This window comes from Streptomyces mirabilis (assembly GCF_039503195.1).
In the GTDB taxonomy this organism is placed as follows: domain Bacteria; phylum Actinomycetota; class Actinomycetes; order Streptomycetales; family Streptomycetaceae; genus Streptomyces; species Streptomyces mirabilis_D.
Genome location: NZ_JBCJKP010000001.1, coordinates 8,708,009 through 8,765,140, shown reverse-complemented (window position 1 = coordinate 8,765,140; position 57,132 = coordinate 8,708,009). Strand labels below are relative to the sequence as shown.

The 57,132-nt window shown below is 70.8% G+C and carries 48 protein-coding genes and 3 pseudogenes (2 of these 51 only partly in view); 28 read left to right on the top strand and 23 right to left on the bottom strand.

Annotation, left to right across the window (positions count from 1 at the left end):
• The 3 genes in view from AAFF41_RS39650 to AAFF41_RS39640 are tightly spaced (at most 43 nt apart) and all read right to left on the bottom strand, a layout consistent with a single transcriptional unit that may run on beyond the window.
• On the bottom strand, nt 1–7 hold the 5' portion of the coding sequence (locus tag AAFF41_RS39650; RefSeq protein ID WP_343325515.1) for an alpha-mannosidase. 3,041 nt of this gene lie to the left of the window's left edge; the window shows 7 of its 3,048 coding nt (coding positions 1–7); the start codon lies at nt 5–7; its stop codon lies beyond the left edge, outside the window.
• 43 nt (nt 8–50) lie between these two features.
• Nucleotides 51–1,388: a 6-phospho-beta-glucosidase gene (locus tag AAFF41_RS39645; RefSeq protein ID WP_343325514.1), complete on the bottom strand. Its 1,338-nt coding sequence runs from the start codon at nt 1,386–1,388 to the stop codon at nt 51–53.
• Nucleotides 1,385–2,152 (bottom strand): DeoR/GlpR family DNA-binding transcription regulator, encoded by a 768-nt coding sequence (locus AAFF41_RS39640; RefSeq protein WP_054234544.1) that lies wholly within the window; start codon nt 2,150–2,152, stop codon nt 1,385–1,387. The genes AAFF41_RS39645 and AAFF41_RS39640 overlap by 4 nt, the downstream gene beginning before the upstream one ends.
• A 126-nt stretch (nt 2,153–2,278) precedes the next feature.
• Here AAFF41_RS39640 and AAFF41_RS39635 point away from each other — a divergent pair, with 126 nt between their 5' ends.
• The 7 genes from AAFF41_RS39635 (at nt 2,279) to AAFF41_RS39605 (ending at nt 13,204) form a co-directional block, all read left to right on the top strand.
• Entirely contained in the window at nt 2,279–3,316 is a 1,038-nt protein-coding gene (locus AAFF41_RS39635; protein WP_319749388.1) for a carbohydrate kinase family protein, read from the top strand.
• Nucleotides 3,317–3,455: 139 nt separating this feature from the next.
• The gene (locus AAFF41_RS39630) at nt 3,456–4,742 is read left to right on the top strand and encodes an ABC transporter substrate-binding protein (RefSeq protein WP_319749389.1); all 1,287 of its coding nucleotides are present in this window, start codon (nt 3,456–3,458) and stop codon (nt 4,740–4,742) included.
• Entirely contained in the window at nt 4,742–5,704 is a 963-nt protein-coding gene (locus tag AAFF41_RS39625; protein ID WP_319749390.1) for a carbohydrate ABC transporter permease, read from the top strand. Before AAFF41_RS39630 ends, AAFF41_RS39625 begins: the two co-directional genes overlap by 1 nt.
• A 12-nt stretch (nt 5,705–5,716) precedes the next feature.
• Nucleotides 5,717–6,601: a carbohydrate ABC transporter permease gene (locus tag AAFF41_RS39620; protein ID WP_319749391.1), complete on the top strand. Its 885-nt coding sequence runs from the start codon at nt 5,717–5,719 to the stop codon at nt 6,599–6,601.
• Entirely contained in the window at nt 6,601–9,519 is a 2,919-nt protein-coding gene (locus tag AAFF41_RS39615; protein ID WP_343325513.1) for a glycoside hydrolase family 2 TIM barrel-domain containing protein, read from the top strand. The genes AAFF41_RS39620 and AAFF41_RS39615 overlap by 1 nt, the downstream gene beginning before the upstream one ends.
• Nucleotides 9,520–9,629: 110 nt before the next feature.
• Nucleotides 9,630–11,474, top strand: a complete 1,845-nt coding sequence (locus tag AAFF41_RS39610) for a LamG-like jellyroll fold domain-containing protein (RefSeq protein WP_319749393.1) — start codon at nt 9,630–9,632, stop codon at nt 11,472–11,474.
• A gap of 59 nt (nt 11,475–11,533) precedes the next feature.
• Nucleotides 11,534–13,204, top strand: coding sequence for a histidinol-phosphatase (locus AAFF41_RS39605; protein WP_319749394.1), 1,671 nt, complete (start codon nt 11,534–11,536; stop codon nt 13,202–13,204).
• Between the two features lie 26 nt (nt 13,205–13,230).
• Here the strand turns inward: AAFF41_RS39605 and AAFF41_RS39600 are convergent, their stop codons facing one another.
• Genes AAFF41_RS39600 through AAFF41_RS39585 form a run of 4 tightly spaced genes read right to left on the bottom strand, consistent with a single transcriptional unit; the run spans nt 13,231 to nt 17,009 of the window.
• Nucleotides 13,231–13,686 (bottom strand): MaoC family dehydratase, encoded by a 456-nt coding sequence (locus tag AAFF41_RS39600; protein WP_319749395.1) that lies wholly within the window; start codon nt 13,684–13,686, stop codon nt 13,231–13,233.
• Nucleotides 13,683–15,209, bottom strand: a complete 1,527-nt coding sequence (menE, locus tag AAFF41_RS39595) for an o-succinylbenzoate--CoA ligase (RefSeq protein WP_343325512.1) — start codon at nt 15,207–15,209, stop codon at nt 13,683–13,685. The genes AAFF41_RS39600 and menE overlap by 4 nt, the downstream gene beginning before the upstream one ends.
• A gap of 10 nt (nt 15,210–15,219) precedes the next feature.
• Nucleotides 15,220–16,092: an amidohydrolase family protein gene (locus tag AAFF41_RS39590; protein ID WP_054234535.1), complete on the bottom strand. Its 873-nt coding sequence runs from the start codon at nt 16,090–16,092 to the stop codon at nt 15,220–15,222.
• Nucleotides 16,092–17,009: an SDR family NAD(P)-dependent oxidoreductase gene (locus tag AAFF41_RS39585; RefSeq protein WP_319749397.1), complete on the bottom strand. Its 918-nt coding sequence runs from the start codon at nt 17,007–17,009 to the stop codon at nt 16,092–16,094. Before AAFF41_RS39585 ends, AAFF41_RS39590 begins: the two co-directional genes overlap by 1 nt.
• A 292-nt stretch (nt 17,010–17,301) precedes the next feature.
• Here AAFF41_RS39585 and AAFF41_RS39580 point away from each other — a divergent pair, with 292 nt between their 5' ends.
• The 4 genes from AAFF41_RS39580 (at nt 17,302) to AAFF41_RS39565 (ending at nt 21,578) form a co-directional block, all read left to right on the top strand.
• On the top strand, nt 17,302–17,730 hold the full coding sequence (locus AAFF41_RS39580; protein WP_319749398.1) for a MarR family winged helix-turn-helix transcriptional regulator: 429 nt from the start codon (nt 17,302–17,304) through the stop codon (nt 17,728–17,730).
• Complete coding sequence (locus AAFF41_RS39575; protein WP_343325511.1) at nt 17,727–18,494, top strand: IclR family transcriptional regulator; 768 nt, start codon at nt 17,727–17,729, stop codon at nt 18,492–18,494. Before AAFF41_RS39580 ends, AAFF41_RS39575 begins: the two co-directional genes overlap by 4 nt.
• A gap of 251 nt (nt 18,495–18,745) precedes the next feature.
• Nucleotides 18,746–20,017, top strand: coding sequence for a L,D-transpeptidase (locus tag AAFF41_RS39570; protein ID WP_343326428.1), 1,272 nt, complete (start codon nt 18,746–18,748; stop codon nt 20,015–20,017).
• Between the two features lie 175 nt (nt 20,018–20,192).
• A complete protein-coding gene (locus AAFF41_RS39565; protein WP_319749399.1) occupies nt 20,193–21,578 on the top strand; it encodes a glycoside hydrolase family 16 protein in 1,386 nt (461 codons plus the stop codon).
• A gap of 98 nt (nt 21,579–21,676) precedes the next feature.
• Here the strand turns inward: AAFF41_RS39565 and AAFF41_RS39560 are convergent, their stop codons facing one another.
• Entirely contained in the window at nt 21,677–22,588 is a 912-nt protein-coding gene (locus AAFF41_RS39560; protein ID WP_319749400.1) for a helix-turn-helix transcriptional regulator, read from the bottom strand.
• A 146-nt stretch (nt 22,589–22,734) separates the two neighbouring features.
• On the opposite strand from AAFF41_RS39560, the gene tkt reads away from it, so the two are divergent.
• The 8 genes and pseudogenes from tkt to AAFF41_RS39520 form a co-directional block, all read left to right on the top strand.
• Nucleotides 22,735–24,810, top strand: coding sequence for a transketolase (tkt, locus tag AAFF41_RS39555; protein WP_319749401.1), 2,076 nt, complete (start codon nt 22,735–22,737; stop codon nt 24,808–24,810).
• Nucleotides 24,811–24,829: 19 nt separating this feature from the next.
• Nucleotides 24,830–25,975: a transaldolase gene (tal, locus tag AAFF41_RS39550; RefSeq protein WP_343325510.1), complete on the top strand. Its 1,146-nt coding sequence runs from the start codon at nt 24,830–24,832 to the stop codon at nt 25,973–25,975.
• Nucleotides 25,972–27,642 carry a glucose-6-phosphate dehydrogenase gene (gene zwf / locus AAFF41_RS39545; RefSeq protein WP_319749403.1) on the top strand — a complete coding sequence of 557 codons (1,671 nt, stop codon included), beginning with the start codon at nt 25,972–25,974 and terminating at the stop codon, nt 27,640–27,642. The genes tal and zwf overlap by 4 nt, the downstream gene beginning before the upstream one ends.
• On the top strand, nt 27,639–28,577 hold the full coding sequence (gene opcA / locus AAFF41_RS39540; protein ID WP_054234527.1) for a glucose-6-phosphate dehydrogenase assembly protein OpcA: 939 nt from the start codon (nt 27,639–27,641) through the stop codon (nt 28,575–28,577). Before zwf ends, opcA begins: the two co-directional genes overlap by 4 nt.
• A complete protein-coding gene (gene pgi / locus AAFF41_RS39535; protein ID WP_343325509.1) occupies nt 28,570–30,255 on the top strand; it encodes a glucose-6-phosphate isomerase in 1,686 nt (561 codons plus the stop codon). Before opcA ends, pgi begins: the two co-directional genes overlap by 8 nt.
• Nucleotides 30,256–30,260: 5 nt before the next feature.
• Nucleotides 30,261–31,139 carry a phosphogluconate dehydrogenase (NAD(+)-dependent, decarboxylating) gene (gene gnd, locus AAFF41_RS39530; protein WP_319749405.1) on the top strand — a complete coding sequence of 293 codons (879 nt, stop codon included), beginning with the start codon at nt 30,261–30,263 and terminating at the stop codon, nt 31,137–31,139.
• Nucleotides 31,140–31,144: 5 nt separating this feature from the next.
• The gene (locus AAFF41_RS39525) at nt 31,145–31,750 is read left to right on the top strand and encodes a histidine phosphatase family protein (protein ID WP_343325508.1); all 606 of its coding nucleotides are present in this window, start codon (nt 31,145–31,147) and stop codon (nt 31,748–31,750) included.
• Between the two features lie 41 nt (nt 31,751–31,791).
• Nucleotides 31,792–32,195: pseudogene (locus AAFF41_RS39520) on the top strand (TerB family tellurite resistance protein); the annotation flags it as partial.
• Nucleotides 32,196–32,251: 56 nt separating this feature from the next.
• Here the strand turns inward: AAFF41_RS39520 and AAFF41_RS39515 are convergent.
• The 3 genes from AAFF41_RS39515 to AAFF41_RS39505 form a co-directional block, all read right to left on the bottom strand.
• Nucleotides 32,252–33,214, bottom strand: coding sequence for a hypothetical protein (locus AAFF41_RS39515; protein WP_343325507.1), 963 nt, complete (start codon nt 33,212–33,214; stop codon nt 32,252–32,254).
• A 263-nt stretch (nt 33,215–33,477) separates the two neighbouring features.
• The gene (locus AAFF41_RS39510) at nt 33,478–35,280 is read right to left on the bottom strand and encodes a bifunctional sugar phosphate isomerase/epimerase/4-hydroxyphenylpyruvate dioxygenase family protein (protein WP_319749408.1); all 1,803 of its coding nucleotides are present in this window, start codon (nt 35,278–35,280) and stop codon (nt 33,478–33,480) included.
• Between the two features lie 238 nt (nt 35,281–35,518).
• Nucleotides 35,519–36,394 carry a shikimate dehydrogenase gene (locus AAFF41_RS39505; RefSeq protein WP_415925908.1) on the bottom strand — a complete coding sequence of 292 codons (876 nt, stop codon included), beginning with the start codon at nt 36,392–36,394 and terminating at the stop codon, nt 35,519–35,521.
• A 162-nt stretch (nt 36,395–36,556) separates the two neighbouring features.
• Between AAFF41_RS39505 and AAFF41_RS39500 the strand changes: the two genes are divergently transcribed.
• Entirely contained in the window at nt 36,557–37,222 is a 666-nt protein-coding gene (locus AAFF41_RS39500; RefSeq protein ID WP_319749411.1) for a TetR/AcrR family transcriptional regulator, read from the top strand.
• A 307-nt stretch (nt 37,223–37,529) separates the two neighbouring features.
• A complete protein-coding gene (locus AAFF41_RS39495; protein ID WP_343325506.1) occupies nt 37,530–38,882 on the top strand; it encodes an MFS transporter in 1,353 nt (450 codons plus the stop codon).
• Nucleotides 38,883–38,963: 81 nt separating this feature from the next.
• Here AAFF41_RS39495 and AAFF41_RS39490 read toward each other — a convergent pair whose 3' ends face one another.
• The gene (locus AAFF41_RS39490) at nt 38,964–39,629 is read right to left on the bottom strand and encodes a TetR/AcrR family transcriptional regulator (protein ID WP_319749486.1); all 666 of its coding nucleotides are present in this window, start codon (nt 39,627–39,629) and stop codon (nt 38,964–38,966) included.
• Nucleotides 39,630–39,762: 133 nt separating this feature from the next.
• On the opposite strand from AAFF41_RS39490, the gene AAFF41_RS39485 reads away from it, so the two are divergent.
• Nucleotides 39,763–40,689, top strand: coding sequence for an NAD(P)-dependent oxidoreductase (locus AAFF41_RS39485; RefSeq protein WP_343325505.1), 927 nt, complete (start codon nt 39,763–39,765; stop codon nt 40,687–40,689).
• Here the strand turns inward: AAFF41_RS39485 and AAFF41_RS39480 are convergent.
• Nucleotides 40,642–41,082 carry a PPOX class F420-dependent oxidoreductase gene (locus AAFF41_RS39480; protein ID WP_319749414.1) on the bottom strand — a complete coding sequence of 147 codons (441 nt, stop codon included), beginning with the start codon at nt 41,080–41,082 and terminating at the stop codon, nt 40,642–40,644. The two genes, AAFF41_RS39485 and AAFF41_RS39480, sit on opposite strands and share 48 nt — an antisense overlap.
• Before the next feature lie 99 nt (nt 41,083–41,181).
• On the opposite strand from AAFF41_RS39480, the gene AAFF41_RS39475 reads away from it, so the two are divergent.
• Genes AAFF41_RS39475 through AAFF41_RS39465 form a run of 3 tightly spaced genes read left to right on the top strand, consistent with a single transcriptional unit; the run spans nt 41,182 to nt 44,435 of the window.
• Nucleotides 41,182–41,760, top strand: coding sequence for a TetR/AcrR family transcriptional regulator (locus tag AAFF41_RS39475; protein WP_319749415.1), 579 nt, complete (start codon nt 41,182–41,184; stop codon nt 41,758–41,760).
• On the top strand, nt 41,757–43,169 hold the full coding sequence (locus AAFF41_RS39470; RefSeq protein ID WP_343325504.1) for an MFS transporter: 1,413 nt from the start codon (nt 41,757–41,759) through the stop codon (nt 43,167–43,169). The genes AAFF41_RS39475 and AAFF41_RS39470 overlap by 4 nt, the downstream gene beginning before the upstream one ends.
• Nucleotides 43,170–43,208: 39 nt before the next feature.
• A complete protein-coding gene (locus tag AAFF41_RS39465; RefSeq protein ID WP_343325503.1) occupies nt 43,209–44,435 on the top strand; it encodes a serine hydrolase domain-containing protein in 1,227 nt (408 codons plus the stop codon).
• A 6-nt stretch (nt 44,436–44,441) separates the two neighbouring features.
• Here the strand turns inward: AAFF41_RS39465 and AAFF41_RS39460 are convergent, their stop codons facing one another.
• The 5 genes from AAFF41_RS39460 to ribA all read right to left on the bottom strand — a co-directional run bounded on the left by AAFF41_RS39460 (nt 44,442) and on the right by ribA (nt 49,585).
• Nucleotides 44,442–45,593, bottom strand: a complete 1,152-nt coding sequence (locus tag AAFF41_RS39460) for a saccharopine dehydrogenase family protein (RefSeq protein WP_319749418.1) — start codon at nt 45,591–45,593, stop codon at nt 44,442–44,444.
• Nucleotides 45,586–46,704 carry a saccharopine dehydrogenase gene (locus AAFF41_RS39455; protein WP_343325502.1) on the bottom strand — a complete coding sequence of 373 codons (1,119 nt, stop codon included), beginning with the start codon at nt 46,702–46,704 and terminating at the stop codon, nt 45,586–45,588. The genes AAFF41_RS39460 and AAFF41_RS39455 overlap by 8 nt, the downstream gene beginning before the upstream one ends.
• Nucleotides 46,701–47,846 carry an NAD(P)/FAD-dependent oxidoreductase gene (locus AAFF41_RS39450; protein WP_319749420.1) on the bottom strand — a complete coding sequence of 382 codons (1,146 nt, stop codon included), beginning with the start codon at nt 47,844–47,846 and terminating at the stop codon, nt 46,701–46,703. Before AAFF41_RS39450 ends, AAFF41_RS39455 begins: the two co-directional genes overlap by 4 nt.
• A complete protein-coding gene (locus AAFF41_RS39445; RefSeq protein ID WP_319749421.1) occupies nt 47,843–48,820 on the bottom strand; it encodes an ornithine cyclodeaminase family protein in 978 nt (325 codons plus the stop codon). Before AAFF41_RS39445 ends, AAFF41_RS39450 begins: the two co-directional genes overlap by 4 nt.
• Nucleotides 48,821–48,895: 75 nt before the next feature.
• The gene (ribA, locus tag AAFF41_RS39440) at nt 48,896–49,585 is read right to left on the bottom strand and encodes a GTP cyclohydrolase II (RefSeq protein WP_054234509.1); all 690 of its coding nucleotides are present in this window, start codon (nt 49,583–49,585) and stop codon (nt 48,896–48,898) included.
• 49 nt (nt 49,586–49,634) lie between these two features.
• Between ribA and AAFF41_RS39435 the strand changes: the two genes are divergently transcribed.
• Nucleotides 49,635–50,438 carry a creatininase family protein gene (locus tag AAFF41_RS39435; protein ID WP_319749422.1) on the top strand — a complete coding sequence of 268 codons (804 nt, stop codon included), beginning with the start codon at nt 49,635–49,637 and terminating at the stop codon, nt 50,436–50,438.
• Between the two features lie 173 nt (nt 50,439–50,611).
• Here the strand turns inward: AAFF41_RS39435 and AAFF41_RS39430 are convergent.
• The 5 genes and pseudogenes from AAFF41_RS39430 to AAFF41_RS39410 all read right to left on the bottom strand — a co-directional run.
• Nucleotides 50,612–51,367, bottom strand: a pseudogene (locus AAFF41_RS39430) (lysylphosphatidylglycerol synthase domain-containing protein); the annotation flags it as partial.
• 290 nt (nt 51,368–51,657) lie between these two features.
• Nucleotides 51,658–52,602 (bottom strand): class I SAM-dependent methyltransferase, encoded by a 945-nt coding sequence (locus AAFF41_RS39425; protein ID WP_319749423.1) that lies wholly within the window; start codon nt 52,600–52,602, stop codon nt 51,658–51,660.
• Nucleotides 52,599–53,864, bottom strand: a complete 1,266-nt coding sequence (locus AAFF41_RS39420; protein WP_319749424.1) for a glycosyltransferase family 4 protein — start codon at nt 53,862–53,864, stop codon at nt 52,599–52,601. The genes AAFF41_RS39425 and AAFF41_RS39420 overlap by 4 nt, the downstream gene beginning before the upstream one ends.
• Entirely contained in the window at nt 53,861–54,259 is a 399-nt protein-coding gene (locus tag AAFF41_RS39415; RefSeq protein ID WP_319749425.1) for a 6-pyruvoyl trahydropterin synthase family protein, read from the bottom strand. The genes AAFF41_RS39420 and AAFF41_RS39415 overlap by 4 nt, the downstream gene beginning before the upstream one ends.
• A 137-nt stretch (nt 54,260–54,396) precedes the next feature.
• Nucleotides 54,397–55,377, bottom strand: coding sequence for a dehydrogenase (locus AAFF41_RS39410; RefSeq protein ID WP_343325501.1), 981 nt, complete (start codon nt 55,375–55,377; stop codon nt 54,397–54,399).
• A 107-nt stretch (nt 55,378–55,484) separates the two neighbouring features.
• Here AAFF41_RS39410 and AAFF41_RS39405 point away from each other — a divergent pair, with 107 nt between their 5' ends.
• Both AAFF41_RS39405 and AAFF41_RS39400 read left to right on the top strand, forming a co-directional pair.
• Nucleotides 55,485–56,351, top strand: coding sequence for a CDP-alcohol phosphatidyltransferase family protein (locus AAFF41_RS39405; RefSeq protein WP_319749427.1), 867 nt, complete (start codon nt 55,485–55,487; stop codon nt 56,349–56,351).
• A 92-nt stretch (nt 56,352–56,443) separates the two neighbouring features.
• Nucleotides 56,444–57,132, top strand: a pseudogene (locus tag AAFF41_RS39400) (UvrA family protein) (it continues 1,207 nt past the right edge of the window).

The window sequence follows — 57,132 nt, the reverse complement described above, 5'->3', positions numbered from 1 at the left end:
CGTGCATGTGGGGTCTCCAGGAGCCAAGAAGCCAAGAAAGGGGAAAGCGCTTACTCAAGGTACGCCAGGCCGGGATGGACCGACGTGTACCCCTCGACCAGACGGCGGGCCACGTTCACGGAGTCGACGAGCGGGTGCAGGGCGAAGGCCTTGACGGCGGTCGTGCGTGAGCCGGACTCGGCGGCGGACAGGACCTCGCGCTCCACCGCCTTGACCGCGCAGACCAGTCCGCTGGCGTGGTCGGGCAGCGGGTCGACGGCGACCGGGTGGGCGCCGTTGGCGTCGACGAGGCAGGGCACCTCGATGACGGCCTCCGTGTCGAGCACGCCCAGCGTGCCGCGGTTGCGGACGTTGAGGATGAGCGTGGTGCGCTCGTCGCGGGCGATGGCCCGCATCAGTGCCAGCGCCACCTTCTCGTAGCCGCCGGAGAGGTCGTCGGCGTCGCGTTCGCCCGCGCCAGCCGCATCCCTGTTCTCCGCCATGTAGGTGGCCTCGCGCTCGGCCCGCGTACGGTCCCAGGCACTCAGCGCGGCGGTGTTCGGGCGCTTCATCTCGGCGTAGAACTGTTCCTGCTGGTCGCGCAGGAACGCGCCGCGGGTCTTCTCCGCCTGCTGGTAGGCCCGGACGGCCTCCCGGTTGAAGTAGTAGTAGTGCAGGTACTCGTTCGGAACGGCGCCCAGGGACTGCAGCCACTCGACGCCGAAGAGCTTGCCCTCCTCGAAGGAGCCGAGCAGCTCGGGGTCGGCGAGCAGCCGCGGCAGCTCGTCGCGGCCCGCGACGCGCAGCCCGCGCACCCAGCCGAGGTGGTTGAGGCCGACGTAGTCGATCCAGGCCTCGCGGGGGTTGGCGCCCAGGACGGTGGCGATGCGGCGGCCGAGGCCGACCGGCGAGTCGCAGATGCCGATGACGCGGTCGCCGAGGTGACGGGACATGGCCTCGGTGACCAGTCCGGCCGGGTTGGTGAAGTTGATGACCCAGGCGTCGGGGGCGAGCCGGGCCACCCGCTGGGCGATGTCCACGGCCACGGGGACCGTGCGCAGGCCGTACGCGATGCCGCCGGCGCCGACCGTCTCCTGGCCGAGGACGCCCTCAGCGAGTGCCACCCGCTCGTCGTCGGCACGTCCCTCCAGGCCGCCGACGCGAATCGCGGAGAAGATGAAGTCGGCGCCGCGCAGGGCGTCGTCGAGGTCGGTGGTGAAGGACACCTCGGGGGCGTCCGGCAGGTCCTTCGCCTGCTCGGCCAGCACCCGGGCGACGGCCGTGAGCCGTCCGGCGTCCACGTCGTGCAGCACGACATGGGTGACGCGGCCCTCGGCGCGGTCCCCGAGGAGTGCCCCGTACACGAGCGGCACCCGGAATCCGCCGCCACCCAGAATCGTCAGCTTCACGCCGTTTCCGCCTTTCCTGTCACGACCACTTGCACGCCCGCCTCTTCCAACGACGACCGCGTCGCCGGGTCCAGCGGGCCGTTCGTCACCACCACGTCCAGTTCCTCGGGGCCGCAGACCCGCGCCATCCCCGTACCCGGGAACTTCGCGCGGTCGGCGAGCAGGACGACCTTGTCGCCCGCCTCGATCATGGCCCGCTTGACCGGCACCTCGACGACGGTGGTGTCCATCACCTGCCCGCCGGGCCGTACCCCGCTGGTACCGAGGAACAGCCAGTCGGCGTGCAGTTGTCGCAGGTTGTCCTCGGTGAGGAAGCCGACCAGGGAGCGGTACTCACGGCGGACCATTCCGCCGAGCAGCACCAGCTCTATGTCCTCGTCGTCCACCAGCTCCTCGTAGACCACCAGGTTGCTGGTGATCACGGTGATCCGGCGGCCGTGCAGCTGCCGGGCCAACCGGTAGGCGGTGGTGCCGATGTCCAGCAGGACGGACTGGCCGTCCTGGACCATCGAGGCGGCGCGCTCCGCGATGGCGTCCTTCTCGGCCACACGGACCTCGGCGACCTCGGCGAAGGGCTGGTCGCCCTCCTCCACGACCGCCCCGCCGTGCACCCGCGTGAGCAGGCCTTCCTCCTCCAGTTTCAGCAGGTCACGGCGGACCGTGGCGGGGCTCACGCCCAGCTGTTCGGAGAGATCGGTCACGGCTGCGGGCCCGCCGGAGCGCAGGGCCCGCAGGATGAGTTGATGTCGTCGCTCTGCCAGCACCCTGTGAACAGTACTCGTCATTCCCAATCATTTCTATGCTCAGTTCTGCTCGACTCTTGCAAAATTGGCCAGAGGCGCGCACGATCCTGTGCACCGCTTGCAGAGTTTTGACGAGAGGATGTGCTCGTGGGTGACGAACGGCCCGATGTGATGCTGACCGGGCTGCTCTTCTACGACCTCGTTCTCACCGGACTGGGGAAGCCGCCGACGGCCGGCGAGGAGATCTGGACCGAGGGAATGGGCGTGAGCCCCGGCGGCATCGCCAACCTGGCGGTCGCGGCCTCCCGGTTCGGCCTGCGCACCTCTTTGGCCACGGTCTTCGGCGACGACTCCTACGGCGCGTACTGCCGTGAGGTCCTCGCCGACCAGGAGGGCATCGACCTCTCCCTGTCCCGCACCGCGGACGGCTGGCACACTCCCGTCACCGTCTCGCTGGCCCACGGCAACGACCGGGCCCTGGTCACCCACGGCCAGGAACCGCCGTACTCGCAGGACGAGCTGATGGGCGACCCGCCCGAGGCGCGCACCGCCCTCGTGCACATCGAGGCCGAACCGCGCGCCTGGCTCGCCAAGGCCGCGGCGGCCGGCACCCGGATCTACGCGGACGTCGGCTGGGACCCCACACAACAGTGGTCCCGGGACCTCCTCGACCAGCTCTCCCTGTGTCACGCCTTCCTCCCGAACGAGACGGAGGCGATGGCGTACACGCGCACCGAGAGCGCGGTCGCGGCCCTGGGCACGCTGACCGAGCTGGTGCCGGTCGCCGTGGTCACCCGGGGCGGCGACGGCGCGGTCGCGGTGGACCAGACGACGGGCGAGTACGCGGAGGTGCCGGCCCTCCCCGTCGACGTCCTGGACGCGACGGGTGCCGGGGACGTCTTCGGCGCGAGCTTCGTCGCCGCCTCGCTCGGCGGCTGGCCGCTGGAGGAACGGCTGCGCTTCGCGGTGCTGGCCGCGGGTCTGTCCGTACAGCGGCACGGCGGTGCGCTGGCCGCGCCCGGCTGGTACGGCGTCCACCGCTGGTGGCAGACGCTCGAAGACCGTGAACTGCGGCGTGCGTACGGCTTCCTGGCCGACCGCGTCCCGGCGGACCCGGGCCCGCCCGTCCGTCCCGCCCCCGTGACCCCGCCCGACGCCACGCGTCGGCCGGGCACACCCCGATGACCCCACGCGCAACACCCCGTAAGACCCCCCGCATGACACGCATGACCCCACGCATCGCAACGCGAAACACCCCACGCACGATCCCTTGCAAGACCCCACGTACGCGAAGACCGAAAAGATCCGAAAGGCGGTGGGAGCTGTGCGGCTCTCACGAAGGGGCCTGCTGCGCGCCGGCCTGGCCGGTACGGCCGCCACGGCGCTGGGCGGCCTGGCGACCGGCTGCGGCGTTCCGACCGGCTCGACCGGACGCAACATGGTCCTGTGGTACTGGAGCGGCGGGCTGAGCCCGAAAGTCGTCCAGGACGCCAAGGCCCGCTACGACAGCGCGGTGAATCTGCAGGCCATCCAGATCGGCGGCTACTACCGCTCGAAGCTGATGACCACGATGACCGGACGCGCCCACATTCCGGACATAGCCGGGCTCAAGGGCGAGGACATGGCCTCGTATCTGCCCAACTCCGACCAGTTCGTGGACCTGCGCACGCTCGGTGCCGAGAAACTGAAGGATCAGTACCTGCCCTGGAAGTGGGATCAGGGCATCGCCCCGGACGGTTCGATGGTGGGCTTCCCGATCGACTGCGGTCCGGTCGCGCACTACTACCAGCCCGCCGTCTTCCAGAAGGCCGGACTGGCCTACGAGCCCGCGGACGTCTCCAGGGAGCTGGCCACCTGGGACCAGTTCTTCGCGGCCGGCGAGCAGCTGAAGAAGCGCCTCCCCGGCACGTTCATCCTGACCGACGCGCTCAGTGTCTTCGGCATCTCGGTCAACCAGACGACGAAGCGGTTCGTCGACAAGGACCGGCACTTCATCGGCGACCAGGAGCACGTACGCACCGCCTGGGACCGTTCCGTCGAGGCCACCCGTCGCGGACTGGTCTCGAAGATCATCAACGGTACGGCCGACAACACCTCGGCCACCGAGCGGGGTCTGCTGCCCAGCCAGCTGAACGCCTCCTGGGCGGCCGGCGACATCAAGCTCAACGTACCGAAGACCAAGGGCAAGTGGCGGGTGGCCGCGTGTCCGGGCGGTCCCTCGAACATCGGCGGCTCGTTCCTCGCGATCACCAAGGCGTGCCGGGAGCCCGAGAAGGCCTTCGAGATGATCACCTGGATGCTCGACGCGAGCAACCAGGCCCAGGGCTTCGTCGACTCGGTGCTCTTCCCCTCGACCCCTGCGTCCTACGCGATGCAGAAGCTGCGCGAACCCGACGCCTTCTTCGGCGACCAGGTCACCATGGACGTCTTCGGTCCGGCGGCGCAGAACATCCCGGTCGCCTTCAACAGCCCGTACGACATCGCGCTGAGCACCCCGATCAACGACGAGCTGCGGAACTTCTCCGTCCTCGGCAAGGACCCGGACAAGGCCTGGAGGGACGCCATGAGCAAGTGCCGGCGCATCGCGGACCACCTGGGGGTGAGTTACTGATGGCTACCGCACCCGTGGTCGACACACCTCCCGCGGCCCTCGCCGAGACCCCCGTCACCCACCCCAAGAAGGGCATCCTCAGCTACTGGCGGCTGTACGCCGCGATCTCCCCCTTCTATCTGTTGTTCCTCGCCTTCGGTCTGATCCCGGTCGGCTTCTCGCTCTATCTGTCGTTCCACCGTTGGGACGGCCTCGGCACGATGGAGTTCGCGGGGCTCTCGCAGTACCGCTATCTGCTGTCGGACACCCAGTTCTGGACCTCGATCGGGAACACGCTCATCATCTGGGCGCTGGCCACCTTCCCGATGATCTTCCTGGCGATGGTCACGGCCGTGATGCTCAACTCGGCCGTCCGCTTCAAGAACCTCTATCGCTTCGCCTACTTCCTGCCGAACGTCACCTCGATCGTCGCGGTCGCGATCATCTTCGGCTCGGTCTTCTCCACCAACTTCGGTCTGGCGAACGCCCTGCTCCAGGCGGTCGGCCTCGACCAGGTGGCCTGGCTGAACACTCCGTGGGGCATCAAGGTCGCCATCGCCGTGCTGATGACCTGGCAGTGGACCGGCTACAACGCGATCATCTTCCTCGCGGGGCTCCAGACGATCCCCGGCGAGCTGTACGAGGCGGCGCGGATGGACGGCGCCGGGCCCGTCCAGACCTTCTTCCGGATCACGCTGCCGCTGATGCGTCCGGTGCTGCTGTTCGTGCTCATCATCTCGACGGTCACGGGCCTGCAGACCTTCTCCGAACCGCAGGTGCTGCTGCAGACCACGGACAACAACTCGTCGTTCGCGGGCGGCCCCGGCCACTCGGGCCAGACGATGGTCCTCTACTTCTTCCAGCAGACCTTCGACAACAACGACTTCGGTTACGGCGCCGCCGTGGCCTGGGGCATCTTCCTCGTCGTCATCATCTTCTCGATCATCAACTGGCGCCTGGTGCAGCGCCGGGGCGAAGACTAGGGAGGCCCCACCATGGCAATCCTCAAGGGTTCATCGGCCTCCATGAAGGGGGCGGGGCACACGTCGACCATCAAGGGGTCACGGCGCCGGGGCATCGCCCTCCACCTCTCCCTGATCATCGGTCTGCTGCTCTCGGTCTTCCCGTTCTACTGGGCCGTGATCATGTCGACGCACTCGTCGACGGAGATCTTCTCCTACCCGCCGAAGCTGCTGCCCGGCTCGCACTTCCTCGAGAACGTCCGCAACCTCTTCGACAACGTCGACTTCTTCGGGTCGATGTTCAACTCGCTGCTGGTCGCGTGCTCGGTGACCGTCCTGGTCCTGTTCTTCGACTCGCTGGCCGCGTTCGTGTTCGCCAAGTTCCAGTTCCCGGGCCGCCGGGTGCTGTTCGCGCTGATGATGGTCATCTTCATGGTCCCGGCGCAGCTCCAGGCGATCCCCCAGTTCGTGATCATGGCGAAGCTGGGCTGGATCGGCTCGATGACCGCGCTGATCGTCCCGGCGGCGGCCAACGCGTTCGGCATCTTCTGGATGCGCCAGTACATGAAGAGCGCGATCCACGACGAGCTGATCGACGCCTCCAAGCTGGACGGGGCGGGCTTCCTGCGCCAGTACTGGCACGTGGCGCTCCCGGTGGTCCGGCCGGGCCTCGCCTTCCTCGGCATCTTCACCTTCATGGGCCAGTGGAACGACTACGCCTGGCCGCTGATCGCCCTCACCAACCCGGACAACGTGACCCTCCAGGTCGCGCTCTCCCAGCTGAACGGTGTCCACGGCACCACCGACTACGGAATGGTCATGACCGGCGCGCTTCTCGCCCTCGTCCCCCTGCTGATCGTCTTCGCGATCGGCGCCAAGCAGATCATCGCGGACCTCGGCAAGGGAGCCATCCGCTGATGACGGACCCGCTGCTCGCGCTCCGCCCCTGGGAAGCACCTGAGGTGACCTCCTGGGGGCGGTTGCCCATGAACGCCGTCGACCGCCGGGCCGGTGCCCTCTCCCTGGACGGCTCCTGGCGCTTCCAATTGCTGCCCACGCCCACCTCGGCCCCCGGTCTCGCCTGGTCCTCGCTCCGGGTGCCCGGCTCCTGGACCACCCAGGACACCGACGACCTGCCGCAGTACACCAACTTCACGATGCCCTGGGGCGAGTTCCCGCCCACCTCGCCGGACGCGAATCCGACGGGTGTGTACGAGCGTGAGGTGGACGTCCCCGCCGAGTGGGCCGGCCGCCGGATCGTGCTCCAGGTCGGCGCCGCCGAGAGCGTGCTGCTGGTCCATGTGGACGGGCGGCCCGTCGGCGTGTCCAAGGACTCGCACCTCGCGGCCGAGTTCGACCTCTCCGACGTCGTACGACCCGGAGAGCGCGCCTCGCTGCGGCTCACCGTCGTCAAGTGGTCGGACGCCTCGCACCTCGAGGACCAGGATCAGTGGTGGCACGCCGGGATCACCCGCTCGGTGCTGCTGTACGCGACCGATCCGCTGTGGCTGGCCGACGTGACCGTACGGACGCGGTGCGACGGCGGCCTGCGGGTCGACTGCCACGTGCGGGACGCCGGGGGCGCGCTGCCGGAGGGCTGGTACGTCACCGGGGAGCTGGACGGCCAGCCGCTCACCCAGGACGCCGCGTACGAGCGGTTCAAGGAGGAGGACGGCCGGGTCTCCGACTTCCTCGGCGAGGCCCGTCTCACCACGGTCGTCGCGGGCGTCCGCACCTGGACCGCGGAGACGCCCGAACTGTACGCCCTGATCGTACGGCTGCACCGCGCCGACGGCTCGGTCGCCGACACCTCGCACCATCGCGTGGGCTTCCGCGAGGTCGAGATCCGCGGCCGGGACCTGCTCCTCAACGGCGAGCGGGTCTACATCCGGGGCGTCAACCGGCACGACTTCCACCCGCTGACGGGCCGGACGGTGTCGTACGACGACATGCGCGCCGATCTGGTGACGCTGAAGCGCTTCGGGTTCAACGCGATCCGTGCCGCCCACTACCCGAACGACCCGACCCTGCTCGACCTCGCGGACGAGCTGGGCTTCTACGTCGTGGACGAGGCGAACATCGAGGCGCACGACCACGCGCACGAGATCGCCGACGACCCCCGCTACCTCGGCGCCTTCGTGGACCGCGTCTCCCGTATGGTCCTGCGCGACAAGAACCACCCCTCGGTGATCATCTGGTCGCTGGGCAACGAGTCCGACTACGGCGCCAACCACGACGCCGCCGCGGGCTGGCTGCGCCGCCACGACCCGAGCCGGCCCCTCCAGTACGAGGGCGCGGCGAAGCTCGGCTGGGCCGACCCGAAGGTCGCCTCCGACATCGCCTGCCCCATGTACGCGCCGCTCGAGGACTGTGTCGCGCACGCCCTCTCCGGGAAGCAGACCAAGCCGCTCATCCAGTGCGAGTACTCGCACGCCATGGGCAACAGCAACGGCACGCTGGCCGACCACTGGGCCGCCATCGAGTCAACCCCAGGGCTTCAGGGCGGTTTCATCTGGGAGTTCTGGGACCACGGCATTCTTCAACGCGTGAACGACGGAAGACCGGCCGGGCGCGGTGGCACCGGGCTGTATGACAACGGTGTCGCCGCGCCGGGCCACCGCTGGGCCTACGGCGGCGACTTCGGCGAGACGATCCACGACGGCGCCTTCGTCGCCGACGGGGTCGTCTTCCCCGACCGCACGCCCAAGCCGGTGATGTACGAGCACCGGGAGATCGCGGCGCCGGTGCGCCTCGCGTACGTCGGGGGCGAGCTGCGGCTCACCAACCACCAGCACTTCCGGGGCCTCGAGTGGCTGACCGCCGAGTGGGAGCTGTCCCTCGCGGAGGGCGGCACGCTGACGGCCGCGGCCGAGCTGCCCGACGTACGGGCGGGCGAATCGGTGGCCGTGCCGATGCCGTTCGCGCTGCCGGAGGACGGCGGCGAGGCCTGGCTGACACTGCGGGTGACGACAGCGGACGAGGAGGCGTGGGCACCGCGCGGCACGGAGGTGTGTGTGCCGCAGGTGCGGCTCAGGGCGGCCACCCCCGTGGGCTCCGCCGCACTGCCGGACTCCGCCGTCGAGGTCGACGAGGACGGGCTGCTCGTTCATCCGCTGCTCACCGCGGCCCCCGTGCTGTCGCTGTGGCGGACGCCGACCGACAACGACGAGCTCGGCGGCATGGCGGTGCGCTGGCGGGCCTGGGGACTCGACGCGCCGGCGCGCAAACTCGTCGACGTGCGCCGCGAGGACGGAGGCGTCACCGTGGTCGCCGAGTACGCGACCCTGGCGGGCGCCGTACGTCACGAGCAGATGTTCACCCGTGTCGAGGGCGGGGTGCGGATCGAGGAGACGGCGCAGTTGCCGGCCGCGCTCGACGACGTACCGCGGGTGGGCTCGGTCTTCGAGACGGTCGCCGGGCTCGATGTCCTGGAGTGGTACGGGCAGGGCCCCTGGGAGTCCTACCCGGACCGGAGCACAGGCGCGCCGGTGGGCCACCACTCCCTCCCCGTGGACGAGTTGTTCACCCCCTATCTGCGTCCGCAGGAGAGCGGCGGGCGGCACGGTGTACGCCGCTTCACGCTCTCGGCGCCGGACGCCACGGGCTTCGCGGTCGCGCTCGACGAACCGCGCCAGGTGACCGTGACCCGCTACCGCGCCGCGGATCTGGCGGCCGCCACCCATCACGACGAGCTGGTGCCGCGGCCCGGCTGCGTGGTGCACCTCGACGCCGCGCACCGGGGGGTGGGCACGGCCTCGTGCGGACCCGACACCTCGCCCGGCCATCTCGTCCCGGCCGGCACCCACCGCTGGTCCTGGACGCTGCGCGTGCTCTGACCCGCGCGCGGCGCGCCGCCCGTCCCACCGGCTCGACCCGTTCGACGTGACTCGACGCCCGACCTGACTCGAACTCCTCACTGACCTTTTCGCACCTTCATGGAGCAGACGTGTGCACTTCGCATGACCAGGCGACGGAGGCCGAGCAGGCCGGCGCCGGCAGACGCAACTTCCTGCGGGCCACGGCCCTGATCGGCGCGGCTGCCACCACCTCGGTGGCCCTGCCCGCGGTGACGGCACAGGCGGCGACGCGTGAGGCGAACTGGCGGCCCGACGCCGACAGCCGCCGCTTCACGCTCGCCGTCATGCCCGACACGCAGTACCTCTTCGACGGGGCGAGCATCAACCCGGCGCCGATCGAGGCCTCGCTGCGCTATCTCCTGGAGCACGGCAAGGACGAGAACATCGTCTTCCTCTCGCACCTGGGCGACCTCACCGAGAACGGGGCGCAGCCCGAGTTCGCCGCCGCGGGCAAGGCATTCGAGCTGCTCGACCGGTGCGGCGTCGGCTACAGCGTGCTCGCGGGCAACCACGACATCAGGTCGTCCACGAACGACCAGCGGGGCGCGACCCCCTACCTGGACGTCTTCGGCCCGCAGCGCTTCCGGGGCAGGCGCACCTTCGGCGGCGCCTCTCCGGACGGCTACAACACCTTCCACCTGTTCCGGGCGGCGGGCATGGAGTGGCTCGTCCTCGCCCTGGACTGGCGGCTGTCGGCGCAGGGCTACGCGTGGGCGAAGGACGTCATCGCCCAGCACCCGAAGACGCCGGTCATCCTCACCACGCACGAGCTGGTCGTGGACGACGACACCCTGTCCTCGTACGGGCAGCAGCTCTGGGACCAGCTGATCCACGACCACGACCAGATCTTCCTGACCCTGAACGGGCACTACTGGCCCGCCGCCCGCGCCACCCGCACCAACGCGGCCGGGCACGACGTCCATCTCCACCTGACGAACTATCAGAACCGTTACTACGGCGGGGCGGCGATGATCCGCCTCTACCGCTTCGACCTCGACCGCAACACCATCGACGTCGAGACCATCTCGCCGTGGATCCTTGGCCGCGCGGCCAAGGGGCTCAACGAGCTGGAGCGGCAGGAGATCGAACTCAGCGGTGACGCCGACCGGTTCTCGGTCGCCGTCGACTTCGAGTCCCGCTTCGCGGGCTTCGCGCCGGTGCCCGCCCGCTCGGCGCGGCCGGTGTCCGAGATGCTGGTCCGGGGCACACTCGCCTACTGGCGCTTCGACGGGCACGCGGACGGTACGGCGGCCGAGGGCACGGTGCGCGACCGGTCCGGGCACGGCAACGACCTGACCGTGGTCAAGGTAGGCGACGGCGCCCTCACCTGGTCCTCCGCCCACCACCCCGACCAGCCGGGTCACGGCAGCCTCTTCCTCCAGGGCGGCAAGCCCCCGCTGAAGGGCGCGTATCTGCGCACGGTCGACGGGGCGCCCCTCAACTCGGCCACCTTCCAGCGCGGTTACACCATCGAGGCCTTCTACCAGCTCCCCGCCGACTGGAACGCCTCGCACAACGCCTGGGCCTCGCTGATCAGCCGTACCGGCACGGGCGGTGGCGCGGGCAAGACCGCCGACGACCCGGACGAGCCGCTCGCCACCCTCTCCCTCTCCGACGGGCCCGGCCCGCAGTGGGCCGTCCGGCCGCTCAACCAGCAGGGCATCGTCACCAACTGGGGCGACGAGACGGCCCGCGAGCAGTGGTGGCACGTCGCCGTCGTCAACGACGGCTCGCACACCACGATGTACGTCCAGGGCTGCCCGGTCGCCCGCAACCCGCACACCGTCGCGGTCGGTCTCACCTCGCTCGGGCTGCCCTGGCTGCTCGGCGGCTACGAGTACGCGGGCAGGATCGACCAGATCCTGTACGGGCGACTCGGCGACGTACGGATCGTCGAGCGGGCGCTTTCCGTCGCGCAGTTCATGAACCACTGAGCCGTCCCGGCCACCGGTGAACCCGAAGACCTTCTGACTCCCCGAGGGAGAAGTTCCGCATGTCCGAGCAGCAACTGCCCGCCTGGGCCGATCCATCCGTCTCCCCCGCCGTGCTGGACCCGCAGGGCGTGTCACGACGCGGGCTGCTGCGCAGCGCCGGCCTGTTCGGGGCTGCCTTCGCGGTGGGCTCGCTCGCCACCCCCGCGGCGGCCGACTCACGACGCCTCGGCGGCGACGACCCGCACCTCGCCTATCTCGTCGGCGACCACCACATCCACTCGGTGTACAGCCACGACGCGAAGTACACGTTCTCCCAGCTCGCCCGGGCGAGCGCCGAGTACGGCCTGGACTGGATGGTCTTCAACGAGCACTCCAACTTCGGGCACGCCAACTACGGCGCCCAGTTGGAGCACCAGGAGATCCTGAAGGCGCGCGCCGAGAACCCGCGTCAGCTGATCTTCCAGGGTCTGGAGTGGTACATACCGGGCGCCGAGCACGCCACGGTCTTCGCGGCGCCCGGCCGGCACGAGGTGGATCTGCTCACCAAGTTCGAACTCGCCTACGACGGCAAGCTGCTGGGCTACACGGCGGGCTCGCCCACCAGCCCCGACACGGCCCGCAACGAGGCCCACGCGGTCAAGGCCATCAAGTGGCTCGCGGAGCAGCGCCGCACCGGTTACGTCGACGACGTGCTCGTCCTCGCCAACCACCCCACGCGCCTGGGCATCGACTCCCCGCACGAGATACGGGGCTGGCGGGACGCGGCGCCCGAGATCATGATCGGCATGGAGGGCGCCCCCGGCGCCCAGGGCGGCGGCATCCCCGGCTGGGTCGGCTCGGGCCAACAGCGCGGCGAGTACACCAACAAGCCGTCCGAGAACTCCTTCGCCGGGTACCCGGAGAACGCGTACGTGCTGTACGGCGGCTTCGACTGGATGACGGCGACCGTCGGCGGCATGTGGGACGCGATGCTCGCCGAGGGCAGGCTGTTCACCGTCACCACCAACTCCGACGTGCACCGCGTCGTCTTCGACACCTGGAAGAACGGCGACTGGGCGCCCGGGCAGAACTTCGACAACACCGGGCACGTTCCCGACCCGGTGAACACCGACTCCCAGCAGCCGGGCGGCGACTTCTGGCCCGGCCAGTTCAGCCGCACCCACGTGGGCGTGACCCGCTACGGCTACCGCGCCGTGATGGCGGGCCTGCGCGCGGGTCGCGTCTGGCTCGACCACGGGCACCTGCTCGACGGGCTCGACGTCCGGGTGACGCGGGACTGCGACCACGGTCCGGGTGTCACCATGGGTGGCCGGATCCGTGTCCGCACGGGCGAGAAGCTCACGCTGTCGGTCACCGTGACGACCGCCTCGCGCGCCAACCCCCAGGGGATCCTGCCGGAGTTGGCGCACGTCGACGTGATCCGTGGCGCGGTGCGCGGACCTGCCGCCGACCGCGACGACTGGCGCGCGCCCGACACCAAGGTCGTCCGCACGGTGGACGTGAGCGGCCGCAAGGGCACGTACACCCTGCGCATCCCGCTGGTCGCCGGCGACGAGTCCTTCTACGTCCGGCTGCGCGGCAGTGACGGCAACCGCAACGGCACGGGCTACCTGGGCGCCTCGATCGACCCGCACGGCCCGATTCCGCACGTGCCCGGAAACGGTGACCCGTGGGTCGACACGTGGTTCTACGCGAACCCCGTGTTCGTCGACGTGGTCGGTGGCCGGTAGCGACCACAGCCGCCTGACGTGGACCGTCAGGCGTAGAAGCGCGACAGGCTCTGAAGGACGGCGGCGGGCTTCCCGCCGCCGTCGATCTCTATCGTCCCGTCGACGGCGATCTGCACCCCGCCCGGCACCTCCTCGACCGAGGCGAGCCTCGCGACCAGCCGGATGCGCGAGCCGGCCTTCACCGGGGCGGGGAAACGCACCTTGTTCAGACCGTAGTTGACCTTCGTCGACACGCCCTCGACCTCCAGCAGCCCCGTGAAGAGCGGGATGAAGAGGGAAAGGGTCAGATAGCCGTGCGCGATGGGCGCGCCGAAGGGGCCCTCGGCCGCCCGCTGCGGGTCGACGTGGATCCACTGGTGGTCGCCGGTGGCGTCGGCGAAGGTGTTGATCCGCTCCTGGGTGACCTCGATCCACTCACTGGTGCCGAGGTCGCCGCCGGCGAGCTTCTTGAGTTCGTCGAGACCGTTCACGGTGATGCTCATGTGCGCTTCCTTGCTGACGAGTCGGTGGTGCCGTACCGCGTACGGACACGGGCCTTGAGGAGCTTTCCGGAGGCGGTGCGCGGGAGCTCGTCCACGACGACCACCGACTTCGGGATCTTGTACTTGGCGAGGTGTCCGGCGAGCGAGGCGAGCACCTCGTCCGGGTCGAGCTGGACGCCCTCGCGGGGGACGACGACCGCGCGCGGCACCTCGCCCCACTTGTCGTCGGCGACACCGATGACGGCGCACTCGACGATGCCGGGGTGGCCGAGCAGCAGGTCCTCGATCTCGGCGGGGTAGATGTTCTCGCCGCCCGAGATGATCATGTCCTTGATGCGGTCGACGATGAAGACATAGCCGTCCTCGTCGACCCGGGCGGCGTCCCCGCTGCGGAACCAGCCGTCGGCGAACACCGCGGCCGTCTCGTCGGGCAGCCCCCAGTAGCCGGGCATGACATGCGGCCCGCGGACGACCACCTCGCCCGTCTCCCCGATGTCGACGGGCGTGAAGTCGGGCCGTACGACCCGCACATCGCTGAAGAAGTGCGGCACCCCCGCCGAGCCCGCCTTGCCGACCGCGTGTTCCGCGTCCAGGAAGAGGGTGCCGGGCGAGGCCTCGGTCATGCCGTAGCCCTGCAGGAAGGTGAGCCCGCGCTCCTGGTAGGCGGCGATGAGCGGGGTCGGTACGGGTGAGCCGCCGCAGGTGAGGATGCGCAGCGAGGACAGGTCGGCGTCGGCCCACCGGGGATGCCGGGCCACCTGGTCGAACATGGTCGGCACCCCGAACATGAAAGTGATCCGGTGCCGTTCGATCAGGTCGAGGGTGGCCGCCGGGTCGAAGGACTCGACCAGGACACAGGTGCCGCCCTTGAGCAGCACCGGCAGGGTCAGCATGTTCAGCCCGGCCGTGTGGAACAACGGGGCGGAGACCAGGGCGCGTTCGTCGGCGGTCAGGTCGTGGTCGACAAGGACGTTGACCGCGTTCCAGGTCAGATTGCCGTGGGTGAGCATCGCGCCCTTGGGGCGGCCCGTCGTGCCCGAGGTGTACATGATGATGCACATGTCCTCGGCGGCGACGGGCTGGTCGATCGGTTCCTCGGCGGCCTGGCCGATCAACTCCTCGTACCGGGAGCCGACTTCGACGAACGTCCGGACGTGCACGTTGCCCGGCAACCCCGCGACGAGTCCGGCCAGCGAGGGCGCGTACACGAGGACCTTGGCGCCCGAGTCGCCGAGCTGGTGGGCGATCTCGGGTCCGGCGAGGCGGGGGTTGAGCGGCACGAAGACCGCGCCGAGCGTGCCCGCCGCGAAGAGGGTTTCGAGGTAGGAGGGGTGGTTGGGGCCGAGATAGGCGATGCGGTCGCCGCGGCGCAGGCCGAGCGCGCGCAGGGCGTGGGCGAGGCGGGTGGTGCGGGCGTACAGCTCGGCATAGCTGACGGTGGTGTCGCCGTGGATCAGGGCGGTGCGGTGCGGGGTCTTGCGGGCCCGGCGTGCGGGCCACGACCCCAGTCCCTCATTGCGCATCTGTGGCCCCTTACGGTGTCAGCCCGAGCAGCCGGGCGGCGTTCTCCTTGAGGATCTTCGGCTTGACCTCGTCCTTGATCGTCAGCTTGTCGAAGTCGGCGAGCCAGCGGTCGGGGGTGAGGACGGGGTAGTCGGAGCCGAAGAGCACCTTGTCCTTGAGCAGCGTGTTGGCGTACTGCACGAGCTGCGGCGGGAAGTACTTGGGCGACCAGCCGGACAGGTCGATGTGCACACCCGGCTTGTGGGTGGCGACGGCCAGCGCCTCGTCCTGCCAGGGGAAGGAGGGGTGCGCCAGGATGATCTTGAGGTGCGGGAAGTCGGCGGCCACGTCGTCCACGTGCAGGGGGTTGGAGTACTTCAGCCGGATGCCGCCGCCTCCCGGAACCCCGGCCCCGATCCCCGTCTGGCCGGTGTGGAAGAGGGCGATGGTCCCGGTCTCCTCGATCACCTCGTACAGGTCGTACGCCACCGACCTGTCGTTGGGGAAGAAGCCCTGGATACTGGGGTGGAACTTGAATCCCTTCACCCCGTACTCCTCGACGAGCCGGCGGGCCTGCTTGACGCCCGCCCTGCCGCGGAAGGGGTCGATGGAGGCGAAGGGGATCAGCACGTCCGCGTTCGCGGCGGCGGCCTCGGCGACCTCCTCGTTCGGGACGGGCGCGGTGCCGGTGGCGGACTCGGCGTCCACCGTGAAGATCACGGCGGCCATCCTCCGCTCGCGGTAGTAGGCGGCCGTCTCCTCCAGGGTGGGCTTCCGCTTGCCCTCGACCTTGAAGTAGGCGCTGGAGGCTTCGTGCAGATCGTCGTCGAGCGAGGAGTGGCCCTTCGAGGACACCTCCGCGTGGGTGTGGACGTCGATCGCGACGAGTTCGTTCAGGTCCATCACGCCTCCGGAAGCTTCGGCGCGGGGATCCCGACGGTCTGCGGCTCGGCGCCGACCGACGTGGCCCAGGCGTCGGCCAGGGTGTCGGGGGTCCAGCCGCCGTCCGCGTACGCCGTCCTGACCTCCTGCGGGTGCGACCAGAGTGCCACCTTGTCACCGCCGATGCCGATGGCCTGGCCGGTGACCCCGCGAGCGGCGTCGGAGGCGAGGAACGGGACGAGGGCGGCGCAGTCCTCGGGGGTGCCGAAGCCCTCGCCCTTGCGGAGGAAGTCGGGCAGCGGCTCGCCGTTCCTCATCGCCTCGACGTACGGGGCGAACGCGGGGATGGTCTCGGTCATCGCGGTGGCGGCGACCGGCACGATCGCGTTGACGGTGATGCCCGCGCGGCCCAGCTCCATCGACCAGGTACGGGCCATGGCGGCGATGCCCGCCTTCGCGGCGGCGTAGTTCGTCTGGCCGAAGTTCCCGCGCTGCCCGGCCGGCGAGCCGACCAGGATCAGCGACCCGCCCTCGCCCTGCTCGCGCATGCGCACGGCGGCGGCGCGGGCGCAGGTGAAGGTGCCCTTCAGATGCGTGGTGATCACCGCGTCGAAGTCCTCGTCGGTCATCTTCCACAGCACCTTGTCGCGCAGGATGCCCGCGTTGGTGACCAGGATGTCGAGCCGTCCGAACTCCTGCACCGCACGGGCGACGAGCCGGTCGGCCGCCTCGGTGGTGCCGACCGGGACCACCTCGGCCACGGCCTTGCCGCCCGCGGCGGTGATGGACTTCACGGCCTGCTCGGCCACGGCCTCGTCGACGTCGTTGACGACCACGCGGGCGCCGACTGCCGCCAGGGCGTGCGCGTAGGCCAGGCCGAGGCCACGTCCGCTGCCGGTGACGACGGCCACCTTGCCGGTGAGATCGATGCTGGGCACGAGGGGGTCCCTTCGACGCTGAGGGTCCAAAGCGCGGCGTGCGATGCCGAGCTGCGGCTACGGGATCGAAGCTAAGGACAATAATTGTTGACGTCAATAGTTGTTGGCGACTCATCCGTGCGGCATGCTGTGCGGAGTACGGCGCGATGCTGTACGCAGTACGGCATGCCGTACCCGGCACGAATGAACCGCCCCGCCCGGGGCCCGGCCCAGGGAGCCCGTCATCACAGGCCAGCAGCACGCCACCAGCCCGGCCACCGGCCCCGTCCCCATCGACGCCCAGGAGCCGTGGATGCGCGGACTGCACGCCGACACCGGCTATCTGCTGTACCGGCTGGGCCTTCGCTCGGGGCAGTTGTTCAACACCTTCCTCCAGGAGTCGGGGCTGCGGCTGCGCCACTACGCCCTGCTGCGCTTGCTGGCCACCTCCGAGGGCGCGCTCCAGCGGGAGCTGAGCGCGCGGCTCGGCTACGACCCGAGCGCGATCGTCGGACTCGTCGACGACCTGGAGAAGCTCGGTTTCGCCGAGCGCCGCCCGTCGCCGGACGACCGCCGCAGCCGGATCGTCGTGCTCACGGACGACGGCCGGGCGTTCCTGCGCGACACGGACGAGGCGGGCCTGCGCGTCACGAACGACCTGCTCCAGCCGCTCGCCCCCGCCGAGCGGGACACCCTGCACACGCTCCTGCAACGGGTCGCGGAAGCCGAACTGGACTCATGACCGCACTGTCCGCGCCCGACCGTCTGCTCGCCGTGCTCGCCGCCTTCGACCACCAGCACCCGGCACTCTCCCTGACGGGAATCAGCCGCCGGTCCGGGCTGACCCTCACCACCGCGCACCGGCTGGTCGGCGCCCTCACCGACTGGGGCGCGCTGGAGCGGGACGCGGACGGCGTCTACCACGTGGGCCTGCGCCTCTGGGAGATCGCGGCCCTCGCACCCCGCGGCCTGGCCCTCCGCCAGATCGCGCTGCCGTACCTGGAGGACCTGTACGAAGCCACGCACGAGAACGTGCAGATGGCGGTCCGCGACGGCGCCGAGGTCGTCTACATCGAGTGGATCTCCGGACGCTCCGCGGTCGGTGTACGCATCCAGGTCGGCGCCCGCTGGCCACTGCACGCGACGGGCGTGGGCCTCGCACTGCTGGCGCACGGCGACTCGGCGTTCCAAGAGGCCTACTGCTCAGGGCCGTTGGCCGCGTTCACCCCGCACACCCTCACCGACGGGGCCCGCCTGCGCCGCGCGCTCGCCGAGGTCCACCGCACCGGCGTGGCGGTGAGCAGCCGTCAGGTCACCGACGACGCCCTGTCGGTCGCCGCTCCGGTGCGCGGCGCGGGCGGCGCGGTGGTCGCGGCGGTCTCTGTCGTGGTCCCCGAACACGACGCCCAGGTACCGGCGTTGATCCCGGCGGTACGGCTGGCGGCGCGGGGTATCTCCCGCGCCCTGGGGTGGCAGCCGCAGACCCGGCCCGAGCCGGGCACCTGAGGCTCCCTGGAGCCGCGATACACGGGTCACGTCGGCCGAATGTTCGAGCCACGCCTCCTCGCCCCTGTCCACGACCCTCGCCGTTCCCTCCAACGGCGCTTCACACATTGCCGTGCGCCGTTCCTTCAGGACGATTCTCAGGCCCTCCTCACGCACATCTCAGGCGGCAGCCCCGGGTTTCAAAGAATCGCCCCAGGAAGGCGGCGCAGGATGCACCAGCAGTCGTGGTGGTCATCCAGGAAAGGCGTGCCGTGGGCTTCGCGAATAATTCGAACCGGTCCGAGCGGCGGACGGCGAACCGGTCCGAGCGGCAGGCCTGGTCGCGGCGCGGGGTGCTGGCCGCCCTCGGCGCCGTACCGGCCGCGGGCATCCTCGCGGGCTGCGGCGGCTCGGCGGACGCCTCGGAGGGAACGGACGCCAAGGTGGGCTCGACGGCGGACGCAAGCACGAAAGCCGAGGTCAAGACCCCGATCGTGACCGTCACCCCGGCCGACGGCACGAAGAAGGCCGGTTTCACGAGCCCGGTCGAGGTCACCGTCAGCGACGGCACGCTCGCGAGCGTCGAGATCAGCGGAAACGACGGCTCCACCCTGGCCGGATCCTTCAATGACGCCCGTACGAAATGGACGTCCACGAAAAACCCTTACTCGGGCACCACATACACGGTCACGGCCACGCCGAAGGGCGCCCCCGCGCAGAGCGCGAGCTTCGTCACGAAGCAGCCCCCGGAAACGTTCGTGGGTTATTTCACGCCCGAGGCGAATTCGACCTCCGGTGTCGGCATGCCCGTGTCGATCAACTTCACCGAGGCCATGAGGGACCGGGCCGCCGTGGAAAAGGCGATCACGGTCACGGCGGAGCCCGCGGTCGAGGTGGTCGGCCACTGGTTCAGCGACACTCGCCTCGACTTCCGACCCGAGGAGTACTGGGCCGCGGGCACGAAGATCACGCTGAGCCTGCGCCTGAAGGACGTCGAGGGCACGACCGGCGTCTACGGCACCCAGTCCAAGGACGTCACCTTCCACATCGGCCGCCGCCAGATCAGCACCGTCGACCTGGCGAAGAAGACCATGACCGTCGAGCGCGACGGCTCCACCCTCGCCACCTACCCGGTGAGCGGTGGCGACGCCGACCACACCACCTGGTCGGGGATCATGGTGATCAGCGAGCGGTTCCAGCAGACCCGGATGGAGTCCTCGACCGTGGGGCTCGGCGACGAGTACGACATCTCGGACGTCCCCCACGCCCAGCGTCTGACCACCTCCGGCACCTTCATCCACGGCAACTACTGGGCCTCGACCTCGGTCTTCGGCTCCACCAACACCAGCCACGGATGTATCGGCCTGCACGACGCCAAGGGCGCGAACGACAGTTCCGTGCCGGGCTACACGTTCTACGCCAGTTCGATGCTCGGGGATGTCGTCGTCGTCAAGAACTCGGGCGAGAAGACCGTCGAGGCGTCCAACGGCCTCAACGGCTGGAACCTGTCCTGGTCGGACTGGAAGACGGGCAGCGCCCTCTAGGCGAGGCCCCGTGTGCATCCCACTCTTCATTGCATGAACTCCCGCACAGGGAAAGGAGTTTCTCGGCTTTACCTCTTGACGGTCGCAGTGACAGAGAGCACATTGGCCGCGCACCCTGCTTGAGAGCGCTCTCAGCAGCACCCGCGCACCCCCACTCCGTACCGAAGAGGCATCCATGAGTGAACCCTCCGGCACACCTGTCAGACGCGGCCCCCTGCGGCGCATCATTCTGGCCGCGGTCGGCACACTGACCCTGGCCGTGGCCGCGGTCCTCCCCGCGAACGCGTCCGCGCCCACTCCCCCGGCCGGCTGGTCCCAGGTCTTCGTCGACGACTTCAACGGGGCGGCCGGCTCCGGCGTCAACACCTCCAACTGGCAGTACGACACCGGCACCAGTTACCCGGGCGGCGCCGCCAACTGGGGCACCGGCGAGGTCGAGACAATGACCTCCAGCACCAACAACGTGGCGCTCGACGGCAACGGCAACCTACTGATCACCCCGCGCCGGGACGCCTCCGGCAACTGGACCTCGGGCCGTATCGAGACCACCCGCACCGACTTCCAGCCACCCGCGGGCGGCAAACTCCGCGTCGAGGCGCGCCTGCAGATGCCGAACGTGACCGGCGCCGCCGCCAAGGGCTACTGGCCGGCCTTCTGGACGCTCGGCGCGCCCTACCGCGGCAACTACCAGAACTGGCCGAGCGTCGGCGAGCTGGACATCATGGAGAACGTCCAGGGCCTCAACACCGAGTGGGCCACCATGCACTGCGGCACCAACCCGGGTGGCCCGTGCAACGAGACCAGCGGCATCGGCGGCAACACCCCGTGCGCCGGCACCACGTGTCAGGCCGGCTTCCACACGTACGCCATGGAGTGGGACCGCTCGACGAGCCCCGAGGAGATCCGCTTCTACCTCGACGGCGTCAACTTCCACACGGTCAAGGCGAACCAGGTCGACGCGACCACCTGGGCGAACGCCACCAACCACGGCTACTTCGTCATCCTGAACGTGGCGATGGGCGGCGGTTTCCCCGACGCGTTCGGCGGCGGTCCGGACAGCGGCACCGAGCCCGGCCACCCGCTGGTCGTGGACTACGTCCAGGTGCTGCAGGCCAGTGGGAGCGGTACCACACCGCCTCCGACCGGCAACCGTGACGCCTACAGCGCCATCCAGGCCGAGTCGTACGACAGTCAGTCGGGCACCAGCACCGAGACCACCACGGACACCGGCGGCGGCCAGGACATCGGCTCGCTCGCAGGCGGCGACTGGGCGCTCTACAAAGGCGTCGACTTCGGCTCCACGGCGGCCACGCAGTTCTACGGGCGGGTCGCGAGCGGTGCGGCGAGCGGGGTCAGCGGTCTGGTCGAGGTGCGCCTCGACAGCCGTACGAGCACCCCCATCGGCAGTTTCGCGGTGGGCAACACCGGCGGCTGGCAGAGCTGGCGGACGGTCCCGGCCAACATCACCGGTGTCACCGGCACCCACGACGTCTATCTGACCTTCACCAGCGGCCAGCCGGCCGACTTCGTGAACGTCAACTGGTTCGACTTCGGCCACTGACGAGGAGGTTCCTCGCCGAGCGGCACGCGCAGTGAAGGGGCGGGCCCGCGGGCCCGCCCCTTTCTTCCGTACAGCCCCGGCTCTCCTTCGGCACGGACTCAGCGCAGCTCCGCCCGGAACACCACGGGACTCGTGCCCGTGTGCTGGTGGAAGAACTTGGAGAAGTTCGCCGAGTCGGGGAAGCCCACGGCGACGCCGATGCGGCCGATGGGCATCTCCGTGTGGGCCAGCAGCCGCTTGGCCTCCAGGACCACCCGCTTGTCGATGAATCCCTTCGGGGTCTCACCGGTGGCCGCGCGCACCGCGCGGACCAGGGTGCGGCGGGAGTAGCCGAGCGCGTCGGCGTACGCGCTGACGCTGTGGTTGGTGGCGAAGTCCTTCTCGACCGCGTCCCGGAAGCGCGTGAAGGTGGTGTCGCTCTGCTCGCGGGCCGCTTCGGCGGAGCTGGCCGCGAGATGGGCGAGGCGCAGCAGGAACGCGGTGAGGGAGTGCCGCAGCACCGAGGTGTGCAGACTGAGCGGCAGCGTGGTGGTGTCGACGTACTCACGTTCCAGCTGGGTGAGCGAGTGCTCAAGAGCGGCCAGCTGGGCGGCGCCGGGGCGTAGCAGCGGGGGCTGGTCGTAGCGGTAGAGACCGGTCGCCTCGACCGTCGCGCGCGGCAGGAAACCGGGCTGCATGATCAGGACGGTGCCGCGGTAGCGGTCGGTGCGGGAGAAGCGGTGCACCTGACCGGGGCGGATCCACAGGATGTCGCCCGGGGACGCCTCGTACTCGGCGAAGTCGATCATGTGTCTGACCGGGCCCTCGTGAAAGAGCATCACGACGTGGAAGTCGATGCGGTGCACGCGGTCCAGCGGGGCGTCCACGTGCCAGACGCGCCCGGTCCCCATCGCGCCGACCTGCATGCCGACGCCGGACAGGCTCAGATCGACCGGGAAGGGGAAGGTCCTGATCCCGTCCCGGGTCCCGCCTTCGCCCCCGGCACCGCCTTGGGTGGTTCTGTCTGCCATGTCCCTCTCGCGTCGACTCGCTCCAGCACTCCGTGTCCCATTTTCACCGAAGGCTGACACACGGGCACCTTCCCCGGCAAAAGTCAGACTTTTAGTTTTGAAGGCGTTCCACCAGCGATTCCCGATCCAGTGAGGACTTCTTGAAGATGAGTACGCAGAGCCCCGACGGCTTCGAATGGACCGAGCTGGACCGCCGGGCGGTCGACACCGCCCGCATCCTGGCCGCTGACGCCGTTCAGAAGGTCGGAAACGGCCACCCGGGCACGGCGATGAGCCTGGCCCCGGCCGCGTACACGATCTTTCAGAAGGTGATGCGACACGACCCCGCGGACCCGGAGTGGACCGGCCGCGACCGGTTCGTCCTGTCCCCCGGACACACCTCGCTGACCCTTTACACGCAGCTCTTCCTCTCCGGCTACGAACTGGGGCTGGACGACCTGAAGGCGTTCCGCACGCACGGTTCGAAGACGCCGGGTCACCCCGAGTACGGGCACACCGCGGGCGTGGAGACCACCACCGGTCCGCTCGGGCAGGGTGTCGCGAACGCGGTGGGCATGGCGATGGCCGCCCGCTACGAGCGTGGTCTGTTCGACCCCGAGACGCCGGAGGGCGAGTCGCCCTTCGACCACACCATCTGGGGCATCGTCTCGGACGGCGACCTGGAGGAGGGCATCTCCGCCGAGGCCTCCTCCCTCGCGGGCCACCAGAAGCTGGGCAACCTGGTCTTCGTCTACGACGACAACCACATCTCCATCGAGGGCGACACCGCCACCGCCTTCTCCGAGGACGTACTGAAGCGCTACGAGGCCTACGGCTGGCACGTGCAGCGCATCGAGCCCTCGACCGACGGCGACATCGACGTCCGCGCGCTGTACACGGCGCTGAAGGCGGCGCAGGCCGAGACCGGACGGCCTTCGATCATCGCGATGCGCACCATCATCGCCTGGCCCGCGCCCCACGCCCGGAACACCGAGGCCTCGCACGGCTCCGCGCTCGGCGCGGACGAGGTCGCCGCCACCAAGCGTCTGCTGGGCTTCGACGCGGAGAAGTCCTTCGAGGTCGCCGACGAGGTCCTCGCCCACGCCCGTCAGGCCCTGGACCGCGGTGCCGAGGCACACGCCGCCTGGGACAAGCGGATCGCCGAGTGGCGCACCGCGCAGCCCGAGCGGGCCAGGCTGTTCGACCGGATCGTCGCCGGCCAGCTTCCCGAGGGCTGGCAGGACAAGCTCCCGGCGTTCGAGGCGGGCACGTCCGTCGCCACCCGCGCCGCCTCCGGCAAGGTCCTGCAGGCGCTCGGCTCGGTGATCCCCGAGCTGTGGGGCGGCTCGGCCGACCTGGCCGGCTCGAACAACACCACCATCGACAAGACGTCCTCCTTCCTGCCGAAGGGCAACCCGCTGCCGGAGGCCGATCCGTACGGCCGTACGGTCCACTTCGGCATCCGCGAGCACTCCATGGCCGCGGAGATGAACGGCATCGCGCTGCACGGCAACACCCGCATCTACGGGGGCACCTTCCTGGTGTTCTCCGACTACATGCGCAACGCCGTACGTCTGTCCGCGCTGATGCAGCTCCCCGTCACCTACGTGTGGACGCACGACTCCATCGGCCTGGGCGAGGACGGCCCCACCCACCAGCCGGTCGAACACCTCGCCTCGCTGCGCGCCATCCCGGGCCTGAACATCGTCCGCCCGGCCGACGCCAACGAGACCGCGATCGCCTGGGCCGAGATCCTCAAGCGGCACGCCACCCACCCCGCCCCGCACGGCCTGGCCCTGACCCGCCAGGGCGTACCCACCTACGAGGCCAACTCCGACGCCGCCAAGGGTGGTTACGTGCTGCGTGACTCCTCCACCGGAACGCCCGAACTGGTCCTGATCGCCACCGGCTCCGAGGTGCACCTCGCCGTCGGGGCGCGTGAGCTGCTGGAGGCCGAGGGAATCGGCACCCGGGTCGTGTCGATGCCGTCCGTGGAGTGGTTCGAGGAGCAGCCGCGCGAGTACCGCGACCGTGTTCTGCCCCCGTCCGTGAAGGCCCGCGTGGCGGTCGAGGCGGGCATCGGCCTGACCTGGTACCGCTACGTCGGTGACCACGGACGCATTGTCTCGCTGGAGCACTTCGGTGCCTCCGCCGACGCCAACACCCTGTTCGCCGAGTTCGGCTTCACCGCCGAGAACGTCGCCGCCGCCGCCCGGGAATCCCTCGCCGCCGCCCGCGGTTGATCCGATCGCACGAAGGAAGATGATCACTGTGACCGAAGCAACCGCGACCGCGGTAACCCTGAAGCGCCTCTCCGACGAAGGCGTCTCCATCTGGCTGGACGACCTCTCCCGCAAGCGCGTCGCCTCCGGCAACCTCGCCGAACTCGTCGCGACCAGGCATGTGGTGGGCGTCACCACCAACCCCTCCATCTTCCAGGCCGCCATCGGCTCCGGTGAGGGGTACGAGGAGCAGCTCGACGACCTGGCCGAGCGCGGCGTGACGGTCGACGAGGCCGTCCGGATGATGACGACGGCCGACGTCCGCGCCGCCGCCGACATCCTGCGCCCGGTGTACGACGCGACCGCCGGCCGTGACGGCCGGGTCTCCATCGAGGTCGACCCGCGCCTCGCCCACAACACCGGGGCGACCGTCGCCGAGGCCAAGCAGCTCTCCTGGCTCGTCGACCGCCCGAACGTGATGATCAAGATCCCGGCGACGAAGGCCGGCCTCCCGGCGATCACCGAGGTCATCGGCCTCGGCATCAGCGTCAACGTCACGCTGATCTTCTCCCTGGAGCGCTACCGCGCGGTGATGGACGCCTACCTGGCGGGGCTGGAGAAGGCCAAGGCGGCGGGCATCGACCTCGCCACCATCCACTCCGTCGCCTCCTTCTTCGTCTCCCGCGTCGACAGCGAGATCGACAAGCGGCTGACGAAGGTCGGGACCGACGAGGCCCTCGCCCTCAAGGGCAGGGCGGCGCTCGCCAACGCGCGGCTCGCCTACGAGGCGTACGAAGAGGTGTTCGCCTCCGCCCGCTGGACCGCGCTCGCCCCGGCCGGCGCCAACAAGCAGCGCCCGCTGTGGGCCTCGACGGGCGTCAAGGACCCCTCGTACAAGGACACGCTGTACGTCGACGAGCTGGTCGCGCCGGGCACGGTCAACACCATGCCGGAGGCGACGCTCAACGCCACGGCCGACCACGGTGACATCCACGGCGACGCGGTGACCGGCGGCTACGCCCAGGCGCGCGCCGACCTTGCCGCCGTGGAAGGTCTCGGGATCTCCTACGACGAGGTGGTCGACCAGCTGGAGGACGAGGGCGTCTCGAAGTTCGAGGCGGCCTGGGAGGATCTGCTCGACGCGGTCGCGACCTCGCTGAGCAGCAAGGGAGTTGAGGGGGAATGACCAAGCGTGAAGCGATTCCCGACGGTACCCCGCAGGATGCGGCCGCCACGCCGGAGGGACCTGGTGACACGACCGTGGACCCGGTCGGTGTGAAGCCGGTCGATGTGAAGGCCGAGGCCAAGAGCAACGGCCCCGTTCCGGTGGCGGAATGGGAGAACCCGCTGCGTGACCCCCGTGACCGCCGCCTCCCCCGTATCGCGGGCCCCTCGGGCCTCGTCATCTTCGGTGTCACCGGCGACCTGTCCCGCAAGAAGCTGATGCCGGCCGTCTACGACCTCGCCAACCGCGGTCTGCTGCCGCCGGGCTTCTCGCTCGTCGGGTTCGCCCGCCGCGACTGGGAGGACGAGGACTTCGCGCAGATCGTGCACGACTCGGTGAAGGAACACGCGCGCACCCCCTTCCGGGAGGAGGTCTGGCAGCAACTCGCCGAGGGCATGCGGTTCATCCCGGGCACCTTCGACGACGACACGGCGTTCAAGCAGCTGCGCTCCGCCATCGAGGAGCTGGACGCGGCCCGGGGCACCAGCGGCAACTACGCGTTCTACCTCTCCGTGCCCCCGAAGTTCTTCCCGAAGGTCGTCCAGCAGCTCAAGAAGCACGGGCTCGCCAGCCCGCCGGAGGGTTCCTGGCGGCGCGCGGTCATCGAGAAGCCTTTCGGCCACGACCTCGAGAGCGCGCGCGAGCTGAACGCGCTCGTGCACGACGTGTTCGACCCGGAGCAGGTCTTCCGCATCGACCACTACCTCGGCAAGGAGACCGTCCAGAACATCCTGGCGCTCCGCTTCGCCAACCAGATGTACGAGCCGATCTGGAACCGGTCGTACGTCGACCACGTGCAGATCACCATGGCCGAGGACATCGGCATCGGCGGCCGGGCCGGCTACTACGACGGCATCGGTTCGGCCCGTGACGTGATCCAGAACCACCTGCTCCAGCTGATGGCGCTGACCGCCATGGAGGAGCCGATCGCCTTCGACGCCGAGTCGCTGCTGACCGAGAAGCTCAAGGTCCTCAAGTCGGTGAAGCTGCCGGAGAACCTGGGCGAGCACACCGTGCGCGGCCAGTACGCGGCGGCCTGGCAGGGCGGCGAGAAGGTGCGCGGCTATCTGCAGGAGGAGGGCATCGACCCCCAGTCGACGACCGACACCTACGCGGCCGTCAAACTGGAGGTCGACAACCGCCGCTGGGCGGGCGTCCCCTTCTATCTGCGCACCGGCAAGCGCCTCGGCCGGCGGGTGACGGAGATCGCGGTCGTCTTCCAGCGCGCCCCGCACTCACCGTTCGACTCGACCGCCACCGAGGAGCTCGGCCAGAACGCGATCGTCATCCGTGTCCAGCCCGACGAGGGCATGACGGTGCGCTTCGGATCGAAGGTCCCGGGTACGTCGATGGAGATCCGGGACGTCACGATGGACTTCGCCTACGGCGAGTCGTTCACCGAGTCCAGCCCGGAGGCGTACGAACGGCTGATTCTGGATGTCCTGCTCGGCGATGCCAATCTCTTCCCCCGTCACCAGGAGGTGGAAGAGTCCTGGAAGGTCCTCGACCCGATCGAGGAGTACTGGGAGACCCATGGCAAGCCCGCGCAGTACCCCTCGGGCAGCTGGGGTCCGAAGGAAGCCGACGAGATGCTCGCACGAGACGGACGGAGCTGGCGCAGGCCATGAAGATCGACCTGACCGACACCACGGCAAGCAAGATCAACAAGGCGCTCGTGCAGGGGCGCCGCGCCATCGGCACCCCCGCCGTGGGCATGGTCCTGACGATGGTCATCGTCACCGACGAGGAGAACGCGTACGACTCGATCAAGGCCGCCGAGGAGGCCTCGCGCGAGCACCCCTCACGCACCCTGGTCGTCATCAAGCGGCACGCCCGCACCCCGCGCGACCGCACCAACTCGCGCCTCGACGCCGAGGTCCGGGTGGGCGCCGACTCCGGTGCCGGTGAGACCGTCGTGCTGCGGACCTACGGCGAGGTGTCCGACCACGCCGACTCCGTGGTCCTGCCGCTGCTGCTGCCGGACGCGCCCGTCGTCGTCTGGTGGCCGGTGGACGCCCCCGAGGTGCCCGCCAAGGACCCGCTGGGCGCCCTCGCTCAGCGCAGGATCACCGACATGTACGCCGTCGAGGCGCCGCTCACGGCCCTGGAGGCCCGCGTCAACTCGTACGCGCCGGGCGACACCGACCTGGCGTGGACCCGGCTGACGCCCTGGCGCTCGATGCTGGCCGCCGCGCTCGACCAGGCCCGTACGAAGGTGATCTCGGCCGCCGTCGAGAGCGAGGCCGACAACCCCAGCGCCGAGCTGCTCGCCCGCTGGCTGGGCGCCCGGCTCGACGTGCCGGTCGAGCGGGTCGTCACCGCCGGTCCGGTGGTGACCGCGGTGCGGCTCGGCACGAAGGACGGCGAGATCGTGATCGACCGGCCCGAGGGACCGCTGGCCACGCTGTCGCTGCCCGGGCAGCCCTCCCGCACCCTCGCGCTGAAGGTGCGCAGCACTTCCGAGCTGATCGCCGAGGAGCTGCGCCGCCTCGACGCGGACGAGATGTACGCCGTCGCCCTGCGGGGCGAGAACGGCACCAAGGAGACCCCCCGTCATGTCTGACTCCCCCAAGCTCACGCGGCGTCCGGAGTGGGTGGCCCTGGAGGACCACCGCGCGGACGCTCTGCTCCACCCGCGGCTGCGTGAGCTGTTCGCCGCCGATCCCGCCCGCGCGGAGCGCTATGTCGTGCGGGTCGGCGATCTGCGGATCGACTACTCCAAGCACCTGATCACGGACGAGACCCTCGCCCTCCTCCAGGAACTGGCCACCGTCACGGACGTGTTCGGACTGCGGGACGCGATGTTCCGCGGCGAGAGGATCAACGTCACCGAGGACAGGGCGGTGCTGCACACCGCCCTGCGGGCCCCGCGGAACGCGGTGATCGAGGTCGCCGGGGAGAACGTCGTCCCCGGAGTGCACGCCGTGCTCGACAAGATGGCCGACTTCGCCGAGCGGGTCCGCTCCGGCGAGTGGACCGGCCACACCGGCAAGCGCATCAAGAACGTCGTCAACATCGGTATCGGCGGCTCCGATCTCGGCCCGGCGATGGCGTACGAGGCGCTGCGGGCCTTCACCGACCGTTCGCTGACCGTGCGGTTCGTGTCGAACGTGGACGGCGCCGACCTGCACGAGGCCGTCCGCGACCTGGACCCGGCCGAGACGCTGTTCATCGTCGCCTCGAAGACGTTCACCACGATCGAGACCATCACCAACGCCACCTCGGCGCGAACCTGGCTGCTCGGCGCGCTGGGCGATGGGGGCACCTCCCGCTCGGGCGAAGTCGAGAGTGGGGGAGAGAAGGCGGTCGCCAAGCACTTCGTGGCGCTGTCGACGAACGCCGGGAAGGTGTCGGACTTCGGTATCGACACGGCCAACATGTTCGGGTTCTGGGACTGGGTCGGCGGACGCTACTCCTTCGACTCGGCGATCGGCCTGTCGTTGATGATCGCGATCGGCCCGGACCGGTTCCGGGAGCTGCTCGACGGGTTCAGGCTCGTCGACGAGCACTTCCGTACGGCGCCCGCCGAGGCCAACGCGCCTTTGCTGCTCGGTCTGCTGGGGGTCTGGTACGGCAACTTCTTCGACGCCCAGTCGCACGCCGTACTGCCGTACTCGCACTACCTGTCCAAGTTCACCGCCTACCTCCAGCAGTTGGACATGGAGTCCAACGGCAAGTCGGTGGACCGCGACGGCCACCCGGTGGAGTGGCAGACCGGTCCGGTGGTGTGGGGCACGCCCGGCACGAACGGGCAGCACGCCTACTACCAGCTCATCCACCAGGGCACGAAGCTGATCCCGGCCGACTTCATCGGCTTCGCCAACCCGGTGGACGAGCTGGAGCCCGAACTCGCGGCCCAGCACGACCTGTTGATGGCGAACTTCTTCGCGCAGACCCAGGCCCTCGCCTTCGGCAAGACGCCCGACGAGGTGCGCGCCGAGGGCGTGCCCGAGGAACTGGTCCCGCACAAGACGTTCAACGGCAACCACCCGACGACGACGATCCTCGCGAGCGAGCTGACACCGTCGGTCCTCGGCCAGCTCATCGCCCTCTACGAGCACAAGGTGTTCGTCCAGGGCGCGATCTGGAACATCGACTCCTTCGACCAGTGGGGCGTCGAGCTCGGCAAGGTCCTCGCCAAGCGCGTCGAACCCGCGCTCACCGAAGGCGCCGACGTGCCCGGCCTCGACCCCTCCACCGCCGCCCTCGTGGCCGCGTACCGCACTCTCCGAAAGAAGTGACTGTCATGCAGCTCGGACTCATCGGCCTCGGCAAGATGGGCGGCAACATGCGCGAGCGGATCCGCCGCGCGGGCCACACGGTCGTCGGCTACGACCGCAACCCCGAGGTCTCGGACGTGAGCAGCCTCACCGAACTCGTGAGCGCGCTCGAAGGCCCGCGCGTGGTCTGGGTGATGGTCCCCGCCGGCGCCGCCACGCAGTCCACCGTCGACCAGCTCGGCGAGCTCCTGGAGCCCGGGGACACCGTCGTCGACGGCGGCAACTCCCGCTGGACGGACGACGAGAAGCACGCGGAGGAACTGGCCGCCAAGGGCATCGGGTTCGTAGACGCGGGCGTCTCCGGCGGCGTCTGGGGCCTCAAGAACGGCTACGCGCTGATGGTCGGCGGCGACGCCGAGCACATCGCCAAGGTGCAGCCGATCTTCGACGCCCTCAAGCCCGAGGGCGACGCCGGTTTCGTGCACGCCGGCAAGGTCGGCGCGGGCCACTTCTCCAAGATGGTCCACAACGGCATCGAGTACGCCATGATGCAGGCCTACGCCGAGGGCTGGGAGCTCCTGGAGAAGGTCCACTCCGTCACGGACGTGCGCGAGGTCTTCCGCTCCTGGCAGGAAGGCACCGTCATCCGCTCCTGGCTGCTCGACCTCGCCGTCAACGCGCTGGACGACGACGAGCACCTGGAGAAGCTGCGCGGCTACGCGGACGACTCCGGCGAGGGCCGCTGGACCGTCGAGGCGGCCATCGACAACGCCGTCCCGCTGCCCGCCATCACCGCCTCCCTCTTCGCCCGGTTCGCCTCCCGCCAGGACGACTCCCCGCAGATGAAGATGATCGCGGCGCTGCGCAACCAGTTCGGCGGCCACGCCGTCGAGTCGGCGAAGTAACGACCATGGGCGACCTCCTGCTGGTCCGCCACGGTGAGACCGAGTGGAGCGTGTCGGGTCAGCACACCAGCTGGACCGACCTGCCCCTCACCCAGCACGGCGAGGAACAGGCCAAGTCCCTCGCCCCGCTGCTCGCCGGCCGGACCTTCGCCCTGGCCCTGACCAGCCCGCTCGGCCGCGCGGTACGCACGGCGGAACTCGCGGGCGTGTACGGGGCCGTGGCCGATGCCGATCTGCACGAGTGGGACTACGGCGCGTACGAGGGCATCACGACCGTCGAGATACACCGCACCCGGCCCGACTGGTTCCTGTGGAACGACGGCGTGCCGCCCGGCCCCGACGGCCATCCCGGCGAGTCACCCGCGGAGGTGGGAGAGCGCGCCGACCGCGTGCTGTCCCGCGTCGGGCCGGCGCTCGCCGACGGCGACGTGATTCTCGTGGCACACGCCCACTTCCTGCGCGTGCTGACGGCCCGTCGGCTGGGGCTGTCCCCCGCGGACGGGCGGCTGTTCCAGCTCGCGACGGGCACCGTCAGCCGGCTGTCCACCGAGCACGGGCATCCTGTGATCGCCGAGTGGAACGCCACCGGAACTCCTGCGGCGGTTCGCTAGTTTCTACATTGCTGTAGAAATCGAGAGGTCACGGCCCGCCCTCCGGCGCGGGCCGTGACCTCTCCCCAACGTATGGAGCTCTCGTCGCCGCGGCTGGGGGCACCTCCCACGCCCTCCAGGCAGTGAGGGAGGGACGGTCGATCCCTCCGAGCGCCGGAGCGTCGCAACTCATCGCCACGAACGAGGTGTTGCGGAACTTCGACGCCGACGACCTGCGCCGCCGTTTCGGCGACCACCTGGACAAGCTGACCGCCGACTTCACCTTCGGCAAGGTCTGCGTCCTCCAGGAGATCGCCAAGGCGAAGAAGAAGCCGGCCGAGGCGCGCGCCGTCATCCAGATCGGCATCGTCATCGGCGGCACCGACGGCGACGTCGACAAGACCGAGCAGGCCGTCGTGCGCGAGGCGTGCTCCCGCTCGACCTGCCGCCGCACGAGTTCGACCTGTGGTTCCCCACCGGCCCCGGCCGTGCCAGCTCGACGGCCGGGACACGTGAGGTGGCTCAGGCGCCGCGCGTGGCACGCCTGCGCCACTTCACGTACTCCGCCTCCGGGTCGCCGGTGCGGGACCACGGCATCCGGCTGGCGCGCACCCCCAGGGTCTTGAAGAGCGGGGCCGCGAGGTCCGGCAGGCCCGCGTAGCTGGCGGCGTGCGCCAGGTAGTTGAGGTCGCGCACCTCCTCCGGCGCGGGCTGGCCGTCCGGGCGCGCGGTGATCCAGCGCTGCCAGGTACGCCGTACGTCGTCGACGGCCCCCTCGTTGTTCCAGTACCCGTCGAGGTCGACGGACACGTCCGGCCGCCCGTTCGCCTCCTCCTGGAGAAAGCGGTACTCCTCCACGCGGGCGAACTGCACCAGGACCGGCAGCGCGCAGCCCGGCGGGGCGACGGCCGCCGCGTCGCGGGCGAAGTCGTACATCAGGCCGTGGGTGCCGTGCCAGCGCGCCGAGTAGTAGCGCAGCACATGGAGGTGCCCCTCGATCGTGTAGGGATCGCGGGCGTGCAACTCGTCCCACCAGCGGCCGAGTTCCTGGCGGCGTACCCCGGCGGCGTAGAGCCGGGCGACGGAGATGAGGCAGATCCAGGGTGTGGGGTCCTCGGGGTAGGCCTCGGCGCCCTGCAGACAGGCCATCACCGCCCGGTCGACGCGCCGCTGTTCGACGGGTACGCGCCCGCCCGCGGCGGTGGCGAGGGTGAAGGCCCTGGCCACCTCGGTCGCGGCTCGCAGTACCAGGGCGTCGGGGCTGCGCGGCTCCTCGGCGAGCCAGGACTCGACCGACGAGTTGCCCGCGCACGCGGGCGCGAGCAGCCGGATCCGGTGGGCGCGCACGGACCACGCGGGGCCGGTCACCCGCAGCAGATCCCGCAGACCCTGCCAGCGCCCGTTGGCGATGTCCTTGCGTGCGGTGGTGAGGGGCGCGTCCCCGTAGTCGGGGTCGAAGTCGGGGGTGAAGCGGTCTCCCGGCATGGGCTCCCTCTCAGAACGTGAAGCACTGAAACCGGCCTCGGAGCCGGAGGCCGATTGCTCCACGTCCTGGGCAGCAGACTGGGGGCGATACCGTGCTGCCGCTGTCATCGGCCGACGGTCGCTCCGCAGAGGTGTTCCGCGGGTGGTGTGATGATAGCGGTGGTCATTGATGTTTCAATGTCAACTGACGGGTAATATGGCGCCGCCTGGGGCTCGGACTGGCGGCGTCGTGACGCGAGTGGCGCCGTGCCGCGGCCGAGGGGTCAGCGCCCCGGTCGGCGCGGCAGGTGCTGCGCGGCCAGCCGCACAGGGGCGTTCTGCGCTCCGTAGCCCCGGTAACCGCCGTCACGCTGGACGAGTTCGAAGAAGACACGACCGACCGTCTCCGTGTAGCAGTGGCGGAACTCACCCTCCGCGTCACGGTCGTAGAGGATGCCGAGTTCGCGGTACGTCTCCGGCTCGCCGTCGGCGAACTCATACCGTGCGGCGAGGTCGTCGTAGTAGTTCGCGGGCATCGCCAGCAGTCGGCCGCCGGCCTCGCGGAAGCGGCGGGCCGCGGTGACCACGTCGTCCGTGGCGAGGGCGATGTGCTGGGCGCGGGCGCCCTCGTCGGTGGGGGCGGGCCCGACGCCGAGGGCGATACGGACGCTGCCGTCGGCGTTGGTGACCGCGCGACTGCGGTGCAGTCCGTACGGGTCGGCGACATCGACGCTGTCCTGTGCGCTCAGCCCGAGCACACTGCGGTGGAAGAGGGCCGCCTCGTCGAACTGGTGCCAGGGCTGGGTGAGGGCCAGGTGGTCGATGCGGACCACGTGCTGCGGGAGTCGTTCGTGCGGGACCGGCACGAAGTCACCTGTCCACCCCGCGAGTTCGGGGTGCCCGGAGCGATCCGTGACACAGAAGAAGAGTTCGGTGCCGTCGGGGGCGGCCACCGCGTCCAGCGGTGCGTCCTCGGGGGCGCGGCGGCGGGGCAGGACCGGGGCGAGGAGGGATTCGGCGCGCCGGGCCGCGGCGGCCGGGTCCGGGGACTCCAGGCCGACGGCGGCGAGGGAGGTGCCGTCGCGCCGGGCTGCCGGTCCGGTGTTCACGAGGACACGGGCCTCGCCCTGCTGCCAGAGATCGACGGGCTTGCTGCGGTGCCTTGCCCTGCGGGTGAAGCCGAGGGCACCGAGGAGCGCGGTGACGGGTTCGACGTCGGGGGTGACGAGCTCGGCGAAGGCGACACCGGTCGGCACCACGGGCGCGGGCGGGGCCGCGAGTCCCGTCGCCTCCTGGAGGACGAGGAGGGAGCGACGCGCGTCCACGGCGGTCGGCCCGGCCTCGGCCTGCCGGAAGACGTCGTTGAAGACCTCGAGGGAGAGCGGTCCGCGGTATCCGGCCCGCAGGACGTGTCCGAGGAACCCCGCGATGTCGAAGCCGCCCTGGCCCGGGAAGCAACGGTAGTGGCGGCTCCACTGCAGGACGTCCATCGCCATCAGGGGGGCGTCGGCCAGTTGCAGGAAGAAGATCTTCTCGCCGGGGATGTCCTCGATGCCCTTGGGGTCGCCGCCGCGGGCGAGGATGTGGAAGCTGTCCAGGCAGGTGCCGAGGGCGGGGTGGTCCGCGGCTTCGACGATGCTCCAGGCGTGGTCGTACGTATCCACATGGCGACCCCACGCGAGCGCCTCGTAGGCGACGCGCACACCGAAGTCCTGCGCGAGGTCCGCGAGCCGGTGCAGCTGGTCGGCCGCGAGCGCGTCGTCGTCCACGGCGAGCGGGGAGACGCTGGAACAGACCAGGACCGTGTCGGTGCCGAGGCGGCGCATGAGTTCGAACTTGTGCCGGGCGCGGCGCAGATTGCGGGCGAACTCCTCTTCGGGCACCGCTTCGACGTCCCGCATCGGCTGGTACAGGTCGATGCTCAGACCGAGGTCCGCCGTGCGGGCCCGGATCTCCTCGGGGGTGAGGGGGCTCGCGAGCAGATCGTTCTCGAAGATCTCCACCCCGTCGAACCCCGCCCGCCCCGCGGCCGTGAGCTTCTCGGTCAGGGACCCACTGAGCGAGACAGTGGCAATGGACGTACGCACGTCGATACTCCTTAGCTGTCGCTTCACATCGAGGCACGGCCACGAGAGCCGTCGGCTCGGACGAGCCCCGCAAGGGGCGCGGGGCTGTGACATCTGCGGCTCCGCCGCGTGGACGCGCCCCGCACCCGCGACTCGACCCGGACCACCCGCCCCGCAGGGAGCGCGGGGAACTGCGCGACCAGCCCCCACCACCCCGGATCCCGCCACACAACCCGGGCCGCCCGCCCAAAAGGCGCCCTCAGCCACCAACACCCGCACCTGGCACACCCGCCAGCTCAGAAATGTCCGCCAGCATCCGAACGGCATCCGGCTCCCGCCCCGTGAACAGCCGAAACGCGTCCACCGCCTGGAACACGGCCATGCCCCCGCCGTCCAGCGTCGCGCACCCCACCCCCCGGGCCGTGCGCAGCAACTCGGTCTCCAGCGGCCGGTACACCACCTCGGCGACCCACAGTCCGGGATGCAGCAGCTCGGCCGGGAACGCCAGCCCGGGATGGGCCGCCATCCCGGTGGGCGTCGCGTGCACCACCCCGTCGGCACGAGCGAGCAGCCCCTCGAGCGCGTCCGGCGTCGCGGCCGCCGCCCGCCCCGCGCCGAAGTGCCGGTTCAGCCCGGCGGCAAGATCCGCCGCCCGGTCCGGCATCGCGTCCACGACGGTGACGTGCCCCGCGCCCAGCGTCAGCACGGCGTGGGCGACCGCCGCCCCCGCCCCGCCGGCGCCCAGCTGCACGACCCGCTCCAGCGGGACATCGGGCAGCCCGCGCGCGAAGGACGCCGCGAACCCGGTGACGTCGGTGTTGTGCCCGATCGCACGACCGCCCTCGAAGACGACGGTGTTGACCGCGCCGAGGGCCGCCGCCTGGGGAGCGAGCTCGTCGAGGTGGTCGATGACCAGTTGCTTGCAGGGGTGCGTGATGTTCAGCCCGTCGAAGCCGAGGTCCCGCGCGGCCCGTACGAGATCGCCCACCGCCTCCGGCCCGACGCCGAGCACGTCGATGTCGATCAGCCGGTACAGATAGCGCAGTCCCTGCCGGTCGGCCTCCCGCTCGTGCAGCGCGGGGCTGAGCGAGGGGCCGATGCCGGAACCGATGAGGCCGACGAGATACGTGTCCATGGTCACGGCGGACCTCCTGAGCGCTCACTAATGTACGAACTAGTACGTTAGCTATATCAGCATCCCGAGCTCGCGGGAAGGCCCGCCCCGGAACTCGGGACGACGGCGGCAGACGCTGCTTCTACAATCGCGGGCACTGACCCCCTCGCCCGAAGGAAGCCGATGACCAGCGTCGAAGAACCTGCACGGCCCGTCGGGCGCATCCGCGACGCCGCCCGGACCAAGGCCGAGATTCTCGACGTGGCGACCCAGGAGTTCTCGCGCGCCGGCTTCGCCGGTGCCCGCGTCGACGAGATCGCCGCCCGCACCCGCACCACCAAGCGGATGATCTATTACTACTTCGGCGGCAAGGAGCAGCTGTTCACGGCCGTCCTGGAGCGCGCGTACTCCGTGATCCGGATGGCCGAACAGGAGCTGGACGTCGAGCACTTGGACCCGGTCGCGGCCATCCGCAGGCTCGCCGAGCTGACCTTCGACCACCATGAGGCGCATCCGGACTTCATCCGGCTGGTCAGCATCGAGAACATCCACGAGGCGGAGCACATAGTCGCGTCCGAGGAACTCGGGAAGATCGGTTCACCCGCGCTGGAGGTGATCCGCCGCATCCTGGAGAGCGGCCGGAAGTCGGGGCTGTTCACGGCCGACGTCGACGCCGTGGACCTGCACGCGATGATCAGCTCGTTCTGCTTCTTCCGGGTCTCCAACCGGCATACCTTCGGCGCCCTCTTCGGCCGTGACCTGGTCGCCCCCGACCAGCGGGAGCACTACCGGACCATGCTCGGCGACATGGTCATCGCCTATCTGACGGCGGACCGCACGGAGGACTGAGAACGGCAGGACCGTCGCCCCCTCCCGTCCCCCGCTCCGGGCCCCGCTCCGGGGCCAGGGCGGGGCACGGCCGGGAGAGATCCTTCAGTACGACCTCTTGACACCCGGGAAACGTGGGCGCAACATCCGTAGCCATCCGCTACTAACTATCCAGTGGGTTAATTAGCCGGACGCGCAACGTTGAGCAGACCTCCCACCGTCGAGCAGACTCGTCGCATCCGGCACGGCCGACCCGTACACCCCCAGGGCCCCGGCATCTCACCCCTCCGTCACTCCCGTCCCCGGAGTTCCCTCGAAGGAGCACGCCGTGTCTGTCCCCGCCGTCCCGCTCGACGCGCCACCCGGCCAGCCCCGGAAGGCCGCCATGGCCGCCTGGATCGGCAGCGCCCTGGAGTACTACGACTTCTTCATCTACGGCAGCGCCGCGGCGCTGATCTTCCCGAAGGTCTTCTTCGACGAGTCGGACCCGGCCACCGCGACCCTCCTCTCACTGGCCACGTTCGGCGTCGCGTACGCGGCCCGCCCGGTCGGCGCGCTCTTCCTCGGCCACTTCGGCGACCGGGTCGGCCGCAAGAAGATCATGGTCTTCACGCTGATCCTGATGGGCCTGTCGACCTTCCTCATCGGCTGTCTGCCCACCCGCGCCCAGGTCGGCGGCCTCGCCCCGGTCCTGCTGGTGCTCTGCCGCGTCCTCCAGGGCATCTCCGCGGCCGGTGAGCAGGCGAGCGCCAACTCCATGACGCTGGAACACGCGCCGCCCCACCGCCGGGGCTTCTTCACCAGCTTCACCCTCAGCGGCACCCAGGGCGGCCAGCTCCTGGCGACCCTGGTGTTCCTGCCGGTCGCCGCACTGCCCGAGGACCAACTGCTCTCCTGGGGCTGGCGCGTGCCGTTCTGGGCGAGCGTCGCGGTCGCCGTGGTCGGCTATGTCATCCGCCGCACCCTCCAGGAGACGCCCGCCTTCACCCAGCAGGCCGCGAGCGAGGGCGTTCCCGAACTGCCGCTCCTCGTGCTCCTCCGCGAGCACTGGGCGGACGTCCTGCGGGTCGTCGCGGGCGCCCTGATCGCCTCGGTCAGCACGATCTTCACGGTCTGGGCGCTGGCGTACGGCACGAGCGACTCGGTCGGGCTGTCGCGCACGCAGATGCTGTGGGTGGGCGCGCTCGCCAACATCGTCGCCCTCGGCGCGATCCCCGCCTGGGCCACGCTCTTCGACCGCATCGGCCGCCGTCCGGTCTTCCTGATCGGCGCCGCGGGCAGCGCCGTGCTGATGTTCGCCTACCTGTGGGCCATCTCGACCGGCTCGTACCCCCTCGTCCTCCTCTTCGGCATCCTCGCCTTCGGCGTCGTGTACAGCGCGGCCAACGGTGTCTGGCCGTCCTTCTACGGCGAGATGTTCTCCACCCGCGTCCGGCTCTCCGGTATGGCGATCGGCACGCAGATCGGCTTCGCCGTCGCCGGGTTCGCGGTCACCTTCGCCGCGCAGATCGCGGGCCCGGGCGGCGACGACTGGTCGTCCGTGGCCCTGTTCACCGCGGCGCTGTGCGTCCCGCCGGTGCTCGCCGCGCTCACCGCCCGCGAGACGCACACGGTGCCGACGGAGGAGCTGGGCGAGCGGGCGTCCCAGGACGCCGCGAAGCGCGAGGCCGTGACCGCCTGACCGTCCGACGGGGGGGCACGGTTGACAGCCGGCGTTTTCGGCATGAACATCGCCCGGGACAAGCGGAAAGAAACAGCGCGGTTACACAGAGCCACTCCGCGCACCCCGGCCGGGTTCAGGGGCGGCCGGTGTGCGCGGAGATCCTGTCGCCCCTCGGCTCACCGTCCGGGCCCCGTCCAGGAAGGGACCGAGTTCGTGGGCCACGGCAGTCAGCGCCCGTACGTCCCGTTCGGTCCTGGCGATGAGGAGCGCCCCCTCCAGGGCGCTGATCATCACCGTGGCCAGCGGTTCGGCCCGTTCGGCCGGTACGCCCATGTCCGTCAGGGCCTCGGCCACCGGACGGTTCCAGCGGGCGAACGCGGCGGCGGCAGCGGTCCTGGTGGACTCGGTGGACTCCGCGCAGTCCACGGTCGCCGCCGCGACGGGGCAGCCGGAGGCGAATCCGGCCTCCTGGAACTCGTCGGTCCACTGCCGCACCATCGCCGCGAACAGACCGCTCGGCGTCGGTTCGTTCAGCGCCGCGAGGAAGCGGGCGACGCGCTTGCCCGCGTAGCCGCCCGCCCAGTCCACGGCCTCGTTGACCAACTGCTCCTTGCCGCCCGGGAAGTAGTGCTGGAGCGATCCGCGCGGCGCCCCCGCATGCGCGGCGACCTCGCGCATCCCCGTCGCGGTGACCCCGTCGCGCCGGATGAGCTGTGCCGCGCTGAACACCATCCGTTCGCGCGGCCCCCGCTCGGAAACCGCCATCATCGACCTCCCACCAGGACTGACGTAGGCACACTACCCACTATGACCGCTGTCATAGAGCTGGCTATCATGACAGCGGTCATAGGAGGCGACGGCGGCCCGACGGGGGTGCCGGCAGAGGCGGTGGTGCGTCGTGTACGTGGGATTCATCGGCCTCGGTGTCATGGGACAGCCCATGGCGCTCAACCTCGCGAGGGCGGGCACCCCGCTGGTCGTCTGGAACCGCACCGCCGCGAGGACCGAGCCGTTGCGTGCCGCGGGAGCCGAGGTGGCCGCGGACCCGGCGGAGGTCTTCGCGCGCTGCCGCGTCGTCCTCCTGATGCCGGCGGACGGTTCCGTGACGGACGCCGTCCTGGGCCGCGGCACCCCGGACTTCGCCGCGCGCGTCGAGGGGCGCACCGTCGTCCCCATGGGCACGACGTCCCCCGAGTACTCACGCGGCCTGCAGGCCGAGGTGCGCGCGGCGGGCGGACGGTACGTCGAGGTCCCGGTCTCCGGGTCGCGGGTCCCGGCGGAGGCCGGGCGGCTGGTGGCGATGCTCGCCGGGGATCCCGCGGCCGTCGAGGACGTACGGCCACTGCTCGGCCCCATGTGTCACGAGAGCTTCGACTGCGGGCCGGTGCCCAACGCCCTGTTGATGAAGTTGTCCGTGAACCTGTTCCTGATCACCTTGGTGACCGGCCTCAGCGAGGCGTTCCACTTCGCCGAACGGCAGGGCCTGGACCGCAAGCTCTTCCTGGACGTGCTGGACGCCGGCCCGATGGCCAGCGGCGTCTCCCGGATGAAGGCCCCGAAACTGCGGGAGCGCGACTTCGCCGTGCAGGCCGCGGCCCGTGACGTCCTGATGAACAACGAGCTGATCGCCGGGGCCGCCCGCCGAGCGGGGCTGGCCTCACCCCTGCTCGACGTCTGCCACGCCCTCTTCGACGAGACCGTGGCACAGGGCCACGGCGGGTCCGACATGGTGGCCGTGCTCCGCGCGATCGAGGCCCGCAGCGACGAGCGAGCGAGCTCAGCGTTCCCGGGGGACGCCGTACGCGCGCTCCACGTGGAGCCGTAGGACGAGCCGGCCGTCGCTGACCATCGCGGCCCGGTATTCGTCCCAGTCGGGGTGCTCGCCCCGGACGGCCCGGTAGAGCCGCACCAGTTCCTCGACCGTCTCGTCGTGGGGGTCCCGGGCGACGGGAGTGAGCTCGGCGGTGCCCTCGGCGACCGTGTACGCCCAACGGTCCTCGGCCGTGACGTGATAGGAGGCCCGCGGGTCCCGGCGCAGATTGCGGGTCTTGGCGCGGTCGTCCGTGACCGAGACCCGGACGATCCGCTCGTCGGGATCGTAGGCGTGGTTCACGTTGGACAGCTGAGGCCGGCCGTCCTTCTTGAGGGTGACCAGCACTCCGCCGTCGTACTCGGAGAGCAGCTTGAGCAGCGCGTCCTGCGTCGCGTCCTGAGTCATGTATCGCTCAACCCCGGGGAACGCATGGCCATTCCCGTCACGTAGACACCGTCTACCAGATTGGTAGACAGCGTCTACGGAGACTGGTAGACAGTGTCTATGAGTGAAGCGGACACGGGGCTGCGAGCCCGGTTGATCGAGGTGGGCGTGGACCTGGTGTCCACGGAGGGCGCGCAGGTTCTGACCCTGCGGGAGATCGCCCGTCGCGCGGGCGTCTCCCACGGTGCTCCGCGCCGCTACTTCCCGACCCATCTGGAACTGCTCTCCGCCATCGCGCGCCGGGGCTTCGCCGACCTGGGGGCCCGGGCGACGGAGGCGCTGGGCGACGCAGCGGCGAGTCCCCGCGACCGGCTCACGACGCTGGGGAGGGTCTATCTCGACTTCGCCTTCACTCAGCCCGGAATGTACGAGCTGATGTTCCGCCACGATCTCTTGGAGAGCGGGAAACCGGGGCTCCGGGAAACCAGTCTGCCGCTGTTCGGTGTCCTGGTGGACCTGGTCGGCCGGGCACGTCCCGAGGCCGACGCCGCGCTCGTCGCGGGCGCCCTCTGGGCGAACCTGCACGGGATCGCCCAGCTGTGGGGCTGGGGCAGCCTCCCACTCGCCACGGGAGCCACCGACTTCGTACCCCTGCTGGATGCCGCGCTGGACGCGCACCTCGGGCCGGAGGAGCGGTGAACCCCTCGGCGCGGCGCCGCATCACGCTGGCCAACAGCGTCGTCGGGGCCGTCGTCGTCGCGCTGGACGGAACCGTCCTCACCGTCGCTCAGCCCACGCTGCGGCGCGACCTGGACGCCTCGTTCGCACAGGTGCAGTGGACCAGCACCGGCTATCTCATCGCGGTGGCCAGTCTGTTGGTGTTCGCGGGGCGACTCGGCGACCGGTACGGCCACCAACAGGTCTTCGCCGTGGGGATGGTGGGCTTCGGGACGGCGTCGGCGGGGATCGGTCTGGCGCCCGACATCGGCTGGGTGATCGGACTGCGGGTCGCCCAGGGGATCTTCGGCGCGCTGTCGCAGCCCGCCACGCTCGGGATGCTGCGCGCGGCCTACCCGCCCGACCGGCTCGGCATGCCCATCGCGCTGCGCACCAGCGCCATCGGTCTCGCGGCGGCCGCGGGTCCCCTCATCGGCGGGGCGCTGGTCACCCAGCTGGGCTGGCGGCCCGTCTACTTCCTGAACGTCGTACCCGCGCTCGTCATGGCCGCCCTGGCCCTGACCGTCCGGGACGCGCCCCGGGCCAGAGGCTCGGCGGCCGGACTCGACCTGCCCGGCGCGGCGCTGCTCGCGGTGGCCCTGGTCGCCCTGGTGCGCACGCTCGTCGTGCTGCCGGCGACCGGCTGGACCACGGCGACCGTGCTCGGGCCGGTCGTGGCGACGGCCGCGACAGCCGCGTTCGTACGGCACGAACGGCGCGCGGCGAGCCCGCTGGTGCCGTCCGGGCTGCTCGGCTCCCCCGCGGTCGGCGCGGCGCTCGGCACCCTCGTGTGCGCCTCCGCGGCGCTGTTCGGCACGCTCTTCGTCAGCACCTACTACCTTCAGGACGTGCTCGGCCTCGACCCGCTCCAGAGCAGTCTGCGCGCGCTCCCGCTGGCCGTGATGATGGTGCTGGGCGCGCCGGTCTCCGCCGTACTGCTGCGCCGCCACGGCCCGCGCCGCACGACCGGGACCGCGATGCCGCTGCTCCTCCTCGGCGTCCTGCTGCTGTCCAGGCTCGACCGCGCCTCGACGGACCCGGCGATCGGCGCCGGATTCCTGCTCCTGGGCGCGGGGTTCGTCGCGGTGATGGTGAGCGCGACGTCCGTCGTCGTGCGCTGCGCGTCCGCCGGGTCGGCCGGGGTGGCGGGCGGGCTCCAGCAGACCGCGATGAACATCGGACCGACGGTGGGGGTGGCCGTGGCGACCACGCTGGTCGGCCTGGCCGGCGTCGACATGGGCCCCGCGCTGACCGTCCTCGCGGCCCTCACGGCGATCGGCGCGCTGTCGGCGCTGCGGCTCCCGGGCCGCGGCGACGCGCCGGTCACCGAGCGGCGACCCGCCGGTCACCCACCCGGCGACGCCGCTCGCGAAGTCCGTACGAGACGATGAGGACGAGCGAGTCCGAGAGCCGCAGTCCGGAGGAGAACCATGGGACATCTGCGACAAGAGGTCGAGCCGCGCGAGGCCGGCCTTGATCCGAAGGCGCTGGCCCGTCTGGACCAGCACTTCTCCCACCTGGTCGACGACCTCCGGCTGCCCGGCTACCTCGTGTCCGTGTCCCGGCACGGCCGGGTGGCGCACCTCACCACGTACGGCCATCGCGACGTCGAGGCCCGACTCCCCGTCGAGACCGACACCTTGTGGCGGATCTACTCGATGACGAAGCCGGTCACCTCGGTCGCCGCGCTGATGCTCCTGGAGGAGGGACGCCTCCGGCTCGACGACCCCGTCGCCCGTTTCCTGCCCGCCTTCGCCGACCCCCGGGTGTACGTCAGCGGGTCGGGCGCCGACATGAAGACCCGTCCGGCCGAACAACCCCTCCTGATCCGGCACCTGTTGACCCACACCTCGGGTCTGACCTTCGGCTTCTACCACTCCCACCCCGTCGACGCGCTCTACCGCGACGCCGGTCTGGAGTCGTCGGTGGCGCCCGGCGCGGACCTGGCCGGGACCTGCGACGTGTACGCGGGCCTGCCCCTTCAGTTCGAGCCGGGCACCGAGTGGAACTACTCCGTCTCCACCAATGTGCTCGGCCGCCTCATCGAAGTGGTGTCGGGGCAGGATCTCGACGTGTTCCTCGCCGAGCGGATCTTCGGGCCGCTGGGGATGACGGACGCCGGGTTCTGCGTCACCGACGAGCAGGCCGGGCGGCTCGCCGAGCTCTACGGCGAGGACGCCGAGGGCCGCATCACCCCGATCGCCGGACTCCCTCTGCACGGCCGCCCGCGCTTCCTCTCCGGCAGCGGCGGCATGGTGGTCTCCGCGTACGACTACCACCGCTTCATGGAGATGCTCCGCCGTCGCGGCCAACTCGACGGGGCCCGGCTGCTGAAGCCGGAGACCGTGGCCACGATGGCCGCCAACCACCTCCCGGGCGGCGTCGACCGCCGCACCTTCGGCAGCGCGCTGCATCGCGAACCCGGCAACGCGGGACTCGGCTTCGGACTCGGGGTCTCCGTCGTGGTGGACCCCGAGATCACCAGGTCGCCGTCCAGCGAGGGCGCGTTCGGCTGGAGCGGGGTCGCCAGTACGACCTTCTGGGTCGACCCGCGCCACGACCTGACCGTGCAGTTCTACACCCAGGTCCGCCCGACCTCGTCGCACTCGATCTATCCCGAGCTCAAGCGGCTCGTGCACGAGGCGGTGCTCGGCTGAGCCCGGCTACCCCACGCGCAGGGTGAAGGGCACTCCCTCCCCGGCGAGTTCGGCCAGCCACTCCTCGGAGCGCTCCGCCGTCTCCGCGGCGCGGCCGAGGCCCGGCGGGAGCGAACCGTCCAGGATGTGGCGGACCCCGAGGGCGAGCGTGCGGGAGACACAGCGGGCCATGGCGCTCTCCTCGGCGGTGCCCACGAGGTCGAGGAGGTAGCGCCCCGACCAGGTCGCGCCGGCGCCGCCGCGCACGTCGAGGGAGACGGCGAGGACGACCCGGTCACGGTCCGCGTCGGTGGTCGGATAGGTCCTGGCCAGCTCCTGGGCGAGGGCGGTGATCCGCCGGTCGTCGCCCGCCTTCAACTCCTCGAAGACCGTGTCCCAGGCCCGCAGCCAGCCGTCGAGGCGCAGGGTGCCGCGCACGAAGGTCTCCGGCGTCCAGGTGCCGGGAAGCCCGTACTGCTCGACGAAGGGCACGCTGTCGCGGTTGGGGTAGACCTCGAAGGCCTCGCCGTCGATCAGGTGCGGGCGGGTGGCCTCCCAGGGGCGGTCGGCGGTGGTCTCGGTGCCGTCCTCGACGTATCGGGCGGGCGAACGGAGAGCGTTGAGCACGCCCGCGGGTGCCCAGCTGAAGCGGTACTTGAAGTCGTTGGGCACGGCGGGGATGCCGCCGCAGTACGAGGTGAGGCGGTACGAGGCGGCCGAGTCGGCGCCGATCTCGGCCTCGGCCCGGGCGATCAGACTGTGTGCGAAGAGGTGGTCGATGCCCGGGTCGAGCCCGCACTCGGTGAGCACCACCACTCCCGCCGCCTCGGCCGCGGGCACCTGGTCGAGGACCGCGTCCGACACATAGCTGGAGCAGGCGAAGTGGGCGCCGCGCTCGACGCAGACGGCGAGCAGCGGGGCGTGTTCGGGCGCGGGCAGCATGGAGACGACGACGTCTCCGGGGGCGAGTTCGGCGGCGAGCGCCTCCCGTGTGTAGGCACCGGGCTGGGCCCGCCCGGTCAGGCCCAGCGCCTCCAGGCTGCGCGCGGCACGCTCCTCGGTGCGGTGCCACAGGCGTACGCGGTCGGCGGCGTCGCAGGTCGCGGCGAGACCGCTGCCGGTGGACAGGCCCGCCCCGATCCAGTGGACGGTGCCGCTCGCGGCCGTCACCTCAGACATCACGCGGCTCCCCATCTTCTGTCTTCTCGGCTTGCTCTGCCTTCTCGGCTTCGTCAGCCACCCCGGCATCCGCGGCTTCCTCGGCTTCGAGGGCGCGGCACGCCTCGTGGAAGCTGTCCAGGCAGCGCCCCCACGGTCCGCCGAGCCCGAACTCCAGCAGCTGGGGCAGCAGCGCCGCCGAGAAGTCGACGCTCGCCTCCAGCGGCAGCAGCGACGGCAGGTTGTCGATGGCGATCAGGTCGAGGGCGGGCCGCTCGCGGATGCGGCGGGCGGGGTGCGTCCAGTCCGTCGTGGTGTCGTAGATCGGCAGCACGTTCAGGGGGGACCCGACGTCGCAGGTGACGTCGCACAGGGTGCGCAGCCGGCGGCCGGGCTCGTCGAGGTCCTCGTCCGTGAGGAAGGGCGGGATCGGCCGGGTGGTGAGCACGGTGTTGACCATCAACTCGTGTGCCAGCAGCGCGGGTCGGTCCAGCTCCCGGGTCTCGGCGAGGTCCCAGCTGGTGGGCTCGACCCCGGCCACGCCCAGCGCCACCCGGGCACCCCGGCCGCTGCGGCCGAGCGCGCCGATGACGAGAGCTGGCAACTCGCCCTTCTCGGAGGCGAGTTCGGCGTCCAGGTCCTCCTTCGAGGTGGGTCGCAACGGGGCCTTGAGGCTGCCCCGGTGGTGCAGCACCGCCAGGGCGGCGCCCAGGTATCCGGCCCAGTAGCCGAACGCGGCGAGCCTGCGCCCGTCGTCGTGCACCAGGTACTCGATGTCCAGCAGGGCCCCGCCCCCGGCGAGGAACCTGCGGAGGAGCGCCGCCGCCCCCGGCTGCCGCTTGTAGGCGTGCCCGAAGAAGACATGGCGATGTGTCAGTGCGGGTGGTCCGTCGGGGAGTTCCTTCAGTCCCACGATGACGGCTTCGGGGGGCGCCGACACCCAGGAGCCCGCCTTCGCGACCCGGCAGCCGGCCTCCTCGTACGCCTCGATGGGGAAGACCCGCTGCGGCGACTCCTCGACCGTGAGCGTCACGCCGCTCTCGACGAGCCGTCGGGCGTCCGCGGGCACGATCGGGGTACGCCGTTCGGTCGTACGGATCTCGTGGCGCAGCCACAAGTGGAGCTCGGTCATACGAGGTTGACCTCCGGGCGCGGGGCGTCGGCGGTGAAGCGCTCGACGCTCAGGGGGCTGATGTCGACGAAGGGTACGCGGCCCAGGTACAGATCACGGATCACCTCGCCGACCGCCGGTCCCTGGAGGAAGCCGTGGCCCGAGAACCCCGTCGCGTACAGGAAGCGCGCGCACGAACGCGCCTCGCCGATCAGGGCGTTGTGGTCCGGAGTGATCTCGTACAGGCCCGCCCAGCCGCCCGTCCGGCGCAGGTCGAGCAGGGCCGGGGCGCGGCGCTCCATCGCCTCGGACAGGCGGGGGATCCAGCGGTCGTGGGGAGTGGTGGCGAAACCGGGGACCTCGTCGGGGTCGGACATGCCGAGGAGGAGGCCGGGGCCCTCGGAGTGGAAGTAGAGGCTGGTGGTGAAGTCGATGGTCATGGGGAGGTCGGGCGGCAGGCCCGGGACGGCCTCGGTGACGGCGATCTGGCGGCGCAGCGGTTCCACCGGCAGATCCACGCCCACCATCGCGCCGACCGCCCGCGACCAGGCACCGGCCGCGCAGACGACCGTGTCGGTGGCGATCCGCCCCTGGCTGGTGACGACCGCGGTGATCTCGTCGCCGCGGGTCTCGATGCCGGTGACCTCGCGGTGCCGTAACACGGTCGCGCCGTACCGGCGGGCCCCGGCCGCGTAGCCCTGCACGACGGACTCGGGCGTGCAGTGCCCGTCGTCCGGGGAGAAGGCCGCCGCCAGCAACCCGTCGGTGCTGATCAGCGGGGACAGCCGCTGGGCCTCGGCCGGGTCGATCAGACGGCTGGGCACCCCGAGCGCGTTCTGCCGCCGTACGCCGTCCTCGAAGGCGGCGACCTCCTCGGGCGTGGAGAGCAGGAACAGATAGCCGACGCGGCGCAGTCCGATGTCCTGGCCCGGTTCCTCACCGAAACGGGCGAACGCCTCGAGACTCCGGGCACCCAGCTGGATGTTCAGCTCGTCGGAGAACTGCGCCCGGACCCCGCCCGCGGCCCGCGAGGTGGACCCGGAGGCGAGTTCGTCGCGCTCGACGAGCACCACGTCCGGTACACCGGCCCGGGCCAGGTGGTAGGCGATGCTCGTGCCCATCACCCCGCCGCCGATGACGACGACCCGCGCGCTCCCGGTCATCGGCGCGCCTCCCGGGCACGAGCGGCCTCGATCACGGCCCAGGCCGCGGCGGCGTCCTGGATGCCGAGCCCGACGCTGTTGTAGAAGACGATGTCGTCGGGGTGGGTGCGGGCCGGGTGGCTGCCGGTGAGGACGCCGCCGAGCGGGATCAGGTCGGCGCGCGTGAGTCCTCCCTCCCGCAGCGCGTCCACGATCGGTCCGGCGTGCTCCGCCGCCGTCTCCGGGTCGTCGACCACGACCGCCGCCGCCCGCCGCACGACGTCCGTGTCGACCTCGCTGCGGGTGGGCTCGAAGGAGCCGACGCTGACGACCGCGCACCCGGGAGCCAGCCACGCGCCCCGTACGACGGGTGTGCTGCTGAGCGTGCAGGCGGCGACCATGGGCAGGCCCGCGACGGCTTCCTCCGCCGTGTCGACGGCCCTGGTCGCGACCCCGAGTTCCGTCGCGAGGCGCCGCGCCGCCCGCGCCCGTCGGGCCGGGTTCGGACTCCACACCCGTACGGACCTGAGGTCCCGCACCCGGGCGACGGCCCGCGCGTGGGCGAGGGCCTGGGTGCCGGAGCCGAGGAGGCCCAGCTCCGCGCTGTCGGCGGTGGCCAGCGCGTCGAGGGCGACGGCGCTCGCCGCGGCGGTGCGCAGGGTCGTGACCGCCGTACCGTCCATGACGGCGGCGAGTTGCCCGGTCACCGGATCGAGCGCGTTGATCACGGCGTGCACCGTCGGCAGCCCGGCCGCCGTGTTGGCCGGGTTGACACTGCCGAACTTGGCGACGGCCCCGGTGTCGGCGGACAGCCGGGCGAGGTAGGCGAAGACGACGCTGTCGTCGAATCGGCTGGGGTGCATGATCTTGCCGGGGAGCTCGGCGGTGCCGTCACCGAGCGCGGTGAACGCCGCGCGCTGCGAGGCGATCGCCGCATCGGTGTCCAACAGCTCCGTCACCCGGTCCCGGGAGAGGTACAGGACGTCGTCGGTCATTCCTTGTACCTTTCCCCGCGCGCACCTCTCTCACCACAGCCGACGCCTCCGGGTGACGCCCTCGGGCGCCCGCGCTCAGGAGGAGTGGGAGACCACCACGTCCAGGTGGGGCAGGAAGTGGTCGAGGCGCTCCCGCTTGGTGCGCAGATAGGTGATGTTCTGCGGGCACGGCGGTATGAGCAGCGGGACCTGCTCGGCGACCTTGATGCCGTTGCGCTGGAGCGACTCCCGCTTGCGCGGGTTGTTCGAGAGCAGGCGTACGGAGCGGACGCCGAGGTCGTGCAGGATGTCCGCCGCGACGCGGTAGTCACGGGCGTCGACCGGGAGGCCGAGGGCGACGTTCGCCTCGACGGTGTCGAGACCCTCCGACTGGAGCTTCATCGCCTGCAGCTTGGCGAGCAGGCCGATGCCGCGGCCCTCGTGACCGCGGAGGTAGACGAGGACGCCACGGCCCTCCGCCACGATGGCGCGCAGCGCGGCGGCGAGCTGGTCACCGCACTCGCAGTGGGTGGAGCCGAAGGCGTCCCCGGTGAGGCACTCCGAATGGAGCCGGGTGAGGACGCCCTCCTTCGTGGCGCCTTCCCCGCTCTTGCTGAGGTCGCCGACCTCCCCGTAAACCAGGGCCACTTGCTCCTCTCCGCGATCGTGGTCCAGGAAGCCGACCGCCTGGAAGTCGCCGTACACGGTGGGCAAAGGGGCATTCACAACTCGTTCGACACCTGTGAGGCGTGCGGTCCCGGCGAGTACTCCAAAGTTATCTGTCATGATCTGGTTCCTAAGCAGAGTCGAAAGCAGCGTCGAAAGGCCGTGAAACATGAGTGGTTCGGGAACGCGCTCGGCGGTATCCGGTCTGTTGCCTACGGACACCACGGAGGATGTACGCGAGCGGGGGGCCGGTGTCGCCCGTGAGGTCGCCGTGCTTCCCGTCGGGAGTTTCGAACAGCACGGTGCCTACCTTCCGTTGGCGACGGACACCCTGGTCGCGTGCGCCGTCGCGGAACGGATCGCCGCCGCTCATCCGGTCCATCTCCTTCCTCCGGTGACGATCTCCTGCTCGCACGAGCACGCGGCCTGGCCGGGTACCGTCAGCATTTCCGCCGTCACGCTGCACGCGGTGGTGCGGGACATAGCCGCATCGCTGCGCCACTCCGGCGTCGACACCCTGGTGCTGGTCAACGGGCACGGCGGGAATTACGTGCTGGGCAACGTGGTTCAGGAATCCGTCGGCACCGGTACGCGTATGGCACTCTTCCCGGCCATGGAGGACTGGGAGGCCGCGCTGGAACGGGCAGGTGTGGAGACCTCGTTGCTCACCGATATGCATGCCGGTGAAATCGAGACCTCCATTCTTCTGCACACGCATCCTGAATTGGTCCGGCCCGGTTACGAGACCTCCGATTTCGTCGCGGACGACCGGCGTCATCTGCTCACCCTCGGAATGGCCGGCTATACCGAGTCCGGCGTCATCGGCCGTCCCTCGAAGGCGTCCGCCGAGAAGGGGAAGGAGCTCCTGGCGGGGCTGACCGAGGCCTTCGGGGCGTACTTCTCCTTGGTGACGGCGAAGACGCTGCCCACTGCCTCCGACGCGGCCCCGGCCAAGGGGACTTCCGGAGTGTGAACTTCGGCGGTCTCTGACGCTCGGCATTGATCGTGCCCTCCTGCGTTCTCCTGCCGGGGGCGCCGCAGCGCCGCGAACCACCGGACGACCAGGACCGCGACGCCTGGCAGGGCGGCGGCGAAGCTGAGCACTCCGTAGATCACCGCGACGCTCAGGCCCAGGCCGGCGCCCAGCCCGGCGGCGCCGAAGGCCCAGGCCATGACGCCCTCCCTGGGGCCCCAGCCGCCGATGTTCAGCGGCAGGCCCATGGCGAGCAGGGCCAGCAGGGCGAGCGGCAGCAGTACGGCGGCGGAGGCGTGGGATCCGGCGACGCGGGCGGCAAGCAGGAACATCGCCAGATGTCCCGCCAGCACCACGACCGACGAGATGAGCACGCCCGGCCAGTTGCCGCGGGCGAGCAGCGCGCCGCGCGCCTCGGTGAGCGTGGCGCGGACGGCTCGGTGGCGCCGGGACGGGCCGGACTGGGCGCTGCCCCTGCGGACCGCGCCCGCCGTGACGACTCCGCACACCGAGACGATCGCCAGGATCAGGGCGAGTTGGCGGGCGTCCGCGAGGACCGGTGACGGGAAGGTGAGCAGGACCACCGCGCCGACGGCCACCAGGACCGCCTGGCCCGCGGTCCGTTCGAGGACCACGGCGCGTACGCCGCGGCCGACGTCCCCGGTGCTCTGGCCGTGTCGTACGGCACGGTGCACATCGCCGAGGACTCCGCCGGGCAGCGCCGCGTTCAGGAACAGCGCGCGGTAGTAGTCCGCGACGGCGCCGCCCAGCGACAGCCGGATCCGCAGCCCACGTGCCACCAGGCACCAGCGCCAGGCGCTGAACACGGTGGTCAGCAGGCCGAGCCCCAGCCCTGCCAGCAGGGTCGGCCCGTCGACCCGTCGCAGGCCGTCCAGGAAGACACCGGTACCGAGCCGCCAGAGCAGCACACCGAGGATGAGGACGCCGGCGACGGAACCGATGTGCGTGCGCAGGGAGCCCCCCTTGCGGTGGGCGGGGGTCGGGTCGGCTTCCTGGAGGGCCGGCGCCACGTTCGGCTCACCCTCGGAGCGCGGTTCACCCACCTCGCCACCGGTCGGTGCCGTGTCCGCCGGACTCACGTCGCCGCGCACCGGAACCAGGTCCGCGTCGGCGTGGACCCGGACCGCGGTCGCCGCGCCGCGCGGGCGGGAGGTGCCCGCGTCCACGCCGACCGCTTCCGCCGTCCCCGCCCCGGCGCTCACGCCGCACCGCCGGTCGGCCGCGGCAGCGCCAGGACGTCGCTGTGGTGGACCCGTACGCGCAGCTCACCCGCGGCACAGGCGGCGAGGCGGGACTGCAGATATGACTCTGCACGGGCGGCCAGCGCGGGCCGCTCCTCGACGGCCGCGCCGACCCAGCCGCGCAGCCACTCCGCCGTGAGGTCGGCCTCGTCGGCGCCGAGCCGCCAGGGGCTCGGATGCACCCGTACCGTCGCGCCGTGCCGGTCGAAGGCCTCGCAGGCCGCCGTGATCGCGTCGGGGCCGAGCAGTTCCCCGCGCCGCTGGTGGGCGTTGAACGCCTCGGCGAACTCGGCGTCCAGCGGATCGGCCGGTGTGAACTCGACGCGCCCCACGACGGAGAGCGTGAGCAGGGCCGGCACCCCGGCGCCCGCGCAGGCCGCCGCGAGCCGGTCGATCTCCTCACGGGTCAGCACGTCGAGGAGGGCGGACGCCGTCACCAGCGACGCCCCGGCCAGCGCGTCCGCGGTCAGCCGGCCGATGTCACCGCGCTGGGTGGTGACCGTGACCCGGCTGCCGTCGGCGGCCGCGTGCGGTGCGCCCACGGTCGCGAAGTGCAGCAGATAGGGGTCCCGGTCGTGCAGGATCCAGTGCTGGGCGCCGTCGAGCCGGGGGGCGAGCCAGCGGCCCATGGAGCCGGTGCCGCAGCCGAGGTCGTGGACCACCAGATCGCCGCCGCGGCCCGGCCGGTTGGCCAGCCGGACGCGCAGCGGGTCGAGCAGTTCGGGCGCCCGTGCGGCGGCGTCCGCCGGCTCCCGCAGCTGGAGCCACTGGGGGGCGTAGCGGGGCACGTCGTCGTCGGGCGCGCTCACGCGCTGCCCCGGAACCCCGGACACACCACCCTGCACGTCCACCTCCGACACGCCCTGTTCCGGAACTCCCGACGGAGTCGCAGTCATACTCATGCCGCCCTCCGAGGCTGCTGCGGAAGACGTCCCAGCACACCGGCCAGGCTGCGGGCGGTGGTCGCCCAGCCGTCCAGTGCGGCCCGGCGACCGCGCGCGGCGGCCTTGAGCCGGCGGCGCACATCGGCCTCGCCGAACCAGCCGCGCAGTTCCGCGGCGAGCGCCGCCGGGTTCTCCGGGGGTACGAGGATGCCGGGGACCCCGCCGTCGGGCGCGCGCCCGACCGCCTCGGGGAGACCGCCCACGTCGGTCGCCAGCACCGGGATCCCGCGCGCGAGCGCCTCGGTGACGGCCATGCCGTACGTCTCGGCGTAGGAGGTGAGGACCATGAGGTCGGCCGCCGCGTAGCTCGCGTCGAGTTCCGCGCCCGCCTGCGGTCCCGCGAGGTGCAGCCGGTCGCCGAGCCCGTACTTCTCGATCAGGCCGCGCAGCTGGGCGACGTACGTCGGGTCCTGGGTGAGTCCGCCGACGCAGACGCAGCTCCAGGGCAGGTCGGTGACGGTGGCGAGGGCCTCGATCAGCCGGTGCTGGCCCTTGCGCGGGGTGACCGCGGCGACGCACAGCAGCCGGGAGACGCCGTCGGTGCCGGAGGCGAGGGGCGCGATGTCGGCGCCCGGGGCGGCGACATGGACCCGTTCCGGGGCGAGCCCGTGGTGGGCGACCAGCCGGCGGACGGCCCAGTCGCTGGTGGCGACGACGGCGGACACGGCCCGCAGCGTCGCCCGTTCCTTCGCGTCCAGCTCGGCGGCCACGGCGGCCGCGAGCCCGGTCTCGTCGCCGAGGGGCAGGTGCACCAGGACGGCGAGACGCAGCCGTTCGGCCTCGGGGGCGATGATCTCGGGGACGCCGCAGGCGACGAGCCCGTCGAGGAGGACGACCGAGTCGTCCGGGAACTCACTGAGCGTGCGGGCCAGCTCCGTACGGGCGGAGGCCGACGGCCGGGGCCAGCTGCCCGCGACGGCGTGTTTGTGGACCTGCCAGCCGAAGCCGGGCAGGTCGAGGCAGAGCCGCCGGTCGTAGGCGTTGCCGCCGCTGGGCGCGGACGCGTCGTCGACACCGCCCGGCATCACGAAGTGCACGGAGCGCAGGGACATGGGGATGATCTCGGCGTTCTTGAGAGCCGTGTGCTGCACGGGCACGTAGTTCAGGGAAGCCTGGTCGCCGTTCGCGGCCGCCGGGCCGGTCTTCGCAGACGCCTCGCCGGTCTTCGGGGACACCGGACCGGACTTGGGGGACGCCTGGTCCATGGTCGTGTCGGTCACAGCGCACGCTCGTAACTCGCCCAGGCGATGTGCGACTCGTGCAGGGTGACCGTGATACCCGCGAGGCCTTGGGCGCCCTCGCCGAGGGCCCCGGCGTGCACGCGCTCGGCGAGGCGGTCGGCGATGACCTTGGCCAGGAACTCCGTCGAGGTGTTGGTGTCCTTGAAGTCCGGTTCGTTGTCGAGGTTGCGGTAGTTCAGCGCGCTTACGACGGCGCCGAGTTCCTGCGTGGCCAGACCGATGTCGACGACGATGTTGTCGTCGTCCAGCTCGGCCCGGCGAAACGTGGCGTCCACCAGGAACGTCGCCCCGTGCAGGCGCTGCGCGGGCCCGAAGACCTCGCCACGGAAGCTGTGGGCGATCATCAGGTGATCGCGGACGGTGATGCTGAACAACGGACGACCCTCCAGGTGCGGCACGTCTGATCCCCTGCCGGGACCATGCCGTGTAGTACGGCTGCCCCGTTCTCCTTGTTCAGCTGCCTGTTCCCCTTTCTTTGCAGTTTTTGGAGGTCAGGCAGGTTGTTCAGTGCTCAAACGCCTTCGTAGACGACGCGATGGCACAGGCCGGGTATCGATCCGGAGGCCAACTTCGGCATCACGTCGGGCAGTTCGTCGAAGCCGCACTCACCGGTGACGAGCGCGTCGAAGGCGGGCTCGGCGAGCAGTTCCAGGGCGAGTGCCAGCCGATCGGCGTACGTCCGACTGGCGCGCCGCGCCGGGGAAACGGAACCCACCTGGCTGCTGCGCACGACCAGGCGCCGGGAGTGGAAGGCCTCGCCCAGCGGCAGGCTGACCCGCCGGTCGCCGTACCAGCTCATCTCCAGGACGGTGCCCTCCTGGGCGAGCAGCTCCAGCGACCGGGTGAGCCCGGCCTCGGTGGCGCTGGCGTGCACGACGAGGTCACACTCGTCGGCGGCGTCCGCGGGGAGCGCGAAGTCGACGCCCAGGGCGCGGGCGATGTCGGCGCGCGCGGGGTCGGCGTCGACCAGCTGGACGCGTACACCCGGGAAGCGGGCGAGGAGCGCGGCGATGGAGCAGCCGACCATGCCGCCGCCCACCACGGCGATCCGGTCGCCGACCAGCGGTGCCGCGTCCCACAGGGCGTTGACCGCGGTCTCCACGGTCCCGGCGAGCACGGCGCGCGGGGCGGGGACGGAGTCCGGTACGACGGTCACGGCGCTCAGCGGCACGACGTAGCGCGTCTGGTGCGGATACAGGCAGAAGACGGTCCGGCCGCGCAGACCCGCCGGGCCTTCTTCCACCTGGCCGACGCTCAAATAGCCGTACTTGACCGGTGCGGGGAAATCCCCGTCCTGGAACGGTGCACGCATCGAAGCATGCTGACTTTCCGGAACGCCGCCGCGGAAGACGAGGGTCTCGGTGCCCCGGCTCACTCCCGAGTAGAGCGTGCGCACCAGCACCTCCCCCTCGCCGGGGGCCGGCAGGGCGACCTCGCGTATCTCGGCGTGGCCGGGCGAGCTCAGCCAGAAGGCACGAGCTGTGAGTTCCATGAGCGTCCCCCTGAACGATTCAGCAGATCTTCACGTACGGAGCGGTGACAAGCCGCGCACTGTACGCGGCGTTGATCGACTCTGTCATACGGCCGGAGGATGTTGCGGTGGCCCTGAACAACACGTACGACGCGAGGCTCTTGGCGCAGGAGACCACGGTGGGAGCGGGTCTGCAGCTCCTGGTGCTGGCTCTGCTGGGCACGGCGATCGGGATGGGGCCCGCGGGCTGGCTGACCGGTCTGGCCTTCGCGCTCGCCACCTGGGCGGTTCTGACCCGTGCCCTGCGTCGCTCACGGCCCCGTTCCTTCGGACCGGCCAATCGGGTGACGCTCGGCCGGGCCATCCTGGTCGGCGGGGTCACCGCCCTGGTCGCGGACTCCTTCGAGAGCTCGCCCCCGGTCAGCCTGCTCGTCGGTCTCACGGCGGTCGCCCTGATCCTCGACGGGGTGGACGGCAAGGTCGCCCGTCACACCGGCACCTCGACCGCGCTGGGCGCCCGCTTCGACATGGAGGTGGACGCGTTCCTCATCCTGGTGCTGAGCGTGTACGTCTCGATGTCGCTGGGCCCCTGGGTGCTGCTGATCGGCACCATGCGGTACGCGTTCGTGGCGGCGGCCCGGGGGCTGCCCTGGCTGAACGCGGCCCTGCCGCACAGCATGGCGCGCAAGACCGTGGCAGCCCTTCAGGGGATCGTGCTGCTCGTCGCGGGCGCCGGGATCATGCCCCTGGAGGGCAACGCCGCCCTGGTACTCCTCGCGCTCGCCTCGCTCATCTGGTCGTTCGGCCGCGACATCACCTGGCTGTACCGCCACCGCCACCCGGTCGGTGAGCAGAAGCAGGCGCAGGAGCGGGCGCAGGAGACGGAGCGGACGCAGGAGACCGAGCGGGTGCTGGAGCAGGAACGGGTGCTGGAGCAGGAGCATGAGCAGGAGCAGCAGGTGCGGGACGGCGTCCGCGAGCTCGTCGAAGCGTGAGGTCGCGGCGTGGGCGGAGCGTCGCCGAGGGCGGAATCGGTCGATAACGATTCGGCAACCGCACGCTCTACCGCGTCGTAGGGTTCGGACATGTGAAAGACCGGCTCGTCGTCAAGGGCGCCCGTCGGCACAACCTGCGTGACATCTCCGTGGAGTTGCCCGGGAATGCGCTCATCGTTTTCACCGGAATATCGGGCTCGGGTAAATCCCGCCTGGCTTTCGACACGATGTTCGCCGAGGGCCGACGGTGTTACGGCGAATCGCTTTCCGTCTACATCCGACCGTTGTATGCGGACGTGTTCCAGCTGTTGCGGGCCGACGGGTTCAGCCCGGTGCGGGTCGCGGGGAGGTCCAGCCGCTCACCGGGCCACCACCGCTGGACAAGCGCAGGAAGCACTCGATCGACGTGGTCGTGGACCGGCTCGCGGTGAACGCTTGTGCGCGACAGCGGCTGACCGAGTCCGTGGAGACCGCGCTCGGGCTCGCCGGAGGCGTCGTCCGCGTCGACTCGTGGACATCGGCCTCGAGGCGCTGGAACCGCGGCTGTTCTCCTTCGACGGGCCGTGGGGTGCCTGCCCCGAGTGCACCGGCCTGGACTCACGGAGGGAGGTCGACCCCGAACTCGTCGTACCGGACGAGGAGAAGTCGCTGTCCGAGGGCGCCGTCGCGCCGTGGACGAACACCAGCGGTGCCGAGTACTTCACCCGACGGCTCGAAGCGGTGGCCGCGGCGGCCGGGTTCAGCACCGCCGCCCCCTGGCGTCATCTGTCCGCCACCGCGA

Bases quoted from the DNA above. Each gene is read 5' to 3' on its own strand.
- AAFF41_RS39460 (WP_319749418.1), bottom strand. From the start codon at position 45,593: ATGTCTGAGGTGACGGCCGCGAGCGGCACCGTCCACTGGATCGGGGCG.
- tal (WP_343325510.1), top strand. From the start codon at position 24,830: ATGATCACTGTGACCGAAGCAACCGCGACCGCGGTAACCCTGAAGCGC.
- AAFF41_RS39410 (WP_343325501.1), bottom strand. From the start codon at position 55,377: ATGGAACTCACAGCTCGTGCCTTCTGGCTGAGCTCGCCCGGCCACGCC.
- gnd (WP_319749405.1), top strand. From the start codon at position 30,261: ATGCAGCTCGGACTCATCGGCCTCGGCAAGATGGGCGGCAACATGCGC.
- AAFF41_RS39590 (WP_054234535.1), bottom strand. From the start codon at position 16,092: ATGGACCTGAACGAACTCGTCGCGATCGACGTCCACACCCACGCGGAG.
- AAFF41_RS39575 (WP_343325511.1), top strand. From the start codon at position 17,727: ATGACCGCACTGTCCGCGCCCGACCGTCTGCTCGCCGTGCTCGCCGCC.
- opcA (WP_054234527.1), top strand. From the start codon at position 27,639: ATGAAGATCGACCTGACCGACACCACGGCAAGCAAGATCAACAAGGCG.
- tkt (WP_319749401.1), top strand. From the start codon at position 22,735: ATGAGTACGCAGAGCCCCGACGGCTTCGAATGGACCGAGCTGGACCGC.
- AAFF41_RS39445 (WP_319749421.1), bottom strand. From the start codon at position 48,820: ATGACCGACGACGTCCTGTACCTCTCCCGGGACCGGGTGACGGAGCTG.
- AAFF41_RS39465 (WP_343325503.1), top strand. From the start codon at position 43,209: ATGGGACATCTGCGACAAGAGGTCGAGCCGCGCGAGGCCGGCCTTGAT.
- AAFF41_RS39525 (WP_343325508.1), top strand. From the start codon at position 31,145: ATGGGCGACCTCCTGCTGGTCCGCCACGGTGAGACCGAGTGGAGCGTG.
- AAFF41_RS39500 (WP_319749411.1), top strand. From the start codon at position 36,557: ATGACCAGCGTCGAAGAACCTGCACGGCCCGTCGGGCGCATCCGCGAC.
- zwf (WP_319749403.1), top strand. From the start codon at position 25,972: ATGACCAAGCGTGAAGCGATTCCCGACGGTACCCCGCAGGATGCGGCC.
- AAFF41_RS39560 (WP_319749400.1), bottom strand. From the start codon at position 22,588: ATGGCAGACAGAACCACCCAAGGCGGTGCCGGGGGCGAAGGCGGGACC.
- AAFF41_RS39490 (WP_319749486.1), bottom strand. From the start codon at position 39,629: ATGGCGGTTTCCGAGCGGGGGCCGCGCGAACGGATGGTGTTCAGCGCG.
- menE (WP_343325512.1), bottom strand. From the start codon at position 15,209: ATGCGCAATGAGGGACTGGGGTCGTGGCCCGCACGCCGGGCCCGCAAG.
- AAFF41_RS39600 (WP_319749395.1), bottom strand. From the start codon at position 13,686: ATGAGCATCACCGTGAACGGTCTCGACGAACTCAAGAAGCTCGCCGGC.
- AAFF41_RS39475 (WP_319749415.1), top strand. From the start codon at position 41,182: ATGAGTGAAGCGGACACGGGGCTGCGAGCCCGGTTGATCGAGGTGGGC.
- ribA (WP_054234509.1), bottom strand. From the start codon at position 49,585: ATGACAGATAACTTTGGAGTACTCGCCGGGACCGCACGCCTCACAGGT.
- AAFF41_RS39620 (WP_319749391.1), top strand. From the start codon at position 5,717: ATGGCAATCCTCAAGGGTTCATCGGCCTCCATGAAGGGGGCGGGGCAC.
- AAFF41_RS39480 (WP_319749414.1), bottom strand. From the start codon at position 41,082: ATGACTCAGGACGCGACGCAGGACGCGCTGCTCAAGCTGCTCTCCGAG.
- AAFF41_RS39615 (WP_343325513.1), top strand. From the start codon at position 6,601: ATGACGGACCCGCTGCTCGCGCTCCGCCCCTGGGAAGCACCTGAGGTG.
- AAFF41_RS39565 (WP_319749399.1), top strand. From the start codon at position 20,193: ATGAGTGAACCCTCCGGCACACCTGTCAGACGCGGCCCCCTGCGGCGC.
- AAFF41_RS39450 (WP_319749420.1), bottom strand. From the start codon at position 47,846: ATGACCGGGAGCGCGCGGGTCGTCGTCATCGGCGGCGGGGTGATGGGC.
- AAFF41_RS39605 (WP_319749394.1), top strand. From the start codon at position 11,534: ATGTCCGAGCAGCAACTGCCCGCCTGGGCCGATCCATCCGTCTCCCCC.
- AAFF41_RS39425 (WP_319749423.1), bottom strand. From the start codon at position 52,602: ATGAGTATGACTGCGACTCCGTCGGGAGTTCCGGAACAGGGCGTGTCG.
- AAFF41_RS39505 (WP_415925908.1), bottom strand. From the start codon at position 36,394: ATGGACACGTATCTCGTCGGCCTCATCGGTTCCGGCATCGGCCCCTCG.
- AAFF41_RS39625 (WP_319749390.1), top strand. From the start codon at position 4,742: ATGGCTACCGCACCCGTGGTCGACACACCTCCCGCGGCCCTCGCCGAG.
- AAFF41_RS39455 (WP_343325502.1), bottom strand. From the start codon at position 46,704: ATGACCGAGCTCCACTTGTGGCTGCGCCACGAGATCCGTACGACCGAA.
- AAFF41_RS39515 (WP_343325507.1), bottom strand. From the start codon at position 33,214: ATGCCGGGAGACCGCTTCACCCCCGACTTCGACCCCGACTACGGGGAC.
- AAFF41_RS39580 (WP_319749398.1), top strand. From the start codon at position 17,302: ATGCGCGGACTGCACGCCGACACCGGCTATCTGCTGTACCGGCTGGGC.
- AAFF41_RS39435 (WP_319749422.1), top strand. From the start codon at position 49,635: ATGAGTGGTTCGGGAACGCGCTCGGCGGTATCCGGTCTGTTGCCTACG.
- pgi (WP_343325509.1), top strand. From the start codon at position 28,570: ATGTCTGACTCCCCCAAGCTCACGCGGCGTCCGGAGTGGGTGGCCCTG.